Here is a 41,087-nt window from a genome sequence, read left to right as displayed (position 1 = left end):
TCCCAAATGGTCTAAATTTACGATATTTATAGCTTCAGAGGGCTTTTTCATAGTTTTGAAGGTTGCTATACTGGCACCAATTATTATACCTTAAAAAAACCTCAAATGATTGCTATGCAATCATTTGAGGTTTTGGCAATTATGAATTCCTTTGAAATTAAATCTGCTTGAATATCTGCGGAATGTGGGATAAAGATATCGCCGCCGAATTAAATTGAGAGCGGCTTTATCGACTTCTGTAATTTCGGGTAAATCTGTATACCATTCTGGGAAAAATCCCTCCGATTCAGTTCGCGTAATATTGAATCGAGATTCAACATCGGCTAAAGTTTGAATGATTTAAGTAAGGGCTGTTGTTTGTGTCATATTTTAAACTCTTGCTGCAAGCGATCGATAATTGTATTACGCTCGATGGTGGCGAGAATTTCTTGAATTACCGTATCTTGTCCCAAGGGGCCCCAGGTGCAGCCTTTTTCTAAGTAAACTTGGGCGGCGCGACCGACAGCGTAGGTTCCGTAAGCTGCTAGACTAGCTTGAGTTACAGCAACTCCGGCAAAAGTAGAAAAGCCGATGTGCGGGGCCGCAGCCGCCGCACTTTTGCCAAATCCCAACAGAAAACTGCTACCCAATTCTCCCAAAAGTACGCCGCCAGCACTGGAGAAAATAGTCTGCCAAAGTTTCCCCGCTTCGTAACCAGTCATGGGTAAGCCGTAAAGTCTGGATAAAGAGCGAATTAAGGCTAAATCTGCGACACTTGCTCCCATTACATCCAAGAATGCCACTGGATTTAAACCGACAGCCAAAGCTTTATATTTTGCAAATTGCCAGATTAAATCTTCGGCTTCTGTTTGTCGCAATTTGAGAACGTGACGGGCAATGTTTGCTTCGGCATCTCTAGCTTCAACTAAAGCATTTAAAGCGAGGAGCGATCGACCTTCTCTGTTAAGAATTGTGAGAATTTTATGTTTGAGTTCGTCTATCTGCGCGGGCGGCGACTCCCATTCGTTAGTGACTCTTCCGTCTGACCATTCCACCCGCACTTGCACCGGTGCTGGTTCGGCTGCTACCATGACTATTTCTAAAGATTTGGCAGTTTTAGGCGGTGATTTTACAGTAGATTTATCCGAGGAGTTGTTTGGGCGATCGGACAAATTTTCGCTATCTGTTTCCTCTGTTACCGCAGCGGCTGCTAACTCTTCAGAATTTCCCAGCGCTTGCAAACTTTGGTAAATAGCTTTTCTGTCTAATTCTGGATACAGGTCAATTTTATTAAAAACTAAAATCACCGGTTTTTGAGCTGTTTGCAATTCGCACAGTGCTTGATATTCAGTGCGGGTGATATCGCCTGCAACGACAAACAGAATTAAGTCAGCTTGGCGAGTTACTTGTTTCGCCATTTCGCCGCGCACTTCGCCACCAACTTCATCAAGTCCGGGAGTATCGATTAATTCTACTTGCACCCCTCCTTTCCCCCCCTTGGCCAGGGGGGCTTGGGGGGATTCCTCGCTGTCAAGGAAGGATAAAGGCACACTCCAGCGCACGGAACGCGGCCACTGAGTCACGCCGTTGAGAGGGCCTGTTTGCAGAATTTTGTGACCTAAAAGCGCGTTTAATACGGCTGACTTGCCACGACTGACTAAGCCGAAAGTAGCAATGCGGATTATGTTGTGGTCTAGTTTTTCTGAGGTGGAAGTTAAGATATCTAACTGATATTGCAGCGCCGCTTCTAATTCTGTATTATTCGAGTTTTTTTTGCCTTGGCGCAGGTGGGAATAGCGCGCCAGGGCTTCGCGCAAACTGGCGCGGGCAAGGGATAAGCGATTTTCTTGAAGGGAATTGTCAGCCATTGGCGATCGGCTTTTTTAAGCAGGTATAATTGATCGTCGAATTATAAATCCTATTTCTTATTTTAATACACTTTTTCATAAATTTATAATTTTTTAGTTGTGAGTTTTCCAAAAAATATTTAACGGGATACCCCGCCCGTTTCACAATAACAAAAAATTTTTGTGGGACAGGTATCTTGCCTGTTCTTTTCCCTAACACTAGGCGCCGCCTCGGAAAATTTGATCGACGTTCAGCTCCATATTGGGAAATGTAGGTGAAATAATGCGATCGCTCCCTCTGAACTGTGTAATCCTATACTCTTCGTCCACAAGGTGACAAACCGAAAGCGTGGGTTGTTTGGGGTCGCCAATATGACGTATACCGCCGAATCCAGCATAATCCGCAATCCAATATTCGAGGATGCCCATCATTTCGTAATCTGCCAACTTTTTGAGATAATCGTCGCGCCAGTTGGTACTGACAACTTCAACAAGTAGCGGGATAGAGGTTCCTTGGGTGATTGTTGCTGACTTCAACCATAAGGGTTCAGAGGCTAAAGCCTGACGGTTTAATAGCAAAACATCAGGAATATATCCTGTATCTTTAGCTGGGGGCTTAACTAGCGCTTTCGAGGGAATGCGGTATGGAAGTTGCAGTTGGGTGTAAAGCAGCGTAAATTCTTGAACAAGGTATGCTGTGATATCTTCGTGTTCTCCTGTGGGCTGCATTTCAACCATTACCCCATCGTGAAGTTCGTAGGATTTGTTATCGGGTTTGTCTTCTATAAATTGTTCAAAGGTTACTATTTTTGGTTGAGTTTGTATCATCGTGCAAACTATCTTTGATTGTATAATAGAAGGAAGAAGCAAGAAGGAAAATATTAACTGGTTTCCAGCCTCTGCCGGGGAACAGGCATCTTGCCTGTTCCACAACAGAAAAACTGTCTTGTGGCACAGGCATCTTGCCTGTTCCTTTATTTTACTTAATTGACCGCCGACTTAACAGTTTCGGGGCCAGATACCTGAGATGAAAGGCGACTCGCCACTTGGTTGACGAAAGATTGCAAGAAGGAAACTTGCTGATTTTGTGTAAATACTGCTTGCAAAGTTTTAGTCAACTGGTCGATATTTAAAATGCCTATTGCAGCATTCTCCCCTTCTCGACTTTGGAAATATTCAATTAAACTCAGTCCAGCTATTCTGGTAAAATATGCTGCACTAATTCCCTGCACTGCGCCTCCGGCTACATAGGTGACAGCATTGCTTTTCAGCAGTCCAGTAATAGTTTGGGTAGACAGTTCTACTAATCCCAATTTGAACATTTGATTAGCCAAAGTTGCAGCTACTGTCTTAGCTTGGTCTAAGGAAAACTTTTGCTGGTAGATAGCGCCGAGATCGATTACGAGTTGGGTGCTGATGGCGGTTGTTGCTAGCAAGTCTAAAGCTGGAACCGGGTTAGTAAAGACGGCGGCGGCGGCGATGTACTGATATTGTTCGATAATCGGAATTGCCCGATCGCGCCTGACCGCATTTAATAAGGTTTTTGCCTCTAGCTTGATACTTGCAGCCTCGCGGACTGCACTCGCCCAGACCAACTGTTGCCGTTCTTCAGTTAAGATTTTAGTCAATCTTTCCGTCAGGCCGTCGAGTTGAGAGACTTGATTTTCGATGCGTTCTTTAACTGTGCCGTCCGCTTGGTGCTGGCGCACTTTAATAGAATTGGGAGAAGCTGCGATCGCAATTATATCTTCGGTTCCCAATATTCCTTGCATTTTCTGCTGCAAAGAGTTCAAAACCTGCGACTGCTGTTCTGGCAAATATTGGTCTTGTTTGTTCCAGACTAGCAGCACGCGCTGACCTGCTGCTGCTAGCTGAGATAATGTTTGAAATTCGGAATCTGTGATGTCGCCCGCTGTCACAAACAGCGCTAAATCACCGCCGATTTTGGCATCGGCATTTGTATTAGCAAATAGCGGTGCTGTTTCTTGTAAACTAAGCTTTTGCGGGTGTTGAGATGCCCAATTAGAATTTAAAACTTGAATTAAGGCAGTTTTGCCGACAGCTTTGCCGCCCGTGACGGTAATCCGCAAATCTTGTCGGTCTAATTCGCTTCTGAGCCGATCGAGCTTTGCTGTTAGATTCGCCGGATCGGCGGAGTTTGGAGCTTCTGAAGCCAGCAATTTAATAGTGGCTTCGGAAGTCGCGATCGCTTTTTCGGCTGCTTCCCGGTTCGCCAGGGGTTGCGGGAGTGCGAGTTCGAGTTTGGGGGATTGTTGCTTCCACCACCAATACCCCGCACCGGCAGCAGCCAAGCCGATGAGTGCCGTTTCGCCCATTTCTGAACCCGAATGCTGTAGAGTTTCCAGCAGCCACAGCGCTGCTGAAAGTCCTATTCCGCCTATTAAAATCGGTCGCCGCAAGTTAAGTGTCATTTTTTCCTTCCTGTGGGTATTGTCACCAAGCTTAACCTTCGCCGGCTTGGCCTCCCTCCCTATATTCCATCGTACCTCTGTGACATCCAAACTGGCAGGCGGGCGATCCGACTTTTTGCCATCGGGATTTGCGGCCCTGGCGACAATCAACTTTTTGCACTTCTACAAACGGGGAATAGGGGACTGGAGTCCTCACTACAAACCAATAGATTTTTACAGGATTTTGCAAATATAATAGTTGATTTTTTCTCTATGTTGGTAATGCTTGAGATTGTGATTCAAAAATATCAATTATTTGTTTGGGAATTGCTCGCGGGCGCATGGTGGTAACTTCAACCCAAACCCAAAGCGCCTCTGCTTTTAACAAGATTTCGTCACTTCCAGCTAAGCGAATTTCGTAGCGGCGGACAGCGCGCGGGCCGCGCATTTGTTCGATCCAAGTGGATATCTCCAATCGATCGCCCGCGGCTGCCGATCGCAAATAGTCAATCTCTATCCGTCGCATTACAAAGACGCCGCCCAATTCCCGGTAGCGATCCAGTGTAAATCCCAAGTGTTCTAAATGTTCGATCGCAGCGTGTTCTAAATAATGCTGGTAGACAGCATTATTTACGTGACCGAGGGCGTCCATTTCGTAATGGCGCACTCTAATTTGTGCAGTAAATGGTGCCAATTTCTCACCTTTCCACTTGTTGCGGTATTTTGTAGTTCCGAGTGCGATCGCACTCTGGGTCGATACTCGCTCGGAACTGATTGCAGGTTACACTAATATAGTTGAAACGTCACTGCTTCCAGGTTAATCTTAGTCCTGGAAGCACAGACGGTCATCACCTTGGTTTTTTACGACAATACACTGGCTTAAAACCCTAAGTCTCGGTTGAAAAACCCAGTTTCGTGGTTCTGAGTGCGTCCCCGACTAAACCTTTGAGAAATCAGACGGGTAATTGTTTAGTCTCCCAGACAAATCCCTAAACCACGGGCCGTTTTAACCAGAGTACCATTGAACTCTACAGGTCTGTATTTGGCGATCGCATCTTCCAGAGGAACGCTCACAACTTCCCGCTTTTGCCAAGATACCATGCAGTCGTATTTCTCTTCGGCAATTAAATCAACTGCTGCGACGCCAAAAGCCGAAGCAATTAATCTTTCTAGCGATGAAGGAGTTCCTCCGCGTTGAATATGTCCCAAAACAGTGACGCGAGTTTCTGCACCGCTGCACTCAGAGATTGTATCAGCTAAATACTGACCAATTCCGCCTAATCGACTTTGACCTAAGCGATTTGTGTGCATTACTAACTCGCCTTCTTCAGTGCGAACCGCCTCCGCTACTATAATTAAACAGTAGTTTTTTCCCCGGTCTTGGCGTTCTTGGATTTGGGCACAGATATTGGAAATTTTGTAAGGGATTTCGGGAATCAGAATTATATCAGCTCCCCCAGAAATTCCGGCACTGATCGCAATATGTCCAGCGTCGCGTCCCATGACTTCAACAATTATGACGCGACTGTGACTGGCCGCAGTAAAATGCAAGCGATCGAGTGCTTCAGTCGCAATATTGACCGCAGTATCAAAACCGATGGAACGCTCGGTAATTCCGACATCATTATCAATAGTTTTAGGAATAGCAACTAAATTCAAATTGCCGTGTTGAGCAATCTTCCTGAGAATGGCGAGACTGCCGTCACCACCAATGCCAATTAAGGCATCCAAACCTAGTTGATGATAGCCTTCGATAATGTCGTCAGAACGATCGCGTAGAGTCCCATCTGACATCGGGAAGGCAAAAGGATTGCCCTCATTTGTCGTGCCTAGCATCGTACCGCCAATGGTGAGCCACGAGTCTACTTTCTCAATATCCAAGGGAATTGCTTGAGGGGGACGACTCATCAATCCCTTCGTGGCTTGACGAATGCCCATCACTTTCCAATTGTAAGTTCCCGTTGCGCGGTGGACAACGGCTCGAATAACTGCGTTTAAGCCTGCACAGTCACCCCCGCTAGTGAGGATACCGATACATTTTTGTTCTCCCATAATTGCCCGACTTTTGTTACTCCGAATATGAGTTGATACTTTTAGATCCCGATCGTCCAATCTTTATTTTCGACGTAAATAGGCAAGCGAAAATAAACTTTACCCTGTAACAGAATGTAAAGCTATCATAACTTTTGTGATGGCTTTCATAAGATATCGCTCCTTTGGGGAGCGTTTCACTCGTTTTTGACTACTTATGTATTTTCAAGCTTCATCGACCTAATTGAGTGCCTCATCTCTGACGCATTCCACAAGTTCGATCGCCCACTAAGTAGCATCACCAATCACCGTCTCCAACAAAACATCAATTTTACTTGGGATTGAGGCGTTTAGAAACTTGGTTAATTATACCGCTGAGAATAGCACCGCCCATAAGAATTCCCAGGGCGGGATTAAATACGGGCTGCCAGAGACTATACCACAAATCAAAACCGAGATTCACGCCAGTTGATCGACCCGCTACTGCGATCACAAACCACCCAAAAATGGCAAAGACGAAAAACACATCAGCTACTAAAAGCAAGTTAAGCAAGTTAAGAAATTTATCTTTCATTGTCGAGGGTTCCTTTTGAGTGTATATGTGTCAAGTTTTGGCAAGCGGTTGGTAATAGAGCAGATTGATAGCTGCAACTGGCGATCGAATAAAGATAAAATATCATTCAATTGTTTTCGCGCACAGGCTGTCAAAATATGGTTCGCTATACACTTCCTCAAAGCCCCGAAATTATTTTAACTGTCAAGGGGAAAGATTCAGCCAAAGCCCGGGAAGAAGCGATGGATCGGCTGATGGATCTCATGGATGAGGGCAAGCTGCCTACGGAACTCGTGGAGGGATTTGGGCCCAAGCAGTTTGTTGAAGTTAAGGATATCGAAGATGCTACGTCTGACGGCGAGGATGCGATTACTGAAGCAGTCCAGATTTTGAGCAATTTGGCAAGTCTCAAATTGAAAGTCATGGAATCCCGCGAAGAAGCACTCAAAATCCGGGCGGCGATCGACATTTTGTTTACAGATGAGGCTGTGAGTGCCGAGGAAATTGGTCGTTTGAAAGATGGTTTCAAGGTTCTAAAAAACTTTGCTCAAGCTAACGTCCGCTATCGAGAAGCTAGAAGCAAAGCCGAAGAAGCACGGGCCATTCTCGACCAAGCTTTGCAATCTGTCGAACCGGAAAACAAGGCGCAGAAATCCGCAAAATAGTAGGAGGTTGCGTTAAAGCCTATTTCTGTCATGGCGATCCGAAACGAAGCAATCGCCGAGGTTTGCGATTGCTTCGTTTCTTTATTCGGACATACAATAACTCTGCTGCAAGACATAATATTAACTTTATCCACATTGAAATCAGGAAAAAATTGTGAGCCAACAACAAACAGGAATTCTCAGAAACTCGATGTCAGGCAGCTTGCTGCTGGCTAAACAGTTAGGTTTTGAACCCAAAACTGTGATTGATGTCGGTGCCGCCTTGGGAACTTTTAACCTTTACGAAACTTTCCCCGATGCGCGACATTTGCTAATTGAACCAATCGCCGAAAATGAACCTTACCTCGCCAAAATTTGCCGCAAACTCAAAAGTGCAGAATACATTATTGCAGCAGCAACCAAAGAATCGGGAGTTTTCACCCTCAACGTCAGTCCCGGTATGGTGCATTCTTCACTTTCTGAAAACCGCGCTACTGACAGCAGTAATCCTTATGTGAGAAACATACCAGCCATTACCCTGGATGGAATATGCAGAGAAAGAAACTTGCCAGGCCCGTATTTAATTAAAGTTGATGTAGACGGAAAGGAATTAGATGTTTTAGCGGGAGCAACTGAAATTTTGCAGCAGACTGAATATGTAATTGTAGAAGTTACTTTGTTCGGTCAGATGTATGATGTAATGAGTTTTATGAAGTCCCAAGGATTCGCAACTTACGATATTGTTGATTTGTCATATCGCCCGATTGATAAGGCTTTGTGGCAAGTTGACATGGCTTTTGTGAAGGAATCCGGTCACTTCAGAAGAGAGAAAGGTTTCGCGACAGGAGAGCAGGATATCCAAGCACTTAACTCGCATCTCAAAGCTTATCGGGAAAGTTTCATCCAACACATTGAGACTCATTACAGCGACCCAGTAGAGCCGGAACCACAGGTCACTCAAGCTGTTTTGGGCGAAGATTATGTCATCATTTAACTCAAGTTCCTTCCATTTGATACCCAATCCGGGTCGCACTTCGCACGCTTATTTAATTAATCCTCAACATCTAAAAAACTGGTTTTCTAAATGCTGCTATTGTCGTCTATAAGCTTGCAATCTGCTGTAAATTGGCTTTCATTGGATTATCAGAAAGTGGGAATGCACTAATGCGGGCCTCACCATGATAAAAACATCAATGCAGCTAAAAACATTAGAGATGAGGGTTGACGAATTTTAGAGCTAGGGCATACCTCCGTAGCTTCTGGAGCTACAATAATGCCAAGTAAAGGCACTGCTTTTACTCGGCTTCAAGCTGTGAAGGAAGAATCCCCCGTCACAGGGTAGCTTGACAGAGGAGTGTGAACTACCACAATTAATCCCAAGGCGCTTTTGTTGTGAATCGTTGAGTTGCTGGCGATCGAAGTTGTCCACCATCAACCAATGGAGGCTCTCACTTCTAGTTCTTTAGCCCAAGGTATTGCTGCCAAAATATAGTAGATGTAATTTCCTTGGAAGCTCTTTTCCATTGTGTACTTACGGATGACCATTCACTACGACTTTGAGCCGCAACTTTAAACCACCTCGTCAAAAGCTTAAGACCAGCTAATTTATCTACTTCCTTTTGATTACTATAGCTTTTACTCAGCTTGATAATGCTTGAGTGAAAGGTTTCTGGATCAGTATTTTTGAGAAAATCTGGGCCTTTCATATAGTCTTCAAAAGCTTGTATTGCCACCAGTGCACGATCGCAATCAAATGTTGCTAAAGCCTGAATTATGACTTTTGTAAGATGCTTTACTGCATCCATATATCTTAGGGAATAATGGATAGCATAAGCTGCAAGATCGTTGCGAGTATAATAATAATTTTCCCAATTTACGTTTTTGGCAGAAGCTGGTAGATGCCACACCGCCAGTGAGGGAAAAGCTACAATTTTCTTGCCCAGCTCTTTTATTCTTAAACCAAACTCTACATCATCTATTTTGATAAAGAAAGGCAGCGGCAATTTAATTTCGTCAACAAGTTCCTTAGAAAAAGAGAAAAACCAAAATCCGCCATAGTCTATATCTTCTTCCTTGAGCAACCTGTTGAGACAATTAGCATCTCGTAAATCGAGGTTCTTATTTACAGGAGTTAATGACCCAGGTCCAAATCCTCTATTTTTAGAATAGGCGTTGTACAATGCTCCTGCTTCATACAACATATGCTTGTTCTGTAAATCAAGCAGTGCGCCAGCCACTGCAAAATCAGTCTTGGCGTACTCATACAAAGAAATTAACCTATAAATACATCCACTTTCTAACTCTATATCATCATCCATAAGCAAAAAATGAGAGTAGACGTTCTCCTCTAGAGATTCAACTAGCCCTCTAGTAAAACCACCACTTCCACCCGCATTTATATTGGGAACCAGTTTCAGCTTTTGCTTATTGAAATCCGCTTGGTCTAAAGTTTTACCATTATCAACAACAAATAATTTGAAGTTCTTGGTCTCTAGTAATTTATCTTGAAAAATCGCAGCCAATGTATTTTTTATAAAAGTTTCTTTTTTGTAGGTGCAAATGGTAATCGCTAACGATACTTCTCTGGTTTTATTTTCATCAGTTGCTATCCACCCCTCTTTAAATGCACCCTGTTCACTAGAACAGGTTATTTCAAAATATATTCTGCCAGCATTTTCATTTTGAAGGAGATTTACTGGTAAGATTTTTACCGGCTCTGAGAATTGACAGTTTTCAAACTTTTGTTCAGAAATAATTTCTCTTTTGTTTTCTCCGTTAACTTCTCTGTAAACAGAAACTTTAAAGTCTCCTTCAAGTCTCAGCGAATAGTATATAGAGCTAAGAGTTGTATATTGAGTATAAAACTTTTCATAAAACGAATTAAAGTAAGAATTTGAGGATGCAATACCCCCCTGACTTAAGACAACTTTTTTTTCATCTTCCTGGTAGTTGATAGATGCAGATTCATTACACTGTATGTATAAAGCAGAAGCATCGGCTGATTTTGGGAGATTGATTCCACTTAGTATATTCATGTAATATCTACCTCTTTTGTTAGTAAACTCTCTTTTTTTATGAGACTGATATTAAACGGTCTTGCTTTAAGAATAATTTGTAGATAGCTTCTAACACGTCTTCCTTGAGGCATAACTCCTATCAAGTTTTTTTAAGTTGTGGATAAAGCGCTTGATATCGCATCCAAGCCTCTTCTAGGATGGGATCAACAGATTGCGGAGTTGCAGCAAGCATTGGTGTGGCTGCCAGTTTGCTCGTGTCATTAGCATCTGCGTATATGCCAATTCCTATACCCGCTAGTAGAGCAGCACCACGCGCGGAAGCAGCAGCAACTGTAGTTGCATAGAGGGGTATTCTCAATACATCAGCCAGTAATTGTTTCCAAGGCATTTCTGCCGTTCCACCGCCTGCTAAACGCAGTTCTGTCGCTTTAAAACCTGTTGCCTCAAGTGCCTCAAAACCTTGTCGCAAAGCAAAAGCCACTCCCTCTAAAGCCGCCCGCATCAGGTGCCCCTGTGTGTGATGAAGTCCCAGCCCCACCCATGCGCCGCGTACATAAGGGTCAAGGTGTGGAGTTCGCTCACCCGTGAGGTATGGCAAAAATGTCAATCCTTCACATCCTGGGGAAACAGAAAACGCTTTAGTATAGACTTGCTGCCAGCTCAAGCCGAGGATACCTCGCACCCACTCCAGCGCTAACCCCGCATTTTGCATTGCTGCAAGGCTGTACCACTGGTTAGGTAGGGCGGTTCGATAGAGATGGGTACGACCATGACGATCGATAATTGGTTGCGATCGAGGTGTAATGATTTGAGCGCCTGTGCCGATCGTTAGTTGAACCAATCCAGGCTCTAGTAGTCCGTTACCAAGCGCCGCCGCAGCGGTATCCGCAGCACCAGCAATAACCCGTAAGCCAACAGGTAAGCCGAGATGCTCAGAAGCAACAGTTGTTAGATAGCCTGCGATCGCACTTGAGGGGATAATTTTTGGTAGCCAATCACTACGTAGATTCAAGGCTGAGACTGCATCCTCTGCCCAGTTGTCCGACACAACATCGTAAAGCAAAGTACCGCTAGCATCAGATGGTTCGGTTGCGACTTCTCCAGTCATCCGTAACCGCAGCCAATCTTTGGGCTGGAGTGCCCAACGCGCTTCGGTGTAGACATTAGCCTCGTGTTCTCGTAGCCACAACAAAGTGGGGCCCGCCATTCCCGCCGTAACCGGGTTGCCCAAGCGCTCTAGAATAGCGGCATCGAGCGAATGATAAGTGTTCAGCGTGGCACTAGAGCGAGTATCCGCCCAGAGGATAGCAGGGCGCAGGGGCTGACCCGACTCCGAAGCTAGGACAACACCGTGCATTTGCCCTGAAAGTGCGATCGCCAGTACCTGATCAGCGTGATTTCCCACTGCCTTCCTAACAGCCGAGGCCACAGCTAACCACCAATCTTCTGGCTCCGACTCAGCCCATCCAGGATGGGGTGCATGAACGGGATAGGAGCTTGACGCTTCACCTATAACGGTTCCGTCTGTCGCTAGGAGCAATGCCTTAGCAGAGCCTGTTCCTAAATCTATTCCAAGCAGCATTATAGCTAATCCTCAAATCATTCAGTGTCTTAGCAAACGGGCGATCGCTTTTACCAATTCCTCTGGTTCGACAGGCTTTGAAATATGCATCTGAAATCCGGCAGCTAAGGCCTGCTGCTGATTGATTTCTCCCGCATAGGCAGTAAGTGCGATCGCAGGAATCGTGCCTCCCTGTTGGGGTGACCACTTTCTAATTTGCCGAATCAGGGAATAGCCATCCATCTCTGCCATCCCAATGTCACATAAGAGCAGATCGGGGATAGATTGATTCAGGAGGGTCAACGCCTGTGCAGCCGAAGCCGCTGTCGTAATTTGTGCGCCAGATTGCATCAGGGTGAATGCTGCCAACTCTCGCATATCTGCATCGTCGTCCACAACCAAGACCTGAATACCTGCTAAGTCTGCCGCACTTTCTGGGTGCCTGTCATCAGAAGAGGGTTCCGGTTCTACGAGGTTTAACGGTAGCCGGATGATAAATGTAGCCCCTAAGTTTTGTCCTAAGCTGTCTGCTTGAACGGTTCCTCCATGCAGTTCGGTAAAATGACGGACGATCGCCAGTCCCAATCCCAATCCGCCGAAGTGTCGGGTTATTGTGCCATCTTCTTGACGGAAGTAGTCAAACACATGGGGTAAGAAGTCTCGTCTGATGCCTTTTCCAGTATCTTTGACTTGAATCTGAGCATACATACCCACCTGCTCTAGTTGCACCTCGACTCGTCCTCCGGTTGGGGTGAACTTCACAGCATTGGAGAGGAGGTTCCAGACTACTTGTTGGAGGCGATTCGTATCACCTGAAACCGTTCCTGAAATAGGATTAAATGTGGTCTGGATTTGAATGTGTTTGGCTTCGGCTGCCAGTCGTACCGTTTCCCGTGCAGCCTCAATCATTGCCGCTAGATTCACAGTAGCGACGTTTAACGTCATTTTTCCTTGCAGAATGCGCGAGACATCCAACAAGTCCTCAATTAATTGGGCTTGCAGCTTGGCGTTGCGTTCGATCGTTTCCAGGGCTTGCTGGGTTTTTGTGACATCGAGTCGCCCACCTCGTAGCAATTTTGTCCAGCCCAGAATCGGATTGAGGGGCGATCGCAACTCGTGGGACAACACCGCCAAGAATTCGTCTTTAATCCGGTTAGCGGCTTCTGCTTTTGTGCGATCGCGTTGAGCCTGTCGGTACAACTGAGCATTGTCGATCGCCAAAGAAGCACGACGAGCCAATTCCTCTGCCAGTTGCAAATCTGCTGAGGTGTACTGTCGTCCAGATTCGGCACACACAAAGGAAATGACCCCTATAATTCGTGCCTGAGTTCGTAGTGGCACCGTCATTACCGATTTGAATCCAACCTGCCGCAGAATCTCTAAATGCTCTGAGTCACGCGCTGCCTGTACCAACAGTTCATCGGGAATCTCCGGCACCAAATCAGGTTGTCCAGTTCGCAGTGTAAATGCAGCACCGCGAGGGTCATCCGGGTTCATAGGATACTTATCTCTAATCTGGTGTGCCCATTCCAGTTTGGCAGGGTCAATGTGAGCAACGGCAATCTGCTCGATCGCACCATCCTCTTCTATAATGTGAACCGTACACCAGTCCGCTAATTCCGGCACTGTAAGCTGCGCGACTCGCTCTAGAGTCGTTTGATAATCGAGTGAGGATGCAAGCACCGCACTTGCCTCAGACAGAAAGCGTTGGGCAAGTTCTAACTGCATTCGTTCCGTCACATCTACCACATAAACTAAAACCCCTTCAACCTGAGCATTTGAGTTAACAGTCGAAAGATAGTAAACGTTGTAGTAACCGGGACGGCGATCACTGCGCCCGGGAACATTTACCGCAAAGTTCGGTGAAGTGAAGGGATCGCCCGTGGCGTAAATCTGATCAAAGACTTCAACTAATTGGGGGTCGGACTGACCAAAAATATCTAGAATTGAATAGCCTAAGTGTTGCTCGCGGGTTAATCCATTAATTTCTGCTAATGCTTCGTTAATGGCAATAAATCGCTGCTCGGAATCTAATAGAGCAAGTCCCACCGGAGACGTGTCAAAAATAGTTGCCAGTTGGCGCTGTGCGGCTTCTGCTTCGGCCCGTGCAAGACGCTCGCGTTCTAACAGTTGTTCTCGTTCTTGTTCTGCATACTTGCGTTGCGTCACATCCAGCACCAGCGATAACACCGAAATCATCCGTCCCGATTCGTCCCTGAGACTGGAGTTATACCACTCGCAATGCACAAGGTTGCGAGCTTTCGTGTAATTGCGGTTGTATGAAAAAATATGGGGTTCTTCACCATAGACCAGCCGTTGGCAGACTTCAGTCACCGATTCTAGGTCTTCCTCAAAGACAAAAGGTATCTCTGTTAAAGATTTGCCTAGAATTTCTTCGGCTTTCCAGCCCAAAATGCGCTCTGCACCAGCAGACCAGCGAATGATTTCAAAGTCTCGATCCCATTCAACGACTGCCATAGGAGAGTTTTCAACATGGAAGTTGAGCTTTTGTAGGGCTTGACGCAATGCCTCTTCTACTTGCTTGCGTTCTGTGATATCAATGACAACTCCGATCGAGTGCTTGGGATTTCCCTGAGAATCATAAGTAAACTGTCCTCTCGCTTCGACCCAGTGAATCGAGCCATCTGACCAACGCAGGCGATATTCATGGTGATACTCCGTCTTGTCAGCTATGCCTTGCTGAAGTTTTGCTTCAGCTTGTGCTAGGTCATCAGGATGAACCCGACTTGCCCAAACTTCATAGCCCGGTTCGCACTCATTCGGTTGAAGACCCAGCACCATGAAGTGTCCTTCTGACCAAAGCAATGTATCGGTCTGCATATCCCAGTCCCACGTTCCCATGCGTCCGACCTTCAGCGCGAGTTGCAGATGAGCTTCACTTTCTCGCAATTCCTCTTCTGCCCGCGATCGCTCCACGGCTAGCCAGGTTTTTTGAGCAATTCGCTCCATCAGCACCACATCTTCCTCCGTCCAGTGGCGAACAGAGACATGGTGCAACACCAACAAGGCGACAAATTTCCCCTCTTTCACCAATGGAACACATAGCAGAGACTTGGTTTGGATTGCATCAAAGGTAGCCGCCCCAACTCCGGCAGTCCGAGGATCGCGATCGACATCATCCACAACGATTGTTCTACCCTGCTTTAATTCCGCAATGAGTTTAGGGCCAAACGAATCCAGGTGATGTCTACCCACTACGCTGATTACACCATTGCAATAGTCGCGATCGACAATCACATATTCCTGAGTAGAATCAATTTCGCCGTAGGTACAGCGAGTGACACTAAAGTGTTGCCCTGTAGCACAAACCACCTGCCACATAATTTCCTTCGAGTCTTGAATGGCACGAATCGCATCATTCAATTCGATTAGGAATTGCTGAATTTCTTCTTTCTGCTGGAGGTTCTTGAGCAGTTGTTCAATTTGTTGCCTTGCCCGCACCTGGGCTGTCACTTCAATGTTATAAATCAACACACCCTCAATGGTTCCCTCAGCATCTCGCCAAGCTGCAAAGATGCAGTGGAAAAATGCTTCTTCCAACACTCCATCGCCGTTTTGATCCCAGTAAGTAGGCGATTCATTCACAATGAACGTTTCTCCCGTCCGGTAAACGCGATCGAGCGCTTCAAAGTAAATTTGTCCCTCTAGTTCCGGGAAAACATCCCGTATTGATTTCCCGATAATGTCTGGAGTGCGCCCAGTCCCTTGCAGGTAGGTGGGATTGGCAAATTCATACACAAGATCGGCACCTTTAACAATGGCAATCATGGCAGGCAATTGCATCAGGATGTCATGCAACCGCTTGCGTTCGGTTTCGGCTTCGAGTCGGGCAGATTGTTCTCGTTTTAAAAGGCGATCGCGCTCTGCTTCGATTTGTTTGCGCTCTGTAATATCAACGGAAACGCCCATCATGCGAACTCCTCGCCCCGTCTCATCCAGATAGACTCGCCCCGGACTATTGATCCAGCGCACAACGCCGTCTGGACTAATTACCCGATACTCCTGCACATAGGACTGTTCTCCTCCAGTGACTGCCCGTTGGGCCGCTTGGATCATCCGTTGTCGATCGTCTGGATGAATGAGCGCAAAAAATTCTTCTCCCGTACCTTCGTGAAGACCCCAAATGTCTAGAGCATTGGCAGAACACACGATCTGATCGGCCTGCAAATCCATATCCCAGACAACCATCTGAGCCGCTTCAAGTGCCAATCGCAGGCGCTCTTCGCTCTCTCGTAATGCCTGTTCAACTTGTTTGTAATCCGTCACATCACGAGCAATACTCAGTACCGTTTCAACAGAATCTTCACTGGCAAATTCGGGGACAATACGCGCCTGATACCATCGAATACCATTTAGAGTCGGAAACTTAAATTCAATCGTCTGTTCTTGGCCGGTTGCAAAGACTTGCCGTAAACTATCATGCCAAACACGATAGAGGTCTTCTGGCATTCCTAGCTCAACATTGGTCTTGCCAACAAATTGCTCTGATGGAATACCTGTTGCCACTTCTACAGAAGGGCTGACATAAATATGGCGAAATTCTGCATCAACTCGGCTAATAATGTCTGGGGAATTTTCAGCCACCATTTTGAACTGTTGCTCTCGCTGCCGCAGTTCTGATTCCAAGCGTTTGCGCTCTGTTAAGTCGATCGAGAAGCCTACACCTAAATCGTTAGATCCCCCTAAATAGGCACTCCCAATTAAAACGGGAACCAGGCTACCATCTTTACGAATGTATTCCTTCTCAAACGGCGCATGGCGACCAACTTGTTTCATCTGTGCCATTGCTTGTTGGTCTAAATGCCGAAACTCCGGTGGAGTAATCTCAAGGAAGTTTACCTCTCCCAATAAAACTTCTTCTCGCGTGTAACCTACCGTGGCAAGCCAAGCGTCGTTGACTTCTAAAATATTGCCTTGAAAATCTCCGATGATGATGCCAATGAGATTTGCCTCAAATAAACCTCGTAGCTGCGATTCACTCTCGCGTAAGGCTTGCTCTACACGTTTGCGATCGCTCACGTCTTGGAAGATAGCAACGGCTGCAACAATCTGCCCTTGGTTATCTAAAATCGGTGCTGAGTTGACGTTAATGAAAATGCGGCTACCATCATTTCGATGAATTTCTATCTCTTCGTTGGTGACGACCTCACCTGTTTTTAGCGATCGCACCAATGGATACTCATGAGGGGGATATAGCTGACCATCTAAGCGAAAGATTTCACATGGAATAATTGAGACATATTCCTCAAGCTCAAGCAACTGTTCGTAGCCATACCCAAGCAGTTCCTTGGTTTGTTCGTTCGCCAGGGCTAACTTACCGGATGTCGCATCAGCAATCATTACTCCAGCAGGCATTTGTCGTAAAACGGCTTCAAATCGGGCGCGTTCAATTTCAAGCTCGTGCAACAAGCGTTCTCGTTCTGCCTCCGCTTGCTTGCGCTCGGTCACATCTAGAAAATAAACGGCTACCCCTGCGGTCGAGGGATAGGCATTCGCCTCTAACCAACACTGGATAGGTTCCCCAAATTCTTCCCAGGAAACAGGAACCTGTTGTGCCACTGCCCGATGTAGTTCCCGATAGGCAATTCCACCGACCAACTCAGGAAAAACCTCATTCCAAACGTGTTTTCCCAGTAGCTCTTCTGGCGTTTTGTGCAGGATTTTAGCCGCCGCCCGATTCACGTAGGTGTAGCGCCAGTCGCGATCGAAGGCGACAAAAGCATCCGTAATGCTTTCAAGAATCGTTGCTACCTTGCCCTCAGTTTCTTGGGCAGGGAACAACTTTTCGCCTTCAAGAGTGCGGGCAAAGCGTTCAATGACTTCAGAGCGAGAAATTCCTCGCTTGTGAGCCTCTTTATCGAGCGATCGCCATGCTGTATTAGTCAGAGATAAGCTCACTCGTTGTTTCATCTCCGAGTTCCAATTGCTAAGAAACTTGCCTGTGGCGTCGCGCTTCATGAAAATTCATCCGTATACATACACGGTCTTCTCTATTGAACCTGAGTTACTCACTCAGGAGAATCTGCCTTAAGATAGATGCTTTGGCGAGAGGCAATACGGATGCGGATGGTGCTTACGACAATCGGGCTAGCGTTCCTTTAGCACCAAACTCATGCAAACTACGCAACTGGTCAGCAACAGCCTCGACGAAACGTGGCGCCTGTACTAAATCCCCAAAAATTTCAGATAGGCCCAGTAATGGTCTGGGATCTAATTCACTCAAACTGGCGCGTTGAGTGAGGATGTCTGCTAATGGATCATCTATGGAAATAGGTTGCCCTTGTTCATCATGACTATTGATGTATCGACACCAAGCAGCAATCGTCAAACTTAGGTAATCGATCGCACCTTCAAGTTGTAATTTATCGCGGATCGAACCCAAAACAAACTTAGGAATTTTGGCTGATCCATTCAGGCACAGGCGCGGAAGCTGATCGCGAATTTTGGGATTAGAAAACCGTTCAATTAAAGTTTTTTTATACTCGTCTAAATCAATCCCAGGAACAGGTTGGAGCGTTGGTGTCACCTCGTCCATCAGATTAGCAACTGCTTGCTGAAACAAGGGATCAGCCATGACTTCATAAACGTAGGTATAACCTGCCAGAGAGCCGAGATAACCAATCAGCATATGGCTGGCATTGAGCAGCCGAATTTTCATCATTTCATAGGGATGAACATCCTTAGTCATCTGTACGCCAACGGATTCCCAATCGGGTCTGCCTGCACAAAAGGTATCTTCTATTACCCACTGAATGAAAGGCTCCGCGACGCATGGAAACGCATCATCAATACCAAACTGTTGGGCGACCATTTGGATATCTGCTGGGGTTGTCAGCGGAGTAATGCGATCAACCATGCAGTTGGGAAACGCAACGTGTTCAGCAATCCAACTTCCTAAATCCCGATCGCGCATTTGGGCAAATGTCGTTAGCATTTTCCGCACCATGTTGCCGTTGCCCTGGATATTGTCGCAGGACAAGACTGTAAAGGGTGCCAACCCCTGTTTACGCCGCTTTTCGAGTGCGGCTGTCAAAAAACCGTATGTCCCAATTGGTTGGTCAGGATGTTGCAAATCGTGCTGCATGGTGGGGTGGTTTACATCGAAATTGCCACTTCCTTCAATGTAGTAGTAGCCGCTTTCAGTGATGGTTAGAGTAACAATTCGGCATTTGGGATCTGCTAATGTTTCAATAACTGCTTGACGATTGTCTGGTGCAAACAGGTATCGAGTAATTGAGCCAATGATTCGAGCGCGATCGCCTTCTTGCGATCGCTCAACTAAGGTATACAAACAATCTTGGGATTGAAGCGCATCCCGCATCCGCCTGTCATAGTCAAAGTCGAGCAATCCCACACCACAAATTCCCCAGTCACTACCAGGATTCTGATGGAAATAATCGTCGAGATAGAGCGCTTGGTGCGATCGATGAAATCCACCAACCCCAATATGCACAATTCCATTAGTAATTTGATGGCGATCGTACTTGGGTACGCGCACGTTTCCAGGTAAACGAGACAGGGATGCTTGATTCAGCTTGATTGTTGAGTCTGTGCTGGTATTGCTGTTCATCTTAATTCATTGCCTTGTGATGACGGCTGATTATCAGTATTGCAGGATGGTTGAAAAAGGTGGAGTCTATTTTGGCGGATCTGCATGGCAAGTCGATCGCAAAACCGATAGCCGATGAAGTTGTCGCCCAGGCTCTTATTAACAAAATCTGACTTTTCACATATCCTGCTAAGCGCATCAAGCCTAGGCGTGATGCCGCCTGTCTTTACACTGGGGTTGGTGATAATAGACCGATAAGATCGTGCATCCGATCGATAACTTGCTCGGCACCAGCCGACACAAGAGCATCTGCACGGCTTTTTCGTTCATCCTCGCTTATATGAGTTCCCCCTACATAACCTATAATCTGGCCAATTCCAGCGGCAACGGCAGCTTTTACCCCACTCATAGAATCTTCAATTGCCACGCAATCTAAAACTTTAGCGTCCAGACACTTCGCTGCATATAGGTAAATGTCAGGAAGTGGCTTGGGCCGCGGAACCGGGAGAGAGTCGTGAGCACTAAATATCTGTTTGCTGGGGAAATAGTCGGTCAGGGCTGCAGAAGTAAGGCAAGCACTCAGCCGCTGTAAGCTGCTGTTACTTACTAAGGCATATTTAAATCGATCGTCGCGCAGATAAGATAGCACTTCAGGCGTTCCGACCGTCGCTTTTGCCTCTATAGTAAGTTGTTCGATCGCTCTCTTTTCTTCTTCAGCCACTAACCTGTCAATATCGCGCTCATTAAGACTGGTTAATGAGTCTGGGTAGAGCTTTTTGAGTATTTCCCTGTATGGTTTCCCGGCGAAGCTTTTAACAAAGTCCTCAAGCTCATAGTATTGATCCGTAGGGAACTCACGAGCAACTTCATTTGTCAGCCTCCATGCGCTCTTAAGTGCTATGGTTTCACTATCAACGACAGTTCCGTCATGATCGAAAAGCACCACCAAATCATGCTGAAACGGTTTCATTCAAAAGACCTCCCTCACTGTAATTTTTAAGCGTAGTCAATAGTCCTTGGGTCTGGATATCTCGCAAAGCTTGGTGGCATTCATTATCTACGACCTCTGTCTGTTCGCAATTCTCCAATCCCAGAATCCCGCTAATTACCGCGCCTTCTTGAATCGCTGTAATTGCGCTTTGGGTATCCTTGGCATGATAGGGCTGACCCGACTCGCTCGCCTTTTCTCTGACTGCAAGAAGCCACGCCGCAACAGGAAGTATAATCCGCTTCATGCTGACTTTTCGGCTATAAGCATCCTGAAGTATCGGAAATATATACTTGCCTACTTTCCTACAGGTTTCTGAAGAGATTCTCTCAGTAGTATCAGGCAGATCCTCGTTACTCAGCCTTAGTAACACCTGTTCCATATATTGTTCACACATCTCGCGAGGCACTGGTGTTACTGCTGCGATATCGTCCATGAGATGCCGAGTAAACAAGTGGAATTCCGGTAGGGCGATCGCCTCGTGCATATACTCTATACCTGCTCTTACAGCTAAACAGGCTATGAAGGAGTGTACTGCATTCAAGAATCTCGACTTCATATACAGAAAGGGAGTGATGTCGCTAGTCATAATCACGCCCGTATCTTCCCAGTTGGGGCGATCGCCTGTGAATTTGTCCTCCACGACAAACTGCCAAAATGGTTCGGTTACAATGGGTGCGCGATCGCGAACTTGCAACAGTCGGCTGGGGTAGTTATAGTCGGATTCCTGTTCTTGAGGCACAATCCTGTCTACCACTGAATTAGGGAACGTGGCGTTATCCCTGATGTATTCTGCAAGCTGAGGATCGATCTCTTCAGCGTAAGCTAGCACTGCTTTTTGCAAGATTTCCCCATTTCTTGGGAGGTTGTCGCAAGAAAGTGTCGTGAAGGGGGTCATTTTGCGATCGCGTCGTCGCCGTAGCGCCTCTACGATAAAGCCAATTGCAGTAGTTGGAGTGGAAGGATTTTGCAAATCGTGCGCGATGTCTTCATTCGTGGTGTCGAGATTAAAACTTTTGTCTAGATGGTAGCCTCCTTGAGTAATAGTAAGAGTCACCAGATGCACAGAGGGAGACGCCATCTTTTCAAGCACATACTGGCAATTGTCTCTACCATTAACTATTTCCCTGATAGAACCGATAACTTCCGCTTCCTCACGATTTTGAGCGCAACTAGAATGTTTGGTCAAAGTGTAAAGGAATCTCTGCGGTTTCAACCTAGTAATTGTCTGTTGACTCTTGAGGCTAACCCCACAAATTCCCCATCTCTGCTCTTGGGAATCCTTCTGTGCAAGATAGTTATGTATTATGTAGGCAAGATGCCCCCTAAAAAAACGACCTGGCCCGAAATGGACGATACCAGTCTTAAGCGCCCTCCTGTCGTAAAGAGACTGTTGCCTCCACAAACCAGTTACAGTACCGAAGCGAGAACTTGAAGAAACACTGGGCGGTCTGAGTAAGTTAACCATGAGACTTCTTAAATAATTTTGATAAGGTAAAATGAAAATTGGTCAGTCTGGGTATACCCAATGACCTAAAAGCAACACAAATGTCTCAAACTGCGAAAATTTCGGGTATCCTTTGTGCCAGCTACAAAGAAGCGTATTACCAGATGGTAATTAGGGTGTGACAGATAGAGCAGAGAAAGAAAAAATCAGGTAAACCTAATTAAGAATCAAAGCTCAATAGGTCATTAACCGGAAGTAAGGCACAAGGGTACGCGACCTACTGCAACTTTGTTCAACTTTGGCAAGTGCGTAAGCCGAATGTATGTCCTATAAGGCGCAAATAGAGTGCTTTTAATTCTGGCTTTAGATTCCCCAATAACTCTGTAGACTTTGATGTTATTTCCCTGGGTCGCTGCTATCCTCCGTCTTCAGGAGAATCTACAAACAATTCTTTATAGGGACTTATAACAACAGGGTAATTAGGGTCTGATAGGTAGAACAGAGAAAGAAGAAATCAGGCAAACTTAATTAAGTATCAAAGATCATGTAGTCATTAACCTGAAGTAAGGCACAAGAATACGCCACATACTGCCACTTTGTTTAGCTTGGGCAAGTGCGTAAGTCGAATGTCTTTCCTATAAGGCGCAAATAGACTGCTTTTAAATTATGCCTTTAGATTACCTAATAACTCTGTACACTTTGTATGTTATTTACCTTGGTCGCTGCTATCATCTGTCTTCAGGAGAATATACAAATAATTCTTTAGAGAGACTTATAACCACAATCAAGTGTATACTTCGTTACAAGCAGTTAAGTTAGAGTTTGGCGTTTGTGTAGCAAGCGTCCAAAAAACAACGCTTGCGTTGAAAAGTCCTGTCTGTAGCGGATGGCTGATACAGCATTGCAAGTCCGTTTCAGTCTGTCCATAAATTTTTAAAGTTTCCTCACTCATTCTCTAAAATTGGAATTACCGCTCGACTAATTGAGGAAGGGATAGCCGAAGGGCAGGGGGATGTGAGAGCACATTACTCAGATGTTGCCGTCAACTTGCTGGGATTGTTGGAACCGAGGGAAGGTGGAACTGTACTTCAAACACCACTACAAAGCGTTTAATTATTGCATCGAGAAACTGACGGAGTATTTCGTGTTTCCCAATGTCAAGCGCACCCTACGGAATTTGTTTGAAATGGAGCCAAAAGTGCGAGCGTGATGTTGAGTTGAATTTGATCAGTTTATGCTGGGTGATGTTGAGTTGGATGTGCGGGTTCGGGGTGAGTGCGATCGTCAAACAATAACCTAGACGAACGCCATCTCCGATTTCTAATTCAGCTTCAGGGAACTGCAGAGCGTTTTTGAATGCGCCCAAAATAATGGGAACGGTTTCAATTAGCGTCTGTCAGGAAATACCGTTCTCCACAAAAGTTTTCAGCTTTGAAGCGTTCCTCACTGCATTTCCCTCTCCGTCGTTGTTGAAGTAGACAAACACGCTTCGCCCCTGACTTTCCCACTCGTGGATGCGATCGGCCCACCAATGCAAATCATCATCCGAGTAGGAGCCCCCGTAGAGATTGTTGGAGTCGGGGCCGTGGAGGCGCACATAGACGAATGAACCCGTTACACGCAGGATACACGGAAGGTGGGCGCCGCTCATCACACAGTAAGCAGCTCCTTCGCGTTCCAGCAGCGAAAATACCTCTTCTGTGTGCCAGCTTGGGTGTCGCAATTCCACAGCTACTTTGATCCAGGAGGGCACGTGTTTTAGAAAGTAGGCTAGGCGGGCCAAATCGCAGCCGAACTGGGGAGGAAGCTGGACGAGCAGAATACCCAATCGATCGCCTAGGCATTGAAGTCCCTGACTCATGCGTTCCAACCACTTTTCTGGTGAGTAAAGACGCTTGGAGTGCGTTAGACCACGGGGCGCTTTTACGGTCATCAGAAATCCTTGGGGGAGGCGCTCTCGCCAGCTAGCAAAGGTAGTGTTTGGTGGCCAGCGGTAGTAGGTGCTATTAACTTCGACGGTTTGATAGTGCTGGATGTAGCGATCGAGCCTAGAGCGAGGCGGTAGCTGGTGGGGATAAAGCACACCTTCCCAATGGTCGTAACTCCAACCTGAAGTCCCAATATGAACACTCAAATGCGGGTTGGTTATCGCTTCCATGATTCGGCTTGAAATCGCTACTACACAAACTTTCGTCCCAGCAGAGAGGGACTAAGAATTTGATATTTGAAAACAGGATGCGATTGAATTAGTTGGCTCGATCGCTGCTACCTCGATCTGCCGCTTTTTCTACTGCTTCCCGTGCCGGCGTAACTGCTTCGCCCACGTTATCTTTTACCGATTCTATAAATTTTTTGGTACTGGGGGCGATCGGTTGGTCAAGATTCAGCTTTTCTCGGATATTGTCAACGGCATCATTCCCGCCCTTCTCGATATCGGTTGTTGGCTGGCGATCGGGACGGGCAACTTCGTAAGACGTAGCTTCTGGGGTTAAATGTGTAGCGTTCGCTTGCATTTTATTGCCCGAAAATTCCAATTCGGAGCTAAAAATCAGCGCTATTCCTACAGCCAAGATTATTCCAACTCGCAGGCAAGTTGTAACTAAGCGCGATGTAAACTTTTTCATTGAAAAACTCTGTTTTTTATGTGACGACTGTAATACAGAATAATTTCGGTTGTTGGTTTGCAAATCTATCTAAAGATAGGACTTGTGGCCAATTTATGGTGTTAGCATCCTTCCCAAATCAACCTCAACAAAAAAGTTTTGGGCGCTGCGGCGTCAACAGGCTACCGATCGCAACTACGAACTCAAGAAAGGTACATTTACTACTTCCCCTGACACCGATCCGACTTGCACTTTCAGTCCTTCGCCGCCCGCTTTTGTGCGGATGTAAGCAAGACCAAAAAAGCCGGATTCCGTTTCCGTAAAACTGGTGAGTTTGCCGACTTTTTCTTCTCCGATGGTGACTGCTGTGCCGGGTTCCACCGCACCGCTCAACTGCACGCCCCAAAGTTCCTGTTTGACTCCTTTGTAGGTGTTCAACCGGGCAATTGTTTCTTGACCGATGTAGCAGCCTTTGTCATAGGTAATCGTGTGTAAAAGACGGGCTTCTAAGGGGTTGTAATCGTCTGTGAGTTCAAAATCGGGTGCGGGGCGTCCTTGTTCAATTCGTAGTTGTTCCCAAACTCGATCGCCCATCGGTACGGCCCCAGCTTTGACTAATTCCTTCCACAAGTTGGCTGCATCGCTTGCTGGCGCAATTAACGTGTATCCGGGAGTTGCTAAACCGCTACCAACCGCAACTCGGACTTCCATACCTGCAAAATTTATCAATTTGTGAGTAGCGTAAGGTTGATTTTCTAGTTCGGTAACTCCGATTTTTTCTAATAGTTGAGTGCTTTCCGGGCCGAGGACACTGAAAGCAACAGTTGTATCGGTTAAATCTGTTAACTCGACGCGATCCATTGGGAAAATATAGCGATCGAGCAATTCCAGCAGTTGGCGGCGGCGGTTGGGTGAAACTAACAGCAGTACGGCATCTTCTGTCGCGTAAGCAGTGGCGAGGTCGATCGTCCGGGCGGTGGAAGTCACGAAAACGGTGTCGCAACCTTGACCGGGTTTGAGTATATTGAAGTTATTGGTACTTTGATTGTGCAAGAACCGCAGGCGATCGCTGTCTGAGATTTGAATGCGTCCCCAGTGAGTGCGATCGTACAAAGCCACACCTTGTTTCGTTGCTGCGATCGCTTCTGCGTCGTTACCAAAACTGACTGGCACAATTTCTTTGGTTGTTAACTCTGCAAAAGTAGCACCGGCCGCTGCTTGAATGTCGTGCAATTCTTGAATCATAAGATTTTGTTTACTGTTAACTGTTGGCTGTTGACTGATGACTGATGACTGATGGCTGTTGACTGTTGACTGTTGACTGTTGACTGTTGACTGACAACTCTCAACTGACTATTTGCCCAAATTGGCGAATATTTCTTGTATTAATTGACTGGCTTTAGCATCAAGACGATTCCAATCTACATCGCCAGTCTCATCATCAATCAAGCTAGTATCAATTACAACTTCTTGGCTTTGGATTTGACTGTGGGCGGGCTGGTAGTTGACAAAGCAGACTCGATAGCAAAGTTCCCAAATATCGATACATCTTTGCTCGCCTTGAAGCTCTAAAATTAGTTGATAGCCCGGAATCGGAATCTGCACTTCTTGATAAGTACCCGTCCAAACTGACTCTTCTAATTGTTTGCGGATGTTGTCGAGCACTCGGATCATCGCTGGCTGCATGAGCAGTTCAGCTTGCTGCCACGCGATCGGGCTGGTTATTTTAGGCTTCATATACAAGGTTCTAAAAAAGAAAATCATTGACATCCTCACCGCCCTAAAGGGAGGGTGATTCCCAAGAATCACTTCTTGAGTTTTCTGCTTCGTCCCGTGCCAGCTAGACTGACTTTACCACCAGTCCCCGCCGCATCCAGTCCACAGACAGTTTGTTTTACTTCCAGGCTATGCCCTAGCCCAGAAATTAGTTCCAACCCACGATTTCTAACCACCTGTGCCGCTGCCACATCACGCGATGCAGTAAAGAAACACACTGGACAAGAATGAATTCTTTCGTCTAGGTGCTTTTTGCCCGTATGCGTCCCACACTCAGGACATTGTTGTGATGTGTAGTCCTTGTCTACCTTGGCAAAGAAAACACCTCGTTTAAAGCACACCCATTGCAGTATGTTGACGAATTGACCGAATCCAGCATCGGCACTATGTTTACTCAACATTCCTCTGGCCCAAGAGCGAAAGTCGATGTCTTCAACAAATATCATCCCTACGCCGTCACTCATACGGTGGGCTAACTTAAAGTGCCAGTCTTTCCTGGTGTCAGTAATCTGTTGATGAATTCTGGCTATTTTTTGATTGAGCTTATGTCTGTTATTCGACCCTTTCTTCTTATGCTTTAATCTACGTTGCAGTAATTTCAACTCGCGTTGTAGAGTTTGCAGGAAGCGAGGTCTAGCAATTTGCTCGTTATCGCTAGTAGCTACAAACTTATCAAACCCTAAATCCAAACCTCGCGGATGACCGGATATGGGTGTATCTGGCACTGATACATTTAACTGTAATGACAACATGACAAAATATCCCGATGCCCGTCGTACAACCCTGGCTTGTTTAATTTCAAATCCCCCTGGGATTTGGCGTGACAAGCGCAAACGAATCCACCCTAGTTGAGGCAATTTCAGCAAACTTCCATTGATGGGATTTTTGCCCAATTGAGGAAACACAAACGATCGCATTCGGTATTTGTTCTTGAAGCGAGGGAAGCCTAGTTTCTTCGCTCTCATGTCCTCAAATGCCCTGTCCAGCGTTCTTAAGACTTGTTGCAATACTTGCGAATGTACGCTCGTGAGGAGGGGAAATTGCTCTTTGGCAAGAGTCAATCGTTTAGCCTGAGTGTGGTAACTAGGGTATGGCTCGTCAGCCCTGAGTATGTACTCCTGTTCGATGGAACAAGCATTTACAGGCGACTTGCGGGAATTCAACCAGTCTTTGCGCTCCCGCAAAGCAAAGTTCCATACAGAACGACACACAGCGAATATCCGCTCGATAGTATCGACCTGTTCTGGAGTTGGTTCTAGTTTGAATTCCCACGTCATGTTTAGCATGAAATTATTTTACACACTTACTGAGTATGTGTAAAGCCGTCCTCCACTTCGTTAAAGGACGGGGTTTTAGACCCAAATTTTCGATAAATTAATTTTCTAGCATTGGGTGCCAACTTTTGAGACATCCGCCACAGAATGTTAAATTTAGTCGTCACCCAATTTAACAGTCAACTCTCAACAGCAACAGCCGTTCTCGGCTTGACGGCTAAAAACGGCTGAAACTGTTGATATTGAGTTATCGGATGGGTAATGTAGGATTTGAACCTACGGCATCCTGCGTGTAAAGCAGGCGCTCTACCACTGAGCTAATCACCCAATTGGACTCACCGGGATTTATCATATCACAGTAACTCAGAAAGATCAAGTAAAAAAAATCCTAAACTTTAAATGCCCTCTGGCCGCACCCACGATCAAATAACCCTGTGGAGTTTGCCCTTGGTGGCAGCCCTCACCTTTGGCCAGACTCAGAGCAGCAACCTGACTTTGCTCGTTTCCGGCAGTTTCTTATTCGGCGGGCTGATGTTTGGCCCCGACTTGGATATCTACTCCTGCCAGTATCAGCGCTGGGGATGGTTCAAACCGATTTGGCTCCCGTACCAAAAAAGCCTGCGCCACCGCTCTTTTTTGTCCCACGGCCCTCTAATCGGCACTGCTTTGCGAATCTTGTACCTCGCTATCTGGATCGTGGTTTTCGGATTGTTGGGATTGGCAATTGCCGAAAAAGTCGGAAACTTCGGCGGGAATTGGCAGGATGTGGTTTTGAGTTATGGGCGATCGATCTGGGAACACCACATCGAAATTTTAGCCGTTTACATCGGTCTAGAATTGGGCGCGATGAGCCACTATCTGAGCGATTGGGGCGGCTCTGCTTACAAAAGATTCAAAAAAAAAGGATTAAGCGGATTGCGCCCTCCTGGCACAATTAAGAGGCGCAAACGCCAACCTCCCCGTCGCACTTCCAGCAAATCTATAGCAGAAGGAAGAAGGAAGAAGGAAGAAGGAAGAAGGAAGAAGTAATAAAATCAGCAGAAGGAAGAAGGAAGAAGGAAGAAGGAAGAAGGAAGAAGGAAGAAGGAATATGTAGTAAAATCAGCAGAAGAAAGAAGGAAGAAGATGTAATAAAATCAATGGTTGGAGCCATTAACAACGTTATAACCGTCTTGGCGGTTGATATAAAAGGTAAATTATTATGTCTAATTCTGAAAGCCGATCGCTCACAGCACTCAAAGAACTTATAGAAGTTGTGGCTAAATTGCGATCGCCAGACGGCGGATGTCCTTGGGATTTAGCCCAAACTCCCCAAACTCTAATTCCTCACATCATCGAAGAAGCTTATGAAACCGCCGACGCGATTCGCAAAGGAGATAAAGATGCGATCGTCGAAGAATTGGGCGACTTACTGTTACAGGTAATTCTGCAAGCTCAAATTGCCAGCGAATCCAATCAGTTTACCTTCGCCGAAATCGCTGCGGGCATCACAGAAAAACTAATTCGGCGACATCCCCACGTCTTCGGCGATGTCGAACTCAACAGCGTGGATGAAGTCAACGAAAACTGGGAAAAAATCAAAGCAGCAGAAAAAGGCACAACTTCGGAAAAACCGCCAACTTTAGCCTCGAAAATGAGCCGTTATGCCAGCACTTTGCCGCCGATCACCGCCGGGATGAAAATCTCTCAAAAAGCTGCGGAAGTGAGTTTTGATTGGGACAATGTAGACGGCGTTTGGGATAAATTTCATGAAGAAATGGCAGAATTTGAACACGCTCTCAAACACGAGGATAAGGCAGCGCAGCAGTCAGAATTGGGAGATATTATGTTTGTGTTGATTCAATTAGCTCGGTGGTACGATTTAGATCCGTCGGCTGCTTTGCAAGGAACAAACGATCGCTTTGTGCAGCGGTTTGCGAAGGTAGAGGCTGCGTGCGATCGACCTTTGTCAGATTATCCCGCAGAAGAGTTAGAATCTCTGTGGCAGCAAGCTAAAGCTTTAATTGCGAAACAAAAGGGCGATCGGTAATCAATCACCGCAGATAAACACAGATAAAATGACATCAGCGTTCATCAGCGTTCACCCGCTAATATCTGCGGTTCAAAACTCCCCATCTCAAGAATTTGGTTGCATCAGTTCAGATGTCAGCAATCAACTACTCGTAAAGCTTCGCATCGTTGTACGGCGGATGTTCGCACGCAATGTAAAGCGCATTTGTCGGTTCCAGGGCTTCCCCTGTCACTGGGTCGATCGGCTTGAGGACAAAGCATAACAGAGAGAGCGATCGCCAATCCAAACTTTCTAACTTCCCGCGTTCGTAGCGACTAACAGTAGCATTACTAATACCGACATCTTTTGGTACTGGATCTCCGGCTGTCCGAAACAGAGCGGCTTCGTATTCTTTTGTGACCATTTCTGTTTCAATAATTGACCAGCCCCGAATCTCTCTAGCTGCTTTCAGAAGTTTGCCCAATCTACCGCGTCCCGTATCTGTAAATCGCACAGGGCGCAGTTTTTCCCGATCGACGACAGCCTTAAAGTCAAGAAATCCCGGCATTTTACAGATCCAATTTAACTATTAAGTCAATCCTACGCCTCGACGTTTGGGTTCCAAAATTCAGTTCCGATCAACAGTAAGTCTTCTAGAGTAACCAACCGCTTTTCAACCGGGTGAACTGGTTCGAGAACATCGAGGAACAGCCACAAAAGATCGGGTGCAGGCTTGTTGTAATAGCCATTTTCGATTCTCGAAATGCCTGCAATGCTGACCCCCAAAACTTTCGGCAAAGGCTCTCCCCCGAGATTATAAAATTGAGCCTCATGCTGCTTGGTCTTTTCGCTCAGTTCGTGAACGCTCCACCCCCTAGCTTCCCGCCACGATCGCAGGAATTTACCCAACCGCCGCAGCCCGGTATCAGTAAATCTCCGTCTCAAGTATTCTTTTTCTCGCCTAGCTTCTGCTACAACCATCAGTCATCACCTATCTGCAAATAATCTAGTCGTAGAGCTTCGCATCGTTGTATGGGGGATGTTCGCACGCGATGTAAAGCGCATTTGTCGGTTCCAGGGCCTCTCCTGTCACCGGGTCGATCGGCTTGAGGACAAAGCATAACAGACTGAGCGATCGCCAATCCAAATTATCCAGCTTCCCGCGTTCGTAGCGGTTGACTGTGGCGGCACTAATACCCACATCTTTGGGTACGGGTTGATTTGTAGCTGTGAACAGCGCCTCTTCATATCCCTTGGTTTTAAATTCTGTTTCGCTGACAGACCAGCCTGTTGTCTGTCTTGCTGCTTTTAAAATCTTGCCCAAACGCATCCGCCCCGTTTCAGTGAAGCGAACGGGACGCAATTCCTGCTCTTTGTCTACCACAGCTTTGTTAGAGAGTCCTGACATTTTTCCCACCTACGTTAACTCTCAAACTAGCACAGCATCAATGATTGAGGGTTGCACGAGCAACATCTGAGCTGAAGAAGTTTAAATTAATTTCATTGCACTTGTGCAATAAGAGTCGGATATAGTAATATGTAATTGACTCTAAACCGAACTTGCCTCTCAAGCCCTGAGTATACAGCCATGACAGCACTGTTTCGCCGCATTCAACCCTCAAAAAAGCTCCGCATCACCGTCAGGTCGATCGCCCAACTGCTCAAAATCAGCCAAAACCTGATTAAGCGAGTCGAATCGTGGGCTTTCGTGGTTTTCGTCCACCATCGGGATAGAGGCGGCCTGTTTGTCAGCTACCGCAGGCTGGAAGAATGGCAAAATGCGATCGCCCATCAGATCCAAACCTGCCCCACCCTTGGAGAACTCTCGCAGCTCAAAACATCGATTCAGTACGACAGCCGGAAATTCAAAAAACAATCTCTCCCAAAAACCCTTGACTTTTTAAATCAAATGTGCATTGAAAGACAAGACGAACTCAACATCTGGGAAAGCTTAAACAGCATTGCTTCCTAGCAGAAATGAGGCAGATTTCCTTGCCAAAAAACAGAAGCGAAACATTTGCGAGCAATTGCGAGATCAAATCACCCCAAAAATCACCCGCGAATGCTCCGCCACATTCATGAAAGCAATCACCAAAGCAATTAAGACATTGCCTGAGCGATATAATCAAAATAAGGAGCTGCTTCCTTAGCATCATCCTGATTGAGCAAAGCCAAAGAAGCTTCCTTCAAACAGCGGATAGCTTCGACCATGCCAGGAACAGGAACGCCCAGAGAATTATACATTTCCCGAACGCCAATCAAACCGATGCTTTCGATCGGCTCCTTGTCACCCGCCAAGATACCGTAGGTAATCAGGCGCAAGTACCAGCCGTAGTCGCGCAGACACAAAGCCCGTTCGCGCTGGCCGTAAGCATTGCCCCCAGGAGAGATAAAATCAGGTCGTTTTTTCCAGAGTTTTTTACTAGCTTCTTCAACAATTTTCTTCTCACTGTCAGACAGCGCAGTAGCAATACGCACCCGCTGTTCTCCGGTTTTAAAGAAATCATTGATACTTTGGAGTTCGCCGGTACTGGGATAACGAAGTTCGTCGTCGGCTTGGAGAATAAATTGGCTAACTACGCTCATTGTTATTCAAATTTGAGGATAACATTAATAAACATTCCCATCCGTTGGCGACGGGATTCTTGGTTCGCAGACTTGCCTTGCTCCTAACATTTATCAATCCTAGAAGTAGAGGGTAAATCTCCCCAAGCGTTATGCTTGATGTTCAAGCCAGTTTCCTTGTGTTCCAGGGTACTGCGGGAAAAACTCAAAAATTGCGAGTGAGAGTTTTGATGTCGGCAGACACTTTGACTGTTTAACGAGTTTTTGCTAAATCGCCCCAACAGCATATCGCACCGACGATATCGAGGCCACTCGCGACAAGCTCGACTCCCCGGTTGAAGTTTGGCTTTAGCAGCAAGACGTTCAACAGCAGGAAGACAGCCTGCAATTGAGTTTGAGTGCGATGGCTTACGCCCCGCTTCTTCGCTACGACTTATCTCAGGAAAGAGAGAGCGATATTGCATTACCATATTAAATCCTACCACGACTACTTGTGACCAAATCTAAATTCCCGACCCCAAACTCGACGAAATTGGCAAACCCTTGCCAGCAAGGTCAACTGATTGAGATAGAGATTACCGACTTGACAGACACCGGCGACGGAGTTGGTCGTTTTGGTGAGTTAGTGGTGTTTGTGCCCGATACCGTGACGGGCGATCGAGTCCTTGTGCGCCTCGTGCAAGTCAAATCCACCTATGCTACAGGCAAGCTGGACACACTTCTGGAAGCATCCGAACACCGCATCCGAGCTAACTGCATTGTCGCCGACAAGTGCGGCGGCTGTCAGTGGCAGCACGTAGATTATCAATATCAGCTTGCAGCCAAGCAAAATCAAATCATTCAAGCCTTAGAACGGATTGGCGGATTTAGCAATTCCCAAGTTGATGAAATTTTAACGGGAAAAATCGAGGGATTTTCCCAATTTTTGGGATACCGCAACAAAGCGACTTATCCCGTGGCACTATCTGCAACAGGTCAAGTTCAAGCAGGTTACTATCAAAAAAGCACCCACAAATTAGTCAATCTCAATCAGTGTCCGGTGCAAGACCCGCGCCTCAATCCTTTGTTAAAAGAAGTCAAAGAAGACATCCACTGGCGGGATTGGCCAGTCTACGACGAAAAGAAACATACAGGAGAATTGCGTCACTTGTCCTTGCGGATCGGACGGCGCACCGGCGAGATGCTGCTAACTTTAATAGTTCGCACTGGAGAGTTGCCGGGGCTCGAAGAGCAAGCATCAGAGTGGCTGAAACAATATCCTCAACTGGTAGGTGTTTGTTTGAATATAAACCCCGCTCAAACTAATGTGATTTTTGGTGCCGAAACTCGCTGCATTGCGGGTCGTTCTTATCTGCGAGAAAGATTTGCTGGGATGAATTTTCAGCTAAGAGCCGATACTTTTTTTCAGGTTAATACAGAGGCGGCTGAAGCGTTGTTAGATGTGATGGTAGGGGAATTAAGTTTGCAGGGAAACGAGGTTTTGGTTGACGCTTACTGCGGCATTGGTACTTTTACTTTACCCCTGGCAAAACAAGTAAAAATAGCGATAGGTTTAGAAGTGCAACCGGCGGCGATCGAACAAGCCAGATTAAATGCTGAGTTAAATGACGTGAGAAATGTCGAGTTTCAGGTGGGAACTGTAGAGAGTTTGCTGCCTTCCTTGGGATTGACACCGGATATTGTGCTGCTAGATCCGCCGAGGAAAGGGTGCGATCGCGCGGTTTTGGAAGCTATCAAGGAAATCAAACCAAATCGCATTGTTTATGTTAGCTGCAAGCCTGCTACTTTGGCTCGCGACCTGAAGATTTTGTGCGAAAATGGGGATTATAAGTTAGCGCGAGTGCAGCCGGCGGATTTCTTTCCTCAGACTTCTCATGTTGAGTGTGCGGCTTTTTTGGTCAGGTGAATGAAAGGGCGATCGACCCACTAGACTTATTGCATAAATCTTTGATTTATAGGGAAACCCCAGAGGCAACGCAGATAATTTAAAGATTTTTTGCGAATGTATGCAATTTAAGCCGAGTGAGTAAGTGAGTACAAATAGATATAAACTGGGGTGGGGTTGAGCAACTGAAGCAGCGTTTACTATCTTAGAATACGGGTTTAAAACTCTCGGAATCGATCGCATTGTAGCGCTTCCTAAATCTGAAAATAGTGCTTCCCGGCGGGTGATTGTAAAAATGAGAATGCAGTAGAAACAGAAGGTGGATTGCTGGGGTCAAAACTAGATCCAGTCCGGGCGGAATCGCGGGGTGTCCAGAAGTATAGAATAGAGGTTGCGGAACCGGCACACCGCCCGATCGCTCGCCCCCAGCAATTTGTTACCCTAAAAATAGAATCTCCCCTCCCTCAACTCCCTCCCATGAACAACGCTTCTCCACTAATTCAAACCGTCACACCCGAACGCTGGGCCGGGTTTAGTATGGACTTTATAGGGGCCGGTTACACGGGGCTGTTGGTCAAAAACGGCCGCGCCGTGCGTACCCTAAAATCCGGGCGGCATTTCAGCTTTGCCCTTCCCCTACTGGAACAGTCTCAAATTGTCCTCGTAGACACCAAACTCCGCAATTTGGACGTACAGTCGCACGGAGATTTTTTGTCTAAGGATCGATTTTTAATTGATGCTACTCTGACTGTTATTTATCAAGTTATAGATCCGAAACGGGTAGCTTTGGAATTGTCCGATCCTATAGCTGTTTTAGCAAGTGCAGTTAAAGATTGTATGGGATTAGCGATCGGGCAAATACCCCTACAACAGCTTATCAGTCAAGGACGGCTGTTGCTGCGCCAAAATTTGCTCGATCGCGTCCAAGATTTTTATACTCTAGGTTTTAACTTAGAAGACGTGCGAATTGGCGATGTCAGCTTTCCCGAAACCAACGGAGTTATTCGCCAAGTTGAAGGAATGAGTGCCCGACAAGAAGCAGAAAATGCCGCCGCCCTGCAAATGAGAATTGCCGAAGCCGGCCGTCCGATTGTTCCTCAATCTCCCGTACAGCAGTTAAACTTAATTTCAGGTAATTCTCCTGCAAGTCTTCCAGCTTCAGACACAGCAGCGGGGTTCGATCGAGATTTACAACAACTGACAGAACAACTTGCTCAAAACAGCCTCCCTGCTGGGAGAAATCCTCCCCAACTTGCACCAACCGTACTTGCAAGTAGCGATCGCAAAACAACCGCATATTTAATCTACAAACTTTCTGGAGAGGCGATCGCCCTAACAGCCAATCCCTTTACAATTGGACGCGAACCAACCAACACTTTAGTATTACAAGATCCGCAAAGTTCGCGCTACCACGCTCAAATCCGCCGGGCCACTGACGAACTTGGCAAACAGCGGTATCAGCTTGTCGATAGCGGCAGTTCCAACGGCACTTTTGTAGGAGGGCAGAGGCTGGCTGCTAACGAGCCTTTTTGGCTGCCAAACGGCTGCGAAATTGCGATCGGCGACCAAAAATGGATCTTTCAAAATTCGTGAGTGAAAGATATGAAGATTTTTTTAAACAGGAGATAAACACAGATAAGTTCCATCAGCGTTTATCTGTGTTTATCTGCTGACATCTGCGGTTAAAAATCCCAATCTAAGTAACTTAGTTTAATCACAATATACAAGTAAAAAAATGCCGAATCTACCGTCAACAAGAGGAATGTTTTTTAACCGCAGATAAAAACAGATAAACGCAGATAAACGCAGATTAATTCCATCGCCTTTCATCTGTCAGGTTTCTGTAGGGGCGTTGTCACGAGTCCCCGTCCTTCCGACACAGGTTGACAAATCCCTCCGGCCCAATTCCCTATATTCCCCGGTAGAAGTCTCTTCCCAATCTTAGGGGGGATATCTCCACTAGCATTTCGAGCGACAATTTGTCAAGATTGAAAATATAAGTAGAGGACAACCCCATGAACTTTTCTATACAATCTGTTTACAACTGGTACCGCGACACCCTCCGCAACCCCAAGTACCGCTGGTGGATAATTCTGGGAACGCTGGCATATCTGGTAAGCCCGATCGACATAGCCCCAGACTTTCTCCCCGTCATCGGACAAATTGACGATGTGGCGATCGCAGTCTTGCTGATTTCCGAAGTGTCCCAAATGGCGATCGACTACTTTAAATCTCGCCAAACAGAGACAGCATCAGCATCCGAAGCCACTGGTGCCCCTTATTCTGAAGCCAACGGCAGCACCGTTGACGTAGATGCAGTTTCTGTAAAATAATTGCCAAAAATAATCGAGCGCTACAACCCCGACTTCTTCAAGAAATCGGGGTTTTTGTTTTTTAAATGCCAACTGCTCAGATCGTGCTCCAAAGCTGGTAATTTTAACTATGATCCATCTGTGCTAACAACAAATTTTTATAGGTCACTAACCCCACCCTAAAGGGATGGGGCTTGTAAGGAAACCAAGCCATAGGTAGAAAACAAGCGCAAGTAGGACTAGACAACGGTTGAGAAACCAATTTGAACTAACTGAAGGTGGCACTTTCATTGGACGTTACAGGCGCTCTTCCTAACCCGTAACCACTCCGTTAGTCAAAGTCGAAGGAAATTAAACAGTTAGGCTTATCGCCAAACAAACACCATGCAATACGTTCCTGTAGTGGACTTTGAGCAACGTCCTTTAATGCCAACAACACCCGCAAGGGCAGAACGTTGGATTAAATCTGGAAAAGCAACACCATTTTTCCGTAAAGGGATCTTTTGTGTTCGCTTAAACGTTGAACCTTCAAATCGTCATACTCAACCTGTAGCAGTTGGAATCGATCCGGGTTCTAAACGTGAGGGGTACACAGTCAAATCAAAAGCTCATACCTACTTAAATCAGCAGTTTCATGCTGTTGATTGGGTCAAAGAGGCTGAGGAGACAAGTACAAACGCCAGACGTGCAAGGCGCAATCGAAAAACACCTTGTCGCCAACCTCGTAAAAACCGTAAGCGTGGCGGGATTCCTCCAAGCACTAAGGCGCGTTGGCAATTCAAAATCCGAGTAGTCAAAGTTTTTGATACCATCTTTCCTATCTCAGACATTGGAATTGAGAATGTAAAAGCATTGACCAAAAAAGGTTGTCGCACATGGAACAAGTCATTTTCGCCCTTAGAAGTTGGCAAAAAATGGTGTTATTCCGAGTTGGAAATAATTGCACCTGTCACCCACTTTGATGGCTATACCGACACCTACTTAACTCGTCAAAAATTAGGTCTAAAAAAATCTAAGGTCAAGTTATCCAATGTTTTTTATGCCCATTGTGTCGATTCTTGGGTGCTAGCTTACCTGTTGGTAGGTGGCGATATATCACCAAAAAATATGGTGGTGATGGAATGTAAGCCCATCCGCATTTATCGCAGACAATTGCACGTTTTTAACCCTGGGAAAAACGGATATCGCCGTCCTTACGGTGGCTCCATGTCGCAAGGATTGAAGCGCGGGGGGATTGTCAAGCATCCTAAGTATGGAAAGTGTTACGTAGGTGGCGAAGATGCTAAAAAATCTCGCATTAGCCTGCACAGTCTTGGTACAGGAAAACGCCTGTGTCAAAACGCAAAGCCCACAGATTGTAAGTTTCTGGCTTACAACTCATGGCGAACTGTAAAGCCGTCCTAAAAGGACGGGGTTTCAAACCCATTTTTCTGATGAAGTTTAGCGAAATAGTACAAAAACTTAACTTAGCCACCAGTCGCACCCTCACAGCGTCGGTTGCTACCGATCCAGAAATTACTGGCGCTGCCCCTGTTGATGAAGCTCCATCGGGCACAATCAGTTATATAGAAGGTGCTAAATTTGCCGTTCATACAGCCACTACAAATGCTTCGGCTTTAATTTTACCCTTAGATGAAAGCCTCCAAGCTCAATGTACCGATCGCAACATTGCTTGGATTGCCACAGCAGATCCGCGATTGCTGTTTGCTGAAACGATCGCCCTTTTCTATCAACCGTTTCGCCCAGCATCCGAAATTCATCCTTCAGCCGTCGTTCACCCCTCAGCAGAAATTAGTGAAAATGTCTATATCGGCCCCCACGTCGTTATCCAAGCAAAAGTCAAAATTGGCAGCAACGTTTGCATTCATCCAAATGTCGTAATTTACCCAGATGCGGAAATAGGCGAAGGCACTGTTTTACACGCTAACTGTGTCATTCACGAACGTACTCGCATCGGGGCAAATTGCGTGATTCACAGCGGTGCGGCGATCGGCAGCGAAGGTTTTGGGTTCGTGCCGACAGCCTCCGGGTGGGTAAAAATGGAGCAGTCTGGCTGCACTGTATTAGAAGAGGGTGTTGAGGTTGGCTGCAACAGCACGATCGACCGGCCCGCTGTCGGAGAAACCCGCATCGGCCAGAATACAAAAATCGACAACTTAGTACACGTAGGTCACGGCTGTCAAGTAGGAAAAAATTGCGCCTTTGCTGCTCACGTTGGCATGGCCGGCGGAGTAAAAATTGGCAACAATGTAATTTTGGCAGGTCAAGTAGGAATTGCTAATCAAGCCAAAATCGGAGATGGGGCGATCGCCACTGCTAAAGCCGGAATTCACAGCGACGTGCCCGCAGGTGCGATCGTGACGGGCGTTCCAGCAATTCCCCACAAACTATTTCTCAAAGCCGCAGCCGTCTACAACCGCTTGCCAGAAATGTACCAGTCTCTGAGGCAAATTCAGCGCAAGCTCGATCGGTAGTCAATTGGCAGTTGGCAGTAGTCAGTAGTCATTAATTAACAGTCAACAGCCAACAGCCAACAGTATTATATTTGCAACCCATTAAATGTGGAATAGTATAACTAACCTGCGACTGCTGTCGCCGTCAATACCAGCAATTGTCAAAATAATCTTGTTTTTCTCGACTTGGATTGTTGTGTGGCTTCCTGCAGCGATTGTGCTGGCGATCGCCCTCAAATGGCATCCACCCCAACCCCTGGGAAACAAAAAACTACCTTTACTAGCTTCCCTATACGTGATTGTTCCATTCATTTTATGGGCGACAAGTTGGATCGAAAACACAACTTTTGCTAGTTGGGGTTGGGATTGGCAACCCGCAGTTTTGATATCATTACTGGGGGGATTAGGATTAGGAATAATCAGCTTAGTAATTTTATTCGGTCTACAATTAACCGTAGGCTGGATCGAGTTAAAAAAAGGTGAAACTTCCACCGAAATAGGCGAAAAAAACATTAATTTTTGGGCATTAATCTTTAATCCTGCTAGTCTGCTGACTCTGTTATTAGGACTGTGGATTAGCGCCACAGAAGAGTTAATCTTTCGCGGCTGCTTGCAAACAATCCTCCAGCAAGATTACTCAATACTAATCGCCGCAGCGATCGCCAGTTTCATTTTTGCGATCGCCCACCTCATTTGGGCAGCCAAAGAAACTCTACCGCAACTGCCCGGATTGTGGCTGATGGGGATGGTTTTAACATTAGCCCGCATCGCCGACAATGGCAGTTTAGGATTGGCGATCGGCATTCACGCAGCTTGGATTTGGGGTATAACTACCGTAGATACAGAAGGCGCAATTAAACCTACTTCTAGGGTATCAGAATGGATTACAGGAATTGCCGCCAAGCCCCTAGCAGGTGCAGCCGGAATTCTGTTATTGCTAGCAACAGCAGCCGTGCTTTTGTTAATTTAAATAAGACTTACCCTAAAAAAAGCCGGTTTCTTATAAAATATTGGCTCTCCTAGATTTGTGGTAGAAATGATAGTATAGCAATCCTAAATCATTTGTGAATTTCTTACTCCCTCCCCTTACCAAGGGGAGGGTTGGGGTGGGATTAAAAAATTTATGACTCCTGCAAGGATTGCTATATAAGCGTCTTCCTCATCCGGGATAGAGGGCTCGCACCACGAGAATTTTTATTTTGCTGAACACCATAAACTCAGGAGATTTGGATTATGATATCAATTCCGGTTGCATTCCTCATAATAGTTGACTGTTAATTGTTGACTGTTAACTGTTAACTGTTAACTCGGGCTCGCAAAACTCCATGATGGTTGAGTGTTGAATGTTGACTCGATTTTACGCCCGACGATGAAGCGCGGATTTGATATGATATCTACTCTCTTGAATCAAATATTCAAAGGACGCGATGGCGGTGGTGGCATGGGCGGTTTAGCGATCGCCAGAGACTTAGAATAGCGAGCCTCTAAAACACCCGTTCTAAACTGAGCCACTTTTTCTCCCTTCCTGTGAAATACTATCACATTAACCCGAATGCTGTAAATATTCAGATAGCGCTGTTTGACAATGAAGGCAAGAATAATAAAGACAACACCGATAAAAAGACTGAGAGTCGGAATTCCTAACCAAAACAGCCACCAAGTACAACCCTCTCCTGTTTCAATCGCTCTAACATCCTCAATCGGAATAAACACCTCTTTTGTTTCTAATCAAAAAAAATATTACGAGCTGATTTGTAACAGTTCGCCGACCAATTTAGCCGTAATTTTGCAATTACTTTGAACGGGAACAATCCCCATAATTTGACCAGGTGTACTGCTGATTTGAATGACTTGATTAGATTTCATATTTATTGTCTATTGGCGGTTCGGAAAAGCTATTAGATCGCCTCCTTCTAGGATTTAGCACGTCTGAAGAATTGTATAACAACAACCGCGACCTATTTGTTGACTAAAACTTGCTCTACCTATCGCCACAAGTACCACTAAAACCTCCTGCGTATAATAGGCAAGCTGATGCCCATAGCTGTAAGGTAAATTTAACTTGCTGGCAACGGGTTTGAGGACATCTGCTGCTTCATCTTTACAATACTCCGGACAGTTTTTAAGCAGCCAAAGTACCATAAGACAAGACTGAAGGAAGATTAGGATGGTTTAAAATCA

At 46.1% G+C, this 41,087-nt stretch carries 34 protein-coding genes, 1 tRNA gene and 1 pseudogene; 12 read left to right on the top strand and 24 right to left on the bottom strand.

The features are described from left to right. Window positions 1–362: 362 nt before the first annotated feature. The 6 genes from QUB37_RS23570 to QUB37_RS23545 all read right to left on the bottom strand — a co-directional run bounded on the left by QUB37_RS23570 (window position 363) and on the right by QUB37_RS23545 (window position 6,842). Window positions 363–1,847, bottom strand: coding sequence for a DUF697 domain-containing protein (locus QUB37_RS23570; protein WP_333166778.1), 1,485 nt, complete (start codon window positions 1,845–1,847; stop codon window positions 363–365). A gap of 198 nt (window positions 1,848–2,045) precedes the next feature. Further along, the gene (locus QUB37_RS23565) at window positions 2,046–2,654 is read right to left on the bottom strand and encodes a Uma2 family endonuclease (protein WP_333166776.1); all 609 of its coding nucleotides are present in this window, start codon (window positions 2,652–2,654) and stop codon (window positions 2,046–2,048) included. Between the two features lie 155 nt (window positions 2,655–2,809). After that, the gene (locus QUB37_RS23560) at window positions 2,810–4,258 is read right to left on the bottom strand and encodes a slr1306 family protein (RefSeq protein ID WP_333166774.1); all 1,449 of its coding nucleotides are present in this window, start codon (window positions 4,256–4,258) and stop codon (window positions 2,810–2,812) included. A 250-nt stretch (window positions 4,259–4,508) separates the two neighbouring features. Further along, entirely contained in the window at window positions 4,509–4,931 is a 423-nt protein-coding gene (locus QUB37_RS23555; RefSeq protein ID WP_333166772.1) for a thioesterase family protein, read from the bottom strand. Between the two features lie 275 nt (window positions 4,932–5,206). Then, window positions 5,207–6,289 (bottom strand): ATP-dependent 6-phosphofructokinase, encoded by a 1,083-nt coding sequence (locus QUB37_RS23550; RefSeq protein ID WP_333166770.1) that lies wholly within the window; start codon window positions 6,287–6,289, stop codon window positions 5,207–5,209. 310 nt (window positions 6,290–6,599) lie between these two features. Next, on the bottom strand, window positions 6,600–6,842 hold the full coding sequence (locus QUB37_RS23545; protein ID WP_242720156.1) for a hypothetical protein: 243 nt from the start codon (window positions 6,840–6,842) through the stop codon (window positions 6,600–6,602). Between the two features lie 137 nt (window positions 6,843–6,979). On the opposite strand from QUB37_RS23545, the gene QUB37_RS23540 reads away from it, so the two are divergent. Both QUB37_RS23540 and QUB37_RS23535 read left to right on the top strand, forming a co-directional pair. Beyond that, window positions 6,980–7,486 (top strand): hypothetical protein, encoded by a 507-nt coding sequence (locus QUB37_RS23540; protein ID WP_333166767.1) that lies wholly within the window; start codon window positions 6,980–6,982, stop codon window positions 7,484–7,486. Window positions 7,487–7,640: 154 nt separating this feature from the next. After that, window positions 7,641–8,459, top strand: coding sequence for an FkbM family methyltransferase (locus QUB37_RS23535; RefSeq protein ID WP_333166765.1), 819 nt, complete (start codon window positions 7,641–7,643; stop codon window positions 8,457–8,459). Between the two features lie 460 nt (window positions 8,460–8,919). Here the strand turns inward: QUB37_RS23535 and QUB37_RS23530 are convergent, their stop codons facing one another. From QUB37_RS23530 to QUB37_RS23475, 12 genes are all read right to left on the bottom strand, one after another. After that, window positions 8,920–10,500, bottom strand: a complete 1,581-nt coding sequence (locus QUB37_RS23530; protein ID WP_333166763.1) for a glycosyltransferase — start codon at window positions 10,498–10,500, stop codon at window positions 8,920–8,922. Window positions 10,501–10,621: 121 nt separating this feature from the next. After that, entirely contained in the window at window positions 10,622–12,064 is a 1,443-nt protein-coding gene (xylB, locus tag QUB37_RS23525) for a xylulokinase (RefSeq protein ID WP_333166761.1), read from the bottom strand. Between the two features lie 21 nt (window positions 12,065–12,085). After that, window positions 12,086–18,022, bottom strand: a complete 5,937-nt coding sequence (locus tag QUB37_RS23520) for a PAS domain S-box protein (protein ID WP_333166759.1) — start codon at window positions 18,020–18,022, stop codon at window positions 12,086–12,088. Between the two features lie 115 nt (window positions 18,023–18,137). Next, entirely contained in the window at window positions 18,138–19,634 is a 1,497-nt protein-coding gene (locus QUB37_RS23515) for a mannitol dehydrogenase family protein (protein WP_333166757.1), read from the bottom strand. A 205-nt stretch (window positions 19,635–19,839) separates the two neighbouring features. Next, complete coding sequence (locus tag QUB37_RS23510; protein ID WP_333166754.1) at window positions 19,840–20,583, bottom strand: HAD family phosphatase; 744 nt, start codon at window positions 20,581–20,583, stop codon at window positions 19,840–19,842. Further along, window positions 20,564–22,069: a mannitol dehydrogenase family protein gene (locus tag QUB37_RS23505; RefSeq protein WP_333166751.1), complete on the bottom strand. Its 1,506-nt coding sequence runs from the start codon at window positions 22,067–22,069 to the stop codon at window positions 20,564–20,566. Before QUB37_RS23505 ends, QUB37_RS23510 begins: the two co-directional genes overlap by 20 nt. 1,375 nt (window positions 22,070–23,444) lie before the next feature. Next, window positions 23,445–24,206: a DUF72 domain-containing protein gene (locus QUB37_RS23500; protein WP_333166748.1), complete on the bottom strand. Its 762-nt coding sequence runs from the start codon at window positions 24,204–24,206 to the stop codon at window positions 23,445–23,447. An 88-nt stretch (window positions 24,207–24,294) separates the two neighbouring features. Beyond that, window positions 24,295–24,672 (bottom strand): hypothetical protein, encoded by a 378-nt coding sequence (locus QUB37_RS23495; protein WP_333166745.1) that lies wholly within the window; start codon window positions 24,670–24,672, stop codon window positions 24,295–24,297. 174 nt (window positions 24,673–24,846) lie between these two features. After that, a complete protein-coding gene (gene ygfZ / locus QUB37_RS23490; protein WP_333166742.1) occupies window positions 24,847–25,896 on the bottom strand; it encodes a CAF17-like 4Fe-4S cluster assembly/insertion protein YgfZ in 1,050 nt (349 codons plus the stop codon). 108 nt (window positions 25,897–26,004) lie between these two features. Beyond that, window positions 26,005–26,388, bottom strand: a complete 384-nt coding sequence (locus QUB37_RS23485; RefSeq protein WP_333166739.1) for a hypothetical protein — start codon at window positions 26,386–26,388, stop codon at window positions 26,005–26,007. A gap of 68 nt (window positions 26,389–26,456) precedes the next feature. Next, window positions 26,457–27,713 carry an RNA-guided endonuclease InsQ/TnpB family protein gene (locus QUB37_RS23480; RefSeq protein ID WP_333091256.1) on the bottom strand — a complete coding sequence of 419 codons (1,257 nt, stop codon included), beginning with the start codon at window positions 27,711–27,713 and terminating at the stop codon, window positions 26,457–26,459. A 243-nt stretch (window positions 27,714–27,956) separates the two neighbouring features. Next, window positions 27,957–28,028, bottom strand: a tRNA-Val gene (locus tag QUB37_RS23475). Between the two features lie 72 nt (window positions 28,029–28,100). On the opposite strand from QUB37_RS23475, the gene QUB37_RS23470 reads away from it, so the two are divergent. Further along, window positions 28,101–28,730 carry a metal-binding protein gene (locus tag QUB37_RS23470; protein WP_333166735.1) on the top strand — a complete coding sequence of 210 codons (630 nt, stop codon included), beginning with the start codon at window positions 28,101–28,103 and terminating at the stop codon, window positions 28,728–28,730. A 172-nt stretch (window positions 28,731–28,902) separates the two neighbouring features. Further along, window positions 28,903–29,730 carry a nucleoside triphosphate pyrophosphohydrolase gene (mazG, locus tag QUB37_RS23465; protein ID WP_333166732.1) on the top strand — a complete coding sequence of 276 codons (828 nt, stop codon included), beginning with the start codon at window positions 28,903–28,905 and terminating at the stop codon, window positions 29,728–29,730. Window positions 29,731–29,857: 127 nt separating this feature from the next. On the opposite strand, the gene QUB37_RS23460 is transcribed toward mazG, so the two are convergent. From QUB37_RS23460 to QUB37_RS23450, 3 genes are read right to left on the bottom strand one after another with little or no spacing between them, the layout of a single operon-like run. Next, window positions 29,858–30,259 carry a helix-turn-helix transcriptional regulator gene (locus QUB37_RS23460; RefSeq protein WP_333091252.1) on the bottom strand — a complete coding sequence of 134 codons (402 nt, stop codon included), beginning with the start codon at window positions 30,257–30,259 and terminating at the stop codon, window positions 29,858–29,860. Between the two features lie 32 nt (window positions 30,260–30,291). Further along, window positions 30,292–30,672 carry a helix-turn-helix domain-containing protein gene (locus QUB37_RS23455; protein WP_333030075.1) on the bottom strand — a complete coding sequence of 127 codons (381 nt, stop codon included), beginning with the start codon at window positions 30,670–30,672 and terminating at the stop codon, window positions 30,292–30,294. A gap of 25 nt (window positions 30,673–30,697) precedes the next feature. Then, window positions 30,698–31,099: a helix-turn-helix transcriptional regulator gene (locus tag QUB37_RS23450; RefSeq protein ID WP_190655959.1), complete on the bottom strand. Its 402-nt coding sequence runs from the start codon at window positions 31,097–31,099 to the stop codon at window positions 30,698–30,700. A gap of 180 nt (window positions 31,100–31,279) precedes the next feature. On the opposite strand from QUB37_RS23450, the gene QUB37_RS23445 reads away from it, so the two are divergent. Beyond that, complete coding sequence (locus QUB37_RS23445; protein WP_333166727.1) at window positions 31,280–31,663, top strand: hypothetical protein; 384 nt, start codon at window positions 31,280–31,282, stop codon at window positions 31,661–31,663. A 128-nt stretch (window positions 31,664–31,791) separates the two neighbouring features. Here the strand turns inward: QUB37_RS23445 and QUB37_RS23440 are convergent, their stop codons facing one another. Further along, window positions 31,792–32,277 carry an allophycocyanin subunit alpha-B gene (locus QUB37_RS23440; protein WP_293336342.1) on the bottom strand — a complete coding sequence of 162 codons (486 nt, stop codon included), beginning with the start codon at window positions 32,275–32,277 and terminating at the stop codon, window positions 31,792–31,794. An 83-nt stretch (window positions 32,278–32,360) separates the two neighbouring features. Continuing rightward, window positions 32,361–32,741 carry a hypothetical protein gene (locus QUB37_RS23435; RefSeq protein WP_333166724.1) on the bottom strand — a complete coding sequence of 127 codons (381 nt, stop codon included), beginning with the start codon at window positions 32,739–32,741 and terminating at the stop codon, window positions 32,361–32,363. Window positions 32,742–32,749: 8 nt separating this feature from the next. Here QUB37_RS23435 and rlmD point away from each other — a divergent pair, with 8 nt between their 5' ends. The 7 genes and pseudogenes from rlmD to QUB37_RS23405 all read left to right on the top strand — a co-directional run bounded on the left by rlmD (window position 32,750) and on the right by QUB37_RS23405 (window position 39,876). Next, window positions 32,750–34,162 (top strand): 23S rRNA (uracil(1939)-C(5))-methyltransferase RlmD, encoded by a 1,413-nt coding sequence (gene rlmD / locus QUB37_RS23430; protein WP_333166721.1) that lies wholly within the window; start codon window positions 32,750–32,752, stop codon window positions 34,160–34,162. Window positions 34,163–34,334: 172 nt separating this feature from the next. After that, window positions 34,335–34,451 (top strand): annotated as a pseudogene (locus tag QUB37_RS29915) (GNAT family N-acetyltransferase); the annotation flags it as partial. A gap of 14 nt (window positions 34,452–34,465) precedes the next feature. Beyond that, on the top strand, window positions 34,466–35,734 hold the full coding sequence (locus tag QUB37_RS23425) for an SPFH domain-containing protein (RefSeq protein ID WP_333166718.1): 1,269 nt from the start codon (window positions 34,466–34,468) through the stop codon (window positions 35,732–35,734). A 422-nt stretch (window positions 35,735–36,156) separates the two neighbouring features. After that, window positions 36,157–36,474 (top strand): YkvA family protein, encoded by a 318-nt coding sequence (locus QUB37_RS23420; protein WP_333166715.1) that lies wholly within the window; start codon window positions 36,157–36,159, stop codon window positions 36,472–36,474. A gap of 363 nt (window positions 36,475–36,837) precedes the next feature. After that, window positions 36,838–37,857, top strand: a complete 1,020-nt coding sequence (locus tag QUB37_RS23415; RefSeq protein ID WP_333166713.1) for an RRXRR domain-containing protein — start codon at window positions 36,838–36,840, stop codon at window positions 37,855–37,857. Window positions 37,858–37,886: 29 nt separating this feature from the next. Then, window positions 37,887–38,927 (top strand): UDP-3-O-(3-hydroxymyristoyl)glucosamine N-acyltransferase, encoded by a 1,041-nt coding sequence (gene lpxD, locus QUB37_RS23410; protein WP_333166709.1) that lies wholly within the window; start codon window positions 37,887–37,889, stop codon window positions 38,925–38,927. Between the two features lie 85 nt (window positions 38,928–39,012). Then, window positions 39,013–39,876, top strand: coding sequence for a CPBP family glutamic-type intramembrane protease (locus QUB37_RS23405; protein WP_333166704.1), 864 nt, complete (start codon window positions 39,013–39,015; stop codon window positions 39,874–39,876). A 437-nt stretch (window positions 39,877–40,313) separates the two neighbouring features. Here QUB37_RS23405 and QUB37_RS23400 read toward each other — a convergent pair whose 3' ends face one another. Then, complete coding sequence (locus QUB37_RS23400) at window positions 40,314–40,619, bottom strand: hypothetical protein (RefSeq protein WP_333166701.1); 306 nt, start codon at window positions 40,617–40,619, stop codon at window positions 40,314–40,316. Between the last annotated feature and the right edge of the window lie 468 nt (window positions 40,620–41,087).

Source organism: Microcoleus sp. AT3-A2, from assembly GCF_036705685.1.
Lineage (GTDB): Bacteria > Cyanobacteriota > Cyanobacteriia > Cyanobacteriales > Microcoleaceae > Microcoleus.
Note: the sequence above shows the minus strand (reverse complement) of the source record. Positions and strands in the feature narration are given on the sequence as shown.

Bases quoted from the DNA above. Each gene is read 5' to 3' on its own strand.
- QUB37_RS23570 (WP_333166778.1), bottom strand. From the start codon at position 1,847: ATGGCTGACAATTCCCTTCAAGAAAATCGCTTATCCCTTGCCCGCGCC.
- QUB37_RS23565 (WP_333166776.1), bottom strand. From the start codon at position 2,654: ATGATACAAACTCAACCAAAAATAGTAACCTTTGAACAATTTATAGAA.
- QUB37_RS23560 (WP_333166774.1), bottom strand. From the start codon at position 4,258: ATGACACTTAACTTGCGGCGACCGATTTTAATAGGCGGAATAGGACTT.
- QUB37_RS23550 (WP_333166770.1), bottom strand. From the start codon at position 6,289: ATGGGAGAACAAAAATGTATCGGTATCCTCACTAGCGGGGGTGACTGT.
- QUB37_RS23545 (WP_242720156.1), bottom strand. From the start codon at position 6,842: ATGAAAGATAAATTTCTTAACTTGCTTAACTTGCTTTTAGTAGCTGAT.
- QUB37_RS23540 (WP_333166767.1), top strand. From the start codon at position 6,980: ATGGTTCGCTATACACTTCCTCAAAGCCCCGAAATTATTTTAACTGTC.
- QUB37_RS23530 (WP_333166763.1), bottom strand. From the start codon at position 10,500: ATGAATATACTAAGTGGAATCAATCTCCCAAAATCAGCCGATGCTTCT.
- xylB (WP_333166761.1), bottom strand. From the start codon at position 12,064: ATGCTGCTTGGAATAGATTTAGGAACAGGCTCTGCTAAGGCATTGCTC.
- QUB37_RS23520 (WP_333166759.1), bottom strand. From the start codon at position 18,022: ATGAAGCGCGACGCCACAGGCAAGTTTCTTAGCAATTGGAACTCGGAG.
- QUB37_RS23515 (WP_333166757.1), bottom strand. From the start codon at position 19,634: ATGAACAGCAATACCAGCACAGACTCAACAATCAAGCTGAATCAAGCA.
- QUB37_RS23510 (WP_333166754.1), bottom strand. From the start codon at position 20,583: ATGAAACCGTTTCAGCATGATTTGGTGGTGCTTTTCGATCATGACGGA.
- QUB37_RS23505 (WP_333166751.1), bottom strand. From the start codon at position 22,069: ATGGTTAACTTACTCAGACCGCCCAGTGTTTCTTCAAGTTCTCGCTTC.
- QUB37_RS23500 (WP_333166748.1), bottom strand. From the start codon at position 24,206: ATGGAAGCGATAACCAACCCGCATTTGAGTGTTCATATTGGGACTTCA.
- QUB37_RS23495 (WP_333166745.1), bottom strand. From the start codon at position 24,672: ATGAAAAAGTTTACATCGCGCTTAGTTACAACTTGCCTGCGAGTTGGA.
- ygfZ (WP_333166742.1), bottom strand. From the start codon at position 25,896: ATGATTCAAGAATTGCACGACATTCAAGCAGCGGCCGGTGCTACTTTT.
- QUB37_RS23485 (WP_333166739.1), bottom strand. From the start codon at position 26,388: ATGAAGCCTAAAATAACCAGCCCGATCGCGTGGCAGCAAGCTGAACTG.
- QUB37_RS23480 (WP_333091256.1), bottom strand. From the start codon at position 27,713: ATGCTAAACATGACGTGGGAATTCAAACTAGAACCAACTCCAGAACAG.
- QUB37_RS23470 (WP_333166735.1), top strand. From the start codon at position 28,101: ATGCCCTCTGGCCGCACCCACGATCAAATAACCCTGTGGAGTTTGCCC.
- mazG (WP_333166732.1), top strand. From the start codon at position 28,903: ATGTCTAATTCTGAAAGCCGATCGCTCACAGCACTCAAAGAACTTATA.
- QUB37_RS23460 (WP_333091252.1), bottom strand. From the start codon at position 30,259: ATGCCGGGATTTCTTGACTTTAAGGCTGTCGTCGATCGGGAAAAACTG.
- QUB37_RS23455 (WP_333030075.1), bottom strand. From the start codon at position 30,672: ATGGTTGTAGCAGAAGCTAGGCGAGAAAAAGAATACTTGAGACGGAGA.
- QUB37_RS23450 (WP_190655959.1), bottom strand. From the start codon at position 31,099: ATGTCAGGACTCTCTAACAAAGCTGTGGTAGACAAAGAGCAGGAATTG.
- QUB37_RS23445 (WP_333166727.1), top strand. From the start codon at position 31,280: ATGACAGCACTGTTTCGCCGCATTCAACCCTCAAAAAAGCTCCGCATC.
- QUB37_RS23440 (WP_293336342.1), bottom strand. From the start codon at position 32,277: ATGAGCGTAGTTAGCCAATTTATTCTCCAAGCCGACGACGAACTTCGT.
- QUB37_RS23420 (WP_333166715.1), top strand. From the start codon at position 36,157: ATGAACTTTTCTATACAATCTGTTTACAACTGGTACCGCGACACCCTC.
- QUB37_RS23415 (WP_333166713.1), top strand. From the start codon at position 36,838: ATGCAATACGTTCCTGTAGTGGACTTTGAGCAACGTCCTTTAATGCCA.
- lpxD (WP_333166709.1), top strand. From the start codon at position 37,887: ATGAAGTTTAGCGAAATAGTACAAAAACTTAACTTAGCCACCAGTCGC.
- QUB37_RS23405 (WP_333166704.1), top strand. From the start codon at position 39,013: ATGTGGAATAGTATAACTAACCTGCGACTGCTGTCGCCGTCAATACCA.